The sequence below is a fragment of the Devosia sp. P1_H9 genome (assembly GCF_056405135.1).
The window spans coordinates 1-56,948 of sequence record NZ_JBFUCQ010000017.1; the positions used below are offsets into that span (position 1 = coordinate 1).

Consider the following 56,948-nt stretch of genomic DNA (forward strand, 5'->3'; position numbering starts at 1 on the left):
TTGGCGATCCATCTCCTGGTCTTCCAGCGGGTTGCCGAACATACCGAGGGTCGAGATGGTGATGTCGCGATTGCCGATGGCATCGAGGCTGCGCTTGCCCAGTTCGGCCAGGTCCTGGCCATTGGTGGTCTGCCAGAAGAACGGCTCGAARCTCTCGAAGCCGAGGTCGCGCAACTCCGCTATCCGCTGCGAGGTGGTGCCTCCAGTGGCGTTGATCATGGTGCCGATGCGGATGGTCTTCATGGGATCAGTCACGCGAGGGCCTCAAGCTGTATGCGCTGCCGTGTCTTGGCGCTCTCGATSGCKSCGAACACCATGGCGAGGCTGTTGATGTTGTCGCTGCCGATGGTTTCAGGCGGCGTCCCGGCCTCGATGGCGTGCAGAAAGTCGGCGATGACGCTGGCGTGGCCGCGGGTCTGGCCATCATCGGCGGGCTCTGGCACGTCGAGTTTCACCAGAGGCCGGTGGAACCCTTCCTCACCCGCCACGACATGCGCTTCAAAGTCATCGAACCCGTCCCAGACGATGGTTCCGCGCGAGCCGATGATCCGCCACTGGCTCTCCCAACTGGTGTTCGCCCCCTCGGCGGCCCAGGAACCGCGGTAGGTGAAAGTCGTGTCACCCTCGAGTTCGAAGATGGCGTTGGCGGCCGCGCCGTGCGCGTACCAGGAGCCGCCGGGGTTGGTTTCGTGGCAGTAGACGGCCTTTGCGTTCTTGCCGGACATGAACCTGGCGGCGTCGAACGTGTGGATCGCCATGTCGAGCAGCAGCACGTTCTGCATGGCGTCGCGAAAACCGCCGAAATGTGCGCCGATGAAGAAATCAGCATGCAGTGCCGTCAGATTGCCAAGCTCGCCGCTGTCGAGCAGCCGGCGGATGCGCCGCACGCCGGCAATGTAGCGGCGGTTCTGGACGATGGCGTGTGTCCTGCCGGCTTTGGCTGCAAGGGCAACGAGGTCCCGCGCGTCGGCAAGGCTCGTCGCCATCGGCTTTTCGGATAGCACATGGCAGCCGTGGTTGAGTCCCGTGGCGACCACGTCGTGCCGCGCGCCGGGGATGACCACGTCGAAGACCAGATCTGGCTTGGTGCCCCTGAGCAAAGCTTCCAGGTCGGATTCAACCGCCGCCTTGCTGAGCCCGAACTCTAGTGCCAGGCGCCGGGCCGCGTCGGCGTTGATGTCGTTCAGCCCGACAATAGCGATGCGATCCCGGAGGGCCGGCGTCTCTGCGATCGCCTTGATCCAGCCGCGAGCCATAGCTCCGCAACCAGCAACAACTGCCCGGTGCACGATTCCCCCCTCAGCCGACTTTTTCTACCGCAAGCGCTTATCAGGTTATCGTAAGCGCTTACGATTTGTCCGTAAGCGCTTACGACGCTATTATTTCGCTCAGCTACATGTCAATAGGCGCTGATTTGAGCGAGGTACTGATGCGCGGAATCGTACGACTAGCCAAAGAGCTGGGCATTTCTACCGGCACGGTCTCACGTGCTCTCAACGACCGACCCGACGTCAGTCCTGCGACGCGCGAACTCGTGCTGACCACTGCAAAGCGCCTCGGCTACGCACCCAATCAGGCCGCTCGAACACTCGCGCTGGGAACCACGCGCTCGATCGGCTTCATGATGGATCTCGATCGCGAGACCGCTGCCAGCAGCGAGTACTTCTTCATGGGCGTTTTCGATGGCGTCCAGGCGGTGTTCGCCGAGCACAATCTGGACCTGCTCGTTCTTCCGCGCCCCACCAGTGTGGACGCGGTTACCTATCTCCAGCGTTACGTCTCGAGAGGCGTCTTCGACGGCATGATCCTCGCCGCGACGCAGCGCGTTGATCCACGTATCGAGCTGCTGGAATCTGCCGGGCTGCCGTTCGCCACGCTCGGGCGTAGCAGTTCGGGCAAGGACTATCCATGGATCGACCTCGATTTCGAGGGCGTCGCCAACGCGGCGATCGACCGGCTGGCGGCGGCCGGGCATCGGCGTATCGCCGTCACCCTGCCCTCGGACAACATAAACTTCGGGCCGCTTTTTGAAGCCGCCTACAAAAGCGCCCTGGAACGCAATGGCATTCCGTTCGATCCCGCGCTGATCTTCGCGCGAGGGCGCAACGAAGCCGTCGGATATGGGCTGGTGGACGAACTGGCGGCGTTGCCGAACCCGCCAACGGCCATCCTGTTGATTTTCGAGACGGTGGCCATCGGCATCTATCGCCGCCTCGCGGAGCTTGGAAAGGTGCCGGGCCGCGACCTCGCCATCATCGGGTTCCGCGATGAGCCAACGGTACGCTTCCTCACCCCGTCGCTGACGTGTTTCACAACATCGCTGCACGAGGTCGGCGAGGACCTCGCGCGGGCGTTGCTCGCACGCATCCCCGCGCACGGCGACCAGTATCAGGACGGCCCCACGCGAAAGCTGGCCCCACTTTCGATCCGACAAGGGGAAAGCGGCTAACCGGCCTCGCTCTCATCGCCGAAGAAGCTTGCCCGGGCCTCAGGGCGTGATCCTGTAGGATGCCGCACGAGCCACATCCCATTCGACACGGTGGCGACCGGATGCGCCACCGCCAGCGAGTCGAGTCGCAACGGCCCCCGCCGGTCCAGTCACCGAGACCGCCTGCTCCGGCAGTTCGACAACAAGCTTGCCGTCGCGTCCAGCGAGAATGGTTGCCGATACGAGGACGCCATTGTGCCAGGAGACGCTCGCCTGGTAGCCGCCGCGGCAGCGGATATTGGAGATCGTGCCGCTGGACCAGCTCGGTGGAAGCGTCTTCAGCAGGCTGATGGCGCCCTCATGGCTCTGGACGACGAGCTCGGTGAGGCCGGCAACGGCGCCGAAATTGCCGTCGATCTGGAACACGTTGCCTTCCGGCCAACCGCTATGCGGATGAAGGACGAGCAGCGCGCGCGAAGTCAGGTGGTCGAGCAGCCCGCCGATCGAGCGCTCAGCCAGCTGTCGGTCACGCAAGCGCGCGGCGAGACAGAGTACCCAGGCCTGGCTCCAGCCGGTGTATCCAGTACCGTTATCGAGGCGGAGATAGAGCGCGCGGCGAACGGCCTCGAAAGCCTCAGGCGTCCCGGCCTCAGTGATGCGGATGCCGGGGTAGAGACCGTAGAGGTGCGAGAGATGGCGGTGCCCCAGCTCCGCGGGCGTCTTGTCGTCGTCCCACTCGAGCAGGTTGCCGTTGGCGCCGATGATGGGGAAGCGGAGGCGCGCCAGCGCATCGCGGGCACGGGTGGCAAGTGGATCGGCGGGATCAGCGAGAGCGACAAAGCTCTCGAGGGTCTCGCGGATCAGTTCCTGGTCCATCGCCGTACCTTGGGTGATGGCGACCTCGGTGTCGGAAACGACGAAACTGTGCTCGGGCGAAGTCGAGGGGCTGGCAGCGAGAGCGCCGGTGCCCTCCTCAACAAGCATATCGAGCGCAAACTCGGTGGCGGTACGGAACACTGGGAGCGCCGTTTCGTCGGAGAATTTGGGGCTGGCGCTGCCGTGGTCGAGATGGTGCTGGAGATGGGCGGCCATCCAGTAGAGGCCGGTGGGCCAATTCGACCATTGCGGGATGCCAGGCACCGGAGCGGTGAAGCGCCAGAGGTCAGTATTGTGATGGGCCGTAGCGCCGGAGGCTCCGTAGTAGCGGCGCGCGGTCACGGAGCCGGCCTCGGCGATCTCGCCGGTGAGCTTGAACATCGGCTCGTGCAGGTCTGCGAGGCCGGTGGCCTCCGCCGGCCAGTAGTTCATCTGCGTGTTGATGTTGATGGTGTAGTTGGAGCTCCAGGCCGGGCGGACATCGACGTTCCAGATGCCCTGCAGGTTCGTTGCCTCGGTGCCTTGGCGCGAGCTTGAGATCATCAGGTAGCGGCCGAAATGAAACAGCAGTTCGGCTCCTTCCGCTGCGGGGCCCGAGGCGCTCAGGTCGAGATCGACGCGGTCGAAGAAGCTCTTGTAGTCGCCGCGGTGGCGCTGCCGCAGCGCTTCGGTGCTCTTCTCGAAGGCGGCAGCGACACGGTCGCGCGCCTCCAGCACGAGAGCGGCGAAATCGGCGCTCGGGCGCTGGTCATGACCGCGGTAGCCGGAGGCGGCCGAGGCGATGAGGCGCAGGCTGCCGGTGGCGCTGTCCCGATGCAGCGCGGCGACAACCGCATAGCCCATACCGGCGGCAACGGTGTTGTCTTCCGCGGGAGCGGCGGTGTCGTAGCGCACGGGGTCGTCGCCCGACGTGTAGTTGGGCAGGACGTGCACCGGCACGCGAGCGGTGGCGACGAGCCAGATTGTGCCGTGCTCTTCGGAGAGGGAGATTTGGGTATCGGGGTGCGGGGACTGGAACGCAATCCGGGCCCGCTCAAGCGGATGGACGCCCTGCCCGGCGGCAATAGCAACCAGAACGCCGTCGGGATGGGAGACGAAGCTCTCGACGCTGGCGCTGCCGGCGGCACCGCTGTAGCTCGAACTCGCTACGGCCTCCGAGACATCCAGGCGACGAGCGTAGTCGGCGACGAGCACATCGTCGCCATAGGTGAGCTCGATGGCGCCGAGCGGCTGGTAGGACTGGGTCCAGCTTTGGCCCTGCAGCGCCCGGCCGAGCTCGTCGGCCCTAAGGTAGTCGCGACCGCGGATCGCCTCGCGCAGCTCCGGGATGAGGTGGGCAGGCCCCTCCCCTTCCTCCGGCTGCAGCGGACCGCCGGACCAGACGGTATCAAGGTTGAGATCGAACCGCTCCGTGCCGACGCCGCCGCGCACAGTGGTGCCAAGCCAGCCGTTGCCGATGAGGAAACTGTCGATGAACCCGGCTGCGGGGGAATCGAGATCGAGACAGTAGCGCGGCATGAAAAGTCCTGCATGAACTGGTTGGAATTGAGCTCAGCGCGAGCCAAGAGCTCCGGGGGTGAGCAGCCGACGGGTCGAGCCGCGCAGGATGATGTCGCAGTTGAGCGTGATTGTGTGTGGCTCGTGGTTGACCCCACGTTCGGAGAGCCGGGAGGCCATGATGGAGGTGATGGTCTCGGCGATCTTGGCCACGGGCTGGGCGACAGCCGTAATCCCCGTCTCGTGCAGTTGGAACAGCGGCACGTCGTCAAAGCTGACGAGCGAGATGTCGTCGGGCACTTTGAGCCCGTGCTCGCGCAACATGCGCAGGGCACCGACGCCCATGTTGTAGTTGGAGCAGTAAAGGGCGGTCGGGGGCTCGGCGAGCGACAGCAGGCGCAGCATGCCCGAGTAGGCTTCGGCCTCGTTCCAGTGCGTATCGAGCACGTAGTCGGGATTGATTTCGAGCCCGCGGCTCAGCATGGCCTGCCGATAGCCCTCGAAGCGCTCGCGACCCGTCCAGTCCTGAATGTTGCCGGTGAGGACGGCAATGCGGGTATGGCCGATATCCAGCAGTTGGGTGACCGCGCGAAAGCTCGCGGCGCGATTCTCGACCAGTACCCGGTCGACCGGCAGGCCCTGCCAGCCATTGTCGTAAAAGATCACCGGCGTGCCGCTGTTGACGAGGTCGCGGATCAGGTCATCGACGTCGTTGCGACCATCCATCACCAGGCAATCGACGCGGTGGGTGACGAAGAAATCGAGCGCATCGGCGACCGAGGTCGGGTTGGCATCATGGCAATATGTCAGGAGCGCGCGACCTGACTTGCGCATGGCGCGGCTTAGATGCTCGAGCACCGCGGAATGGAACTCGCTGAGTGAGGGAACCATGAAGCCGACCGTGTTGGTGAGGTCGGCCTTCATGGCCGCGGCAATGGCATTGCGGCGATAGCCGAGCTCGCCGATTGCCTGCTCGATCTGCTCGCGGTTGCCGCGGCGCACTGGATGGCCGTTGAGGTAGCGCGAGACGGTGCCGATGGCGACGCCGGCGCGGTCGGCAACCTCTACGATGGTCGCCTGCCGCCTCTTGCCGCTCTCGGTATCGTCACTGTCGCTCAAACCGTTCCCTCGAAGACCAGCGCGGAGTGGATTCGAAGGCTCGGGAGCCGCACCTCCACCCGATCGCCGCCGTTGGAGAACGGCACATCTTCCCCCGTCAGAGCGTCATAGACGCGCGTCGGCGTGCGCGGCAAGCGCACGGAGGCGGTAACGGGGCCAAGTGTCGGGATATCCTCGATCATTTCCATCAGGCGCACCCCACCCTCGTTGTTGGGCACGCCCTTGCCGCGGATCTGCGGCGCGCCATACAGCAGGTGCAGGATATGCCTGTTCTGCTCGGGCTGCTGGGTGAGCGTGGCGCGGGCGGAAGACGGCAGATCCGTGACGATGGCGCGGCTGGGAAGCAGGCGGTCGATCAGGCCGCGGACCAGGTACTTGTAAAGCGGCTGGCCCATGGCGTGGTACATCGAAAAGACCGGATAAGCGATGTAGCCGATGCCGCCCTTGATGGTGACGGCAGCGCCGAGCGAGGCGGCGGCCGGGTCGTCCGGCGCGTGCTGGTGCGAGCTGAAGTGCTTGTAGCTGCGGTTGAAGTACGAGGGCCCGATCTCGGCCAGTACCTCGGCTCCCTCGGGGACGATCGTCTCGGCCACGCCGTACATGACGAAGGGCGTTTGGGTGAGACCGGCGTCGAGCGAAGGGCCGGCGCGCAGGTAGGATGGGTGGAACGCGACCGGACCCGAACTGCGGATGCCGGCATCGACGGCGAACCGGCCATCGGCGCTGACACCGGACTTGCCGCTCAGCACCAGCTTGCCGCCCTTTGCCGTGTAGGCGTTGAGCTGGGCCGCCAGAGCGGAGTCGACCGGGATGTCGTCGGGCAGGATGAGCAGCCGGTAGTTCTCGAATGGGGTCGATGGATCGATCACGTCAAAGGGGAGCTTCAGCTCCTGCAGCATCTGGGCCGCACCATCGTCGGCCGAACTGTTGCGGGCGCCGCCAGGGTGAAAATACTCGGACGTGAGGATGGCGACATCCGACACCTGGCGCGCGCCTTCGAGGTAAGGCTCAAGCCTTTCGATACGGGCATAGGCCGAGGCGATGGAGGCGTACGTGTCCGGATTGATCGAACCATCCGGGTGCAACTGGTCGCCGACGAGGCACTTGGCGCCGAGCGCCGCCATCTGGGCTGCTTCGAACTCCAGCGCATCGGCATGCTTGAAGCCACCGAATTCGCCCCAGCTGGTGTGGAACTTGCCGGTTTGGGCGACGAAATCGAACCCCAGCGTCGCGGCATAGCGGGCGCTCGAGGGAAAGTGGTCGTAGCCCCAGCCGCCGGTGGGCAGGCTTTCGAGCTCGAGATGGCTATAGGTCGAGAAGCGCTTCGGGCCCTGCTTATGGATGTGGCCGCAGTTGTAGAAGATGCGCAGCCCAGGAAATTCGGCGCGAAGCGCGGCGCTGGTTTCAGCCCGGAAGCGCTCGTTCACCCACTCGTCGTTCTCTAGGCGATCGGCCGGGTTGGTCGGGTCGAGCCCGCGCTCGGCCATCGTGGCAAGGCACTCGGCGCAGACGCAATCCGGCGTCAGGATGATGTCGAAGAAGATGCCCTGCGTCTCGTAGTTGCGGGCGACCTCGCGGGCGTGCTCGAGCAGTTCGTCCCGATACGCCTTGTGGTTGAGGCAGAGCGTGTGCCAGCCGGCGGTCAGTTGGTCGGGATCGAAGCGGTTCTCGGTGGCGCTGCGCACCCGCCATTCGGGGTGGATGCGAGCGTTGCGCTCATCCCACTGCACCGAAATGTAGATGGGGCACTCGATATCGGCGGCGGTCAGTGCAGTGACCATGTCGCCCATCAGGTCCGGCCGCGCTAGGTTGGGATGCGGGGCGCCGACCTTGGTGGGATAGTACGACCAGCCGTGGTGGCACTTGGCGAAGATGGTGATCGAGTTGACGTGTGCGGCCTTGAGCGTGGCAACGAAGTCATCGGGATCGAACGCCGACCCAACGCCCGGAATGTGCTCCGAAGTGTGGAAATCGAGATGAATCTGGCGATAGCGGAGCGGCTTGTTGGTCGAGGGCATGACTATTCCTTGGCGCCGGACCGGGTTTCGGCCCCGGCGGCGAATTGGCGTTGGAAGATGAGGAAGACGATCAGCGGAACGATGGTGGTGACGATAGCTGCCACCGAGCGCAGGTCCCAGTTGACTTCATAGGTGCCGGAGACGCGGGTCAGCATCACCGGCAGCGGAATGTTGGTCCTGAGGTAGAGCATCGGCAGCAGCAGCGCGTTCCAGGTCCAGAGGAACTGCAGGATGCCGACCGCGAAGACCGACGACAGCGAATTGGGCAGCACGATGTGCCAGAAGATCTGGATCGGGCCGCAGCCGTCGATCTTGGCCGCCTCGACCAGTTCCTTCGGGAAATCCTCGAGGAAGTTTTTCACGAGGAAGATCGACCACGCAAAGCTCAAGCCGACATAGGGGATGAGCACTGAGGCGATGTTATCGATCAGCCCCAGTTCGCGCCACAGCTGGAACAGCGGGATGATCACCACCTGCTGGGGCAGGACGAACGCGTTGATGATGATGATCAGCAACAGCCGCCGGAATGGGAACTTCAGGAAGTGGAAGGCGTAGGCGGCGGCTGGAGTCAGCAGCATCGTTGCCACGGTGGCAATGGCGGCGAGCTGCATCGTGGTCCAGAAGGCCTTGGCGAGCGGATACTCGTCCCAGACCTTGAACCAGGCGTCGAGCGTGAAGCTCAACTGGTCCAGCCGCCACCATCCGAGCGCCACCTCGCTAGGCGGGCGAATGGAGGTAACGACGATGCCGATGATGGGGATCACCCAGATACAGGCGATGACGCCGACGACCCAGACCGTCCATTGGGGAATGCGGCCGATCATCTTGCACCAGCCGTGCGTTGGACGATGGCAGGGATCGAGATGATGAGCACGGCGACGAGCAGCACCACGGTCGCGGCGGCGCCGTAGCCCAGTTTGAACTGGGTCATCGACTCCCGGTACATGAAGTAACCGACCGTCTCGGTAGCGCGCACCGGTCCGCCGCCGGTGATGATGTAGATGATGTCGAAGGCACGAAGCGCTCCGAGCAGGTTGATGAAGATCGCGACCCGCACGCCGGGCAGCGAAAGCGGCATCATGATCGAGCGCATGATCTGGCCGGGCGTCGCACCATCGAGATAGGCGGCTTCGAGCACAGTACGCGGGATCGCCTGCACCGAGGCGAAGCAGAGCATGAGCGGCAGCCCTACCCCGCCCCACGAAGCGGCGACAATCAGTGACCAGAGCGCCGTGTTGGGATCGCCCAGCCACGGATGGGAGAAGCCGGGCGAGAAGAGGCCGATGACGGTGTTGAGCAGCCCGCCTGCATCGGGGCGAAAGATGCCGATCCACATATAGCCGGCGACAGCTTCGGAAATGCCGAAGGCGGCAAAGATCATGACCCGGAACGGCAGCGTCTGGCGCGGCGCGAAGGAGCACAGCATGGCGAGAAGCCAGCCCATCGACACCGAAACAGCGGTGGTCGCGAGCGTGAAGATAAGCGTCGTCGAAAGCGTGTTGCGGAAGGCCGGGTCGGCAAACAGCTTCACGTAGTTGCCCACGGCGACGTATTTGGGTTTGCCGAGCCCCTTGATGTCGAAGAAGCTCAGCCGGATCGTTTCGAACAACGGGAAGATGACCGCGATACCGAACAGCACGATCACGGGAGCGATCAGCAGCCAGGCTGCTGGCCAGTCGCCGATCCGCCACCCGCGGGTGGCAAGCAGCTTGCGCCGCTCACCACTCGCCGGGGAGGAGACCTGCGTGGCCGTTGCGCCCGAGGCGCTACCGGCGACGGTCTGCTGCATCAGTAGGACTCCGCAGCCTTGGCTTCGATCGCCGCGGTGACCGCGTCGATATTGGCGTCAGACGGATCCTGCAGGAACTTCTGCAGCTGTACGCGATATTCGTCGACCAGGTCGCCCGGCAGCAGATCGCCGAGGACGAACTGCACCTTGGATGCCGCGACTGCTGCTGTCGCCGTCTTCTGGACCGGGCCGAGCAATGAGGTGTCGGCGGCGGTGGAGGGCGAGGCATAGCCGTAGTCGGCGAGGATCTTGGCGGCGTCGGCACTGACGATGTAGTCCATGAACGCATCGGCCGCGTCGGGGTTGGTGCCGTTGGCGGTGACATTCAATTCCTTGGTGTCGACGCTCGAGGTGTCGTCATGCCCAGCGCCGAGGGACGGGAACTGGAACAGGCCGTAGTCGACGCCTTCCTCAAGCGCGTAGTCGTTCTTGGCACGTGCGTTGTTCCACATGCCGATCATCGTGTAGGCCGAGGTCTTGGCCTTGAAGACAGAGTCCGAAGCGGCATCCCACTCGTTGGCGAGCATCGTCGCCGGATCGCCGCAGCAACCGGCAGCCAGCAGTTCGGCATACTTCTTGAGCGCGCCCTTTACTGCCGGATCGGTCCAGGGGATCTCGTGCTTGGCGAGCTTGGCAGCGGTTTCGACGCCGGCCGTGCGGAGCAGCAGCGTCTCGAACCACTCGGCATGTGCCCAATACTTGGCACCGACGGCGATCGGCGTGGCGAAACCGGCAGCCTTCAGCTTGTCGAAGCTGGCGGTGAACTCGTCCCAGGTCTTGGGCGGTTCGATGCCGGCCTTCTTCAGTGCCTCGGCAGCGTACCAGATGCCTGAGCGATCGCCGTAGGTGTACGTGACGGCGTAGGGGACGCCGTCGATCGAACCGAGGTCCTTCCAGGACTGGTTGAGCTTGCTGTCCCAGTCATATTTGCCCCACTGCTCGTCGATGGGGCGCAGGATGCCGGCGTCGGCCAGTTCCTTACGGAAGGCGGGCCAGGTGTTGATGATCACATCCACCACTTCCCCGCCGAGCAAAGCGGTGCGGATGCCGCCGCGGGCGTCCCCCTGCGCGGTGATGCTGAGCTCGCGGATGGTGACGCCGGGGTTCTTGGCAACGAAGGCGTCCTCGAGCTTCTTCCACATCTCGGCGTCTGTGCCGCCCTGCCACTGCAGGATGGCGAGCTCGCCGCTCAAATCCTGAGCGAGGGTGGGCGCGGCTGCGAGCAGCGCGACGATGCCGACGCCAGCCAGGACGGCGCGCCGGCGGAATCCGGGCGTGAGTGCACTCATGGTCATTGGTCTCCTCCTCCTTGATCGCCGGCCGTTCGGGCCGTTCCTCCGTATCAAGTAAGTTGAAACGTTATCATCTAAGATGGTTGCGGCAAGCCGCATCTGCACGCCGACGCGGAAAATCGTTCTAACATGCTAGCATGAATGCCGGTAACCAGCTGACAGCGAGGGATTATTTTAGTTCATACGCCAAGTGGTGACAGGACGCAGTCGTCGAGCTAGCCTTCGCGAATGGTCAGCGGTTCGGGGATAACATCAGGCAGGGTTTGGCAACGCCAGGTGCCTGCGCCACCTGTGCGATGCCGAAGGCACCGCTTTGCTTGATCACCGCCTGACCCTCGCTCGCGACGGCATCGCCGCCCGGTCACTGGAGGGTATCGTTCCCGCCGAGCGCTACATCGATACGACAGTGCGCCAGGCAATCGTCCCCTCGGCCGCCTTGCGCCGCGCGCCGTCACCCGGCGCCGAACAGCTCGACCAGTTGCTGTTCGGCGAGCCGTTCGAGGTGCTGGACGAGGCGGATGGATGGGCGTTCGGGCAGGCGAAGCGAGATGGCTACGTCGGCTATGTCGCAGCTGCCACCCTCGGCGCGCAGGCTGCGGCGCCGACGCATACGGTGCGGGCGCTGAGGACATACGGTTTCAGTGCCGCCAGCATCAAGGCGGCGCCGGTCGGGCTCTATTCGATGAACGCGCTGCTGACGGCCGAGCATCGTGAGGGACGGTTCGTGAAAACGGCGGGCGGCTGGTTTGTCGAGGAACATATTGTTCCGGTCGGCCAGGATGCGCCTGACTACGTGGCGGTGGCCGAGCGGTTCGTGGGCGCGCCCTACCAGTGGGGTGGGCGAGAGAGCCTGGGGCTCGACTGCTCCGGGCTGGTGCAACAGGCGCTCTACGCCGGCGGTCGGATCTGCCCGCGCGACAGCGACCAACAGGCGGCAATGGGCGAGCCGGTCGAGGCGCTGCAGCGCGGCGACCTGGTATTCTGGCGCGGCCACGTGGCCATGATGACCAGCGCAACCGACATCATCCATGCCAATGCCTTCCACATGGCGGTGGTGATCGAACCGCTGGCCGAGGCGGTGGCGCGGATCAGCAGCCGCGGTGGCGGCGAGCCGACGGGTTATCGGCGGATCTGATCGCGGCTCACGCCGGCATTGGGCGGATGAAGTGGTTGGCCGCGATCTCGCGCACTTCGGGCTGGGCAATGGCCGACTGGCGGCGGATCACGTCGATGCGGCCGAGTTCGTCGCCGAAGCGGGTGTCGCCGAAGCGGCGGTCGGGGTCCGGAACGGCCGACAGCAACAGCCGGGTGTAAGGGTGCTGTGGGTTGCCGAGTACGCTTTCGGTCTCGCCCCATTCGACGATCTGGCCGGCATACATCACCATGATGTCCTCGGCGACGTAGCGGGCGGTGGCGATGTCGTGGGTGATGTAGAGCACCGCGAGACCGAGCTGACGCTTCATGTCGTTGAGCAGGTTCAGGATGCCGAGCCGCACCGAGACGTCGAGCATCGAAGTGGGCTCGTCGGCGATGATCACCTCGGGGTTCACGGCGAGGGCGCGGGCGATACTGATGCGCTGGCGCTGGCCGCCGGACAGCTCATGCGGGTATTTCGGCAGGATCAGCGCCGGGTCGAGTTTTACCCGGGTGAGAACCTCGGCGACGGCGGCGTCGCGGGCGGCGCCCTTGAGGTTGGGCTGGTGCAGGCGCATCGGCCGCTCGAGGTGATAGCGGATGGTGTGCACCGGGTTCAGTGACGAGAACGGGTCCTGGAACACCATCTGCACGGCGCTGCGATAGGCCTTCATATCACGGACGGCGCTGCCCTCGATGGGCTCGCCCCGGAACAGCAGGCGCCCGTCGTCGGGCCGGTACTCGCGCATGATCAGACGTGCGGCGGTGGTCTTGCCGGAGCCGGATTCGCCGACAAGCGCGAGGGTGCGGCCCGGATGCAGCGCGAACGACACGGCGCGCGCGGCGTGGACGGTGCTGCCGCCGCGGTGGAAGACCTTCGACACATTGTCGAGAGCGAGGATGGGCGCGGTGTCGGTCATGGCGTGGTGCCCTCGGGGATGCGGGCGCCGGTGAGGCGCGGGATCGAGGCCCAGAGTTTTCGCGTATAGTCGTGCTGTGGCGACCGATAGATCGCCTGCGCGTCGTTGACCTCGACCAACTCGCCTTCGAGCATGATGCCGATGCGGTCTGAAACCTGAACCATCAGGGCGAGGTCATGGGTGATGAACAGCACCGAGAAGCCGAGCTCCTGACGCAGCTTGTGGATACGCTCGAGGATTTCGCGCTGCACCACCACGTCGAGCGCCGTGGTGGGCTCGTCCATGATCAAGAGCTTGGGGTTGAGCGCGAGGCAGATGGCGATGACGACGCGCTGGCGCATGCCGCCCGAAAGCTGGTGCGGATAGGCGGAGAGCCGGTCGGCGGGGATATCGACCAGCGCCAGCAGCTCGGCGGCGCGAGCGCGGGCGGCGGTGCGCGACATGCCGGTGTGGGTCTTCAGCACGTCGTAGAACTGATGCTCGATTGAGAGCACCGGGTTCAGCGAGTTCATGGCGCTCTGGAACACCATCGCCACCTCGCGCCAGCGCATCTCTTTGAGCGCCGCATCGTCGAGGGCGAGGACATCGCGGCCGTTGAGGAGGATCTGGCTGCCGGAGCGGATCAGCGCCGGCGGGCGGTGCAGCCGACTGATGGCGAAGGCGATAGTGCTCTTGCCGCAGCCGGATTCGCCGGCGAGGCCGAAGAACTCGCCGCGGCCGATGTCGAAGCTGACGTTCTTGACCGCGTGGAAATCGCTGGTCGCGCCGATGTAGTCGATGCTGAGGTTGCGGATCGAGAGGACGGGATCGCTCACAGCTTACCCTCCCCACGGCGGATCAGGCCGGTCCAGCGGGCCAGCATGCCGCCGGTGCGCAGCCGGGGGTTGGCGATTTCGTCGATGGCGAAGTTGATCAGCGCGAGGCCGAGGCCGAGCACGGCGAGCGCGACGCAGGGGGTGAGAATGTCCCACCAGGCGCCGACCGAGAGGGCCGAGGCGTTCTGGGCGTTGTAGAGCATGATGCCCCAGGAGACGGTGTTGGGATCCCCCAGCCCGAGGAACTCGAGCGTCGCTTCGGTGATGACGGCGAACAGCACGCTGCCGATGAAGTTGATGCCGACGATCGAGATCAGGTTGGGGAAGATCTCGAACGCCATGATGCGCCAGCCGGGTTCACCCAGCATCTCGGCGGATTTGACGAAGTCGCGCTGGCGGATCGACAGCGTCTCCGAGCGGGTGACGCGGACGCCCCAGGCCCATGAGGTGAAGCCGAGGATAATGGCGATGACCAGCGGGCTCGCCTGGCCGATGAACGCCGCCAGCACCAGCAGCAGCGGCAGGTTGGGGATGACCAGCACCATGTTGGTCAGGAAGGTGATGACCTCGTCGACCACGCCACCCTTGTAGCCGGCGATGATGCCGAGGACGGTGCCGATGATGGTGATCAGCAGCCCGGCGCCGAAGCCGACAGCGAGCGAGATGCGGGCGCCGTGGAGCAGCCGGGTGAAGACGTCGTAGCCGAGGCGGGTGGTGCCGAGCAGGTGGTCGGCGGACGGCGGCTGGTGCGGCCGGCCGACGCGCTGGGTCGGGCTATACTCGGTGAGCAGCGGGGCGAAGATGGCGACGAGGATGACGATCGCGAGGATGGTCACGCCGACGAGGGCTTTGCGGTTGCGCAGCAGCTGGGTGAGGACGCTCATCGGTCAGGCCCGCTTCAGGCGTGGGTCGAGCAGCACGTAGCTCAAATCGACGACGAAATTGGCGACCAGCATGGCGGCCGTCATGATCAGCAGCGCGCCCTGGATCACCGGATAGTCGCGCGCGAGGATGGCCTGGTAGAGCGTGTTGCCCATGCCGGGGTAGTTGAACACCACCTCGGTCACCAGCGAGCCGCCGAGTACGGCGCCCAGTGAAATGGCAAGGGCGGAGACGGTGGGGAGCAGGGCGTTGCGGGCGGCGTACCAGAGCATGACGCCCTGGTCGGAAAGCCCCTTGGCGCGACCCATGACGATGTAGTCCTCGCCCAGCAGGTTGATCATGTTGTTGCGCATGGTGACGGCGAAGCCGCCGGTGAGCACGATCACCATGGTCAGCATCGGCAGGGTGCCGTGGTAGAGGACGCTGAGGATGTAGTTCCAGCCCCATGACGGATCGAGCATCGGGTCGGCGGCGTAACCGTTAGGGAACCAGCCGAGGGTGTAGCCGAAGGCGAATAGGGTGATCAGCGAGACCACCACGGCCGGCACCGAGCTCGAAAAGATCGCGGTCAGCGAGATGATGGTGTCGAAGCGGGTGCCGCGGCGCCAGGCGGCCATGACGCCGAGCAGCGTGCCGATGGTGAAGCTGATGATGGTGGCAGTGCCGACGAGGCCGACGGTCCAGATCAGGGCGCGACCGAGCAGGTCAGTGACCGGTAGCGGGTAGAAGCGGATCGAGCGGCCGAGGTCGCCGGTGAAGACGCTCTTCAAGTACGCGAGGTACTGCTCGCCGATCGGCGCGTCGATGAAGCCGAAGGTGAGCTTCAGCGCGTTGAGGTTCTCGAGCGACAGGTCGGAGCCGGCGCCGGCGAACATCTTCTGGATCGGGTCGCCCGGCATCAGGCGCGGCAGGAAGAAGTTGATGGTTGCCGCAGCGATGAAGGCCGCCAGATAGAACACCACTCGGCGGAGCAGGAAGGCCATTGGTTCTCGTGCTTATGCGTGGCGGGAACGAGGGCGCGGCCGGCGCGCCCTCGCAGGGGTCGGGTTACGGCGCGACCGGACGCAGCGCCAGGAGCTGGAGCAGGCGGCCCGGGTTGGCGTTGGAGACCACCGGCGAGGTGATCGGGTTTTCCGCATTGGCCCAGCCGGTGAAGCGTTTGGTGCTGTACTGGTAGAAGGACGGGCTGTTGTAGACCGGGATCACCGGCATGGCCTCGGCCACCTTGAGCTGGATGGCGTCCATGATCGACTTCTGCTCGGCCGGGTCCTTCACCTGGGTGTACTTGTTCAGCATCTCGACCACCGTGGGGTCGGTCCAGCGCTGGGCCGAGGTGCGGCTCTTGCCGAAATCGGCCGGATTGAACGAGCGGATGTAGGGGAAGTAGGGGTTGGCCGCCGAAGCGATGGCGTTGAGCGACATCGAGTATTTGGCGTCGATCAGGTCGGAGGCCCAGACCGATTCCTCGGGGGTCGACATCTTCACGTTGAGGCCAGCCGCCTTCAGCGACTCGAGCGCGATCTGCACGGCGTCGATCCAGTCGGTCCAGCCGTTGGGAATCTCGATGTCGATGGCGATCGGCGTGCCGTCGGCGTTGTCGCGGAAACCGTCGCCGTCCTTGTCGACATAGCCCGACTTGTCGAGCAAAGCCTTGCCGGCCTCGAGGTCGAACTTGCCGTACTGGCCGAACTGGGTGACCACCTCAGGGTTGCCGAAGGCCTTGTAGAACGAGCCCAGCATGGCCGGGTCTTCGTTGATGACAGGATAGCCGTAGCCGGCGATGTCGATGATCGACTGGCGGTCGATCAGCATGCTGACGGCGCGGCGGAAGTTGACGTCGTTGAACGCCTTCTTGTTGTTGGCGTCAGGCGTTTCGAGGTTGAGCGTGAAGGCCACGAGGCTCGAGGGCAGGAACCAGTAGTGGTTGTGCTCCGGATCCTTGGCGACAAAGGTGTTGTCGATGTCGGGCACGAAGCTCGTCGCCCAGTCGAGCGTGCCGTCCACCAGCGCCGCCAGCACCTGCGGGTTGTCGGCGAGCTGCGGCATGCGGATGCAATCGACGTGGAGGCTCGTGGCATCCCAGTAGTTGGGGTTGCGGCACTGCTCGTAGACCTGCGGGGTGAAGCGGCTGATTTCGGTCATCGGACCGGAGCCGACCGGGTTCTCGTTGGTGAAGGTCGCCGGATCGGCGACATCCTTCCAAATGTGCTCGGGCACGATCGGCATGGCGACGATGGTGGTGGCGACCAGCGAATTGGGCTGGAGCAGGTTGAAGCGCACGGTGCGCTCGTCGACCTTTTCCACCGACTCCATCAGCTTGGAGACCGAGTTGAAATCGAGCGCCGGGAACTTCTTCAGGTAGTCGTAGGTGAACACCACGTCGTTGGCGGTGAGCGGCTGGCCATCGGACCACTTGAGCCCATCGCGCAGCACGAAGGTGATCGACTTGAGGTCGTCCGCCAGCTCGAAGCTTTCGGCCAGCCGGTATTCCCACTTGGCGCCGGCGAGGCGGTTGAAGATCGCCAGCGGCTCGTAGATGAAATCCTTGGTGGTGGCGCGCGCCGACGTCTGGTTGAACGGGTTGAAGTTGCGCACGTAGGTCGTGGTCTGCTCGGAGCTGATGGTCAGCACCGTCTGGGCGCTTGCCGGCGCCGTCAAAGCCAGCGCCAGGGCGGTGGCCGCAATCAGCTTGCTCTTTAACACTTCCAGTCTCCTCTTTGTCGGCGCCGCCTCAGGCGAGGCCGTTCTCCCGAAAAATCCCTTCGACTTCAGCATGGAGCGCAGTGGCATCCACGCGAAGGTTACCGCGTTTGCGCGTCGCGCGAGTGATTCGTTCAACCGTTTGCCCAGTTAGCGGGCGGGCGCCACTGGCTGCCGAAATACTGGCCTCGAGGCCACCCTGGGTCAGCAGCGCGATGTCGCAACCGGCATCGAGGGCGGCGGCGACACGCTGGGCCGGAGTGCCCTTCAGCGCCTCCATGCTGAGGCAATCGGTGATCAGCACGCCATCATAGCCGATATCGTTGCGGATCAGAGCGTAGACGTCGGGCGAAACCGAGGCCGCGCGCTGCGCGTCGATCTGGGTGAAGACCAGGTGGGCGACCATGGCCCAGGGGGTGTCCTTCAGCACGATGAACGGCACGAAATCGGTGGCCCGCAGGTCGTCGAGCGTGGCATCGACAACAGGGCAATCGAAATGCGGGTCGACCGTCACCCGGCCATAGCCCGGGATGTGCTTCATGATCGGCAGCGCGCCGACCTCGAGCATGCCGTCGATGACCTCGCGGGCGAGAGTCACCACCAGCTCAGGATCATCGCCGAAGGCACGCTGGCCGATCACGTCATGCGTACCCTTGCGGGCGAGATCGACCACCGGCGTGGTGCCGCTGTCGATGGTGAGATCGGTCATGATGGCGCCCATCGCCTGGGTCGAGAGGCGCAGGGCGCGCTTCGCCAGCGCGAGGTCCTTCTTGGCCAGCGCGCCGAACGCGCCGAGGCTGCGGAAGCTCGGCCAGTGGCCGTTATCGAGGCGCTGAACGCGGCCGCCTTCCTGGTCGATGAAGATCGGCGCGTCGGGGCGGCCGACGACGTCACGGAAATGGGCGCAGAGCCGGCGGGTCTGCTCGCGATTGTCGAGGTTGCGGCGGAACAGGAACAGCCCATAGGGGTTCGCGTCGCGGAGGAAGGCGATCTCGTCGGCAGTGAGTTCGTAGCCGGCAACGCCGACGAACAGGGCGAGGGGTGTGGAGGTCATACGGCCTGCTCGGGGTGGGTGACGTCGCGGGTGCGCTTCAGGGCGTCGATGGTCTGCTCGTAGCGCAGCCGGGCGACCCCCATGAACAGGCAGTCGACCAGCGCGAGCTGAGCGATACGGCTCACCATGGCGCCGGCGCGCAGCGTGCTCTCGCGGGCATGGGTGACGAGGCGTTCCTCGGCGGCCCGCGCCAGCGGCGATTCGCGCGAGCCGGTGATGGCGACAGTCAGTGCGCCGTTGTCCTTGGCGAGCTTGAGGAACTGCACGGTGTCGGCGGTGGTGCCGGAGTGCGAGAAGCCGATGGCGACGGTGTGGGCCGGCGACATCAGCGCCGCGGTCCACGCCTCGTGCGCGTCGGCCATGAGGAAGACGTTGCGGCCGACGCGGAACAGCTTGTGGTGCAGGTCCTGCGCGACGAAGTGGCTGGCGCCGATGCCGAAAAGCAGGATGCGTTCGGCCTGGTCGAGCGCCGTGACCACCCGCTCCAGTGTCTTGAAATCGAGGCTCGACACCGTCTCCTCGATGGCCAGCATTTCGAGCGAGGCGACCTTGGCGGCCATCTCCTCGAGCGTGTCGGTGCGGGCGATCTCGGCGCCGAGCGTCAGGCCGGAGCCGAACTGCGCCGCCTCCTTGCCGAGCTCGGTGGCGAGCGACATGCGAAGCTCGGCATAGCCGCTGACCCCAACGGCGCGGCAGAAGCGCACCACCGAGGCCACCGAGGTGCCGCAGGCTTCAGCGATCTGCGAGATGGTCTTTTCGAGCACGATCGCGGGGTTGTCGCGAATGGCCTTGGCGACCCGCCGCATCGTCGGCGTGAAGGTCGCGGCGGACGCCTCGATGTTCGACTGAATCCCCATCCGGACATTCATACCCACGCGAAACAAAAGTGCAACGCCTTCGGCCACACTGAAAACCATTGACAGCGAAAGCGCGGAGTTCCTACCTTCCAGCGACGCTCAGGAGCCCAGATGCCGCGCACCGAATCCCCTTGGGACACCCGTCGATGACCGCCGTTGTGAGGGACCGTAGGGTGCTGCTGAGCGAGCTCGATCGGCTCGTTTCCGAGGAGCGCAACCCGCGCACCATGGGCATCGATCTGATGTCGACGCCCGAGATCGTCGCGACCATCAATGGCGAGGACCGGCTGGTGCCCGAGGCGGTGGGCAAGACCCTGCCGCAGGTGGCGCAGGCGGTCGACCGGATCGTCGAGGCGTTCGGCAAGGGCGGGCGGCTGGTCTACATCGGCGCCGGCACCAGCGGACGGCTGGGCGTGCTCGACGCGTCGGAATGTCCACCGACCTTCGGCGTGCCACCGACGATGGTGGTGGGCGTGATCGCGGGTGGCCTCGGAGCGCTGGTCAGCGCTGTAGAGGGCGCCGAGGACAGCGCCGAGGGTGGCGCCGCCGACCTCCGCGCCATCGACCTCACCAATCGCGACGTGGTGGTGGGGATCGCGGTGAGCGGCCGCACCCCCTACGTCATCGGCGCGCTGAACTATGCCAAATCGCTTGGTGCGGTGACGGTAGGGCTCACCTGCAACCCGGCTTCCGTCATTGCCGGCATGGCCGATATCTCGATTGCGCCGCTGGTCGGTCCCGAAGTGGTCACCGGCTCGACGCGGTTGAAATCGGGCACGGCGCAGAAGCTGGTGCTCAACATGCTCTCCACTGCGAGCATGATCCGCATCGGCAAGACTTACCAGAACCTGATGGTCGACGTGCGCACCAGCAACGAGAAGCTGCTGGCGCGGGCGGTGCGCATCGTCATGCAGGCGACCGACTGCCCCGAGCAGGTCGCCGAAGATGCGCTGGAGCGCACCGGCAATGACGTGAAGCTGGCGATCCTGACTATCCTCACCGGCCAGAATGTCGAGGAGGCGCGTGCCGCCATGGCCGGCGCCGGCGGGTTTCTCAGACGCGCGCTCGAACCGGGCGCGTGACCACTAGACGACGTCCTGACGACTGGCTCGGAGCGGCTCCGCCGCCACCGGCCGAGACTGAAACAGAGAGGGAAAATACCATGCACTTGACCAACACCAAACGATTGCTCGCCGGCCTCGCCGTCGCCGCAACGCTGACCACCGCCTTCGCCCTGCCCGTGCAAGCCGCCAGCCTCCGCATGGCCTGGTCGCAGGATGCGACCGGGCTCGACCCGCATAAGCAGACAGCGTTCTCCTCGCTGCGCCTGCTCGAGCTGATCTACGAGCCGCTGGTGCGCCTCGACGCCAAGTACAATGTGTCGCCCGCCATCGCGACAAGCTGGGAATTCTCGGCCGACGGGCTGACGCTGACCTTCAAGCTCGACCCGAACGCGAAATTCTCGACGGGCGATGCGGTGACCTCCGCCGATGTGAAGGCCTCCTACGAGCGCCTGCTCGATGAGGCGACAGCCGCCGCGGCGCGTGCCAACTTCCTCTCAATCGCATCGATCGACACGCCCGACCCGCAGACCGTGGTGTTTCACCTGAGCCAGCCCGACGCGCCGATCCTCGTCGCCATGTCGGGCACCAACGCCTCGATCGTTCCGGCGAGCGCGGTGGCCGACGGCAGCATCGGCACCAAGGCCATCGGATCGGGCCCGTTCGTGCTCGACGAGTGGGATCCGAACGTGAAGGACGTGCTGAGCGCCAACCCGAACTGGGCCGGCGGCAAGGTCGGCGTCGACGGCATCACCATCTCGGTGCTGCCATCCGAGAGCGCCATCATCGACTCGATGCGCGCCAACCAGACCGACTTTGCGCTGTTCAACGATCCGACGGTCGCGACGCTCATTCCGGGCGAGCAGGGCATGACGCTCAACCGCATCCCGGGCCTCGCCTACAATGTGTTGCAGATGAACCCATCGCGGCCGCCGATGGACAACCTCAAGGTCCGGCAGGCTATCTCCTGCGCCGTCAACCGGCAGGAAATCATCGACACCGCGCTGATCGGCGAGGGCAAGGTCACCGGTCCCCTGACCATGGAAGCCTATGCTTCCGACCCCTCGACGCTGTTCTGCTATACGCAGGACGTCGAGAAGGCCAAAGCGCTGATGAAGGAAGCAGGCCAGGAAGCCGGCTTCTCGGTCGATGTGATTGCCGCGACCGGCGAGCCGCCCTACGCCGCCAACGAGGCGCAGGTGCTGCAGAGCCAGCTCGCCGCGATCGGCGTCAAGCTCAACATCAAGACCATGGACCTCAAGGTCTATGTCGACACCTGGCTGAAGGGTGATTTCGACATGGCGGTGGCCCAGAACGGTGGCCGCCCCGATCCGTATCCGATGTACAACCGCTACTTCACCAAGGACGGTAACCTGGTGAAGGTGTCGAACTTCGCCGATCCCGAACTCGACAAGCTGCTGCAGGAAGGCCGGGTCGAAACCGACGTCGCCAAGCGCAAGCCGATCTTCCAGCAGTTCGAGGCGCGCCTTGCCGAGCTGGCCCCGTGGGTATGGATTTCGAGCACCGTGACCTACACGGCAAACCTCGACAGCGTGAAGGGCTACGAGGTCAATCCGAGCGGGTTGCTGTTCTCGCTCAGCAAGGTGACCGTGGGTCAGTGATTGTTTGAGGCGGGCCCCGGGCCCGCCTCACCATGAAGCAGGTGCGGCCGACATGAACTATCTCACGCAACGGCTGCTGACGTTCCCGCTGGTCCTGCTGGGCGTATCGCTGCTGGTGTTCTTTGCCATCCGGCTGGTGCCCGGCGACGCGATCATCGCGATGCTGGGCACCGAGGCGGGATTGCTGACGGAGGCGCAGCGGGCTTCGCTGGCCGCCTATTTCGGCCTCGACCAGCCCATCTTCGTGCAGTACGGGCGCTGGCTTGCCGGGCTGTTCGAGGGCAACCTCGGTATCTCGGTGACCTACGGCAAGCCGGTGCTCGAGGTGATCGTCGCGCGCTTCCCGCTCACCCTCGAGCTGGCGCTCCTGTCGATGATCATTTCACTCGCCGTCGGCATTCCCGCGGGAGTCTTCGCCGCGACGCGCGCCGACCGCCCCTCCGACCTGGTGGTGCGGCTCTTCGCCATGCTCGGGCAATCGACACCGAGCTTCGTCGTCGGGCTGGTGCTGATCTACTTCCTCTCGGTGACCTTCCGCATGCTGCCGGCGATGGGCTCGTTCACCCCGCTGTTCGTCGATCCGATCGGCAACCTGAGCCAGATGATCCTGCCGTCGATCACGCTGGGCCTCAGCTTCGCGGCGGCGGTGACGCGCATCTCGCGCTCCGCCATGCTCGACGTGCTGAGCGACGACTATGTGCGCACGGCGCGCAGCAAGGGCGCCTCACAGCGCGATGTGGTCTGGGGCCACGCGCTGCCCAATGCCCTGATTCCGGTGGTGACGCTGAGCGGCGTAGAGTTCGGCTACCTGCTCGGTGGCGCCGTGATCGTCGAGCAGATCTTCGCCCTGCCGGGGCTCGGCCGGCTGACGCTCGACGCCATCAGCCAGCGCGACTATCCGCTGGTGCAGGGCGCGGTGCTTTTCATCGCCCTCAACTTTCTCGTCGTGAACCTCCTTGTCGATCTCGCCTATGCGGCGCTCGATCCGCGTATCCGGCTCGGGGGCAAGTGATGGAGTTGCTCAAGGCGGTGCAGCGGCACCCCAGTGGCCGGATCGGCGCGGCGATCATCCTGGTCTTCCTCATCCTCGCCGGGCTTGGTGCCATCGGCCTCACGCCGCACGATCCGTTGAAGCAGTTCATCGTCGACCGCCTGAAACCGCCCAGCGCCACCTACTGGTTCGGTACGGACCTCCTCGGCCGCGATACCTTCAGCCGCCTGATGCTGGGGATCAGCGAGTCCTTCATCGTCGCTTTCGCGTCGGTCGCTGTTGCGTCGACCGCCGGGGCGGTGATCGGGCTGTTCGCTGCCTGGTGGGGCCACCTGTGGGATGGCGTCTTGATGCGGACGATGGACGTGCTGCTGGCCTTCCCGGCGATTCTGCTGGCGCTACTGATCGTCGCGATCGAGGGGGCCGGGATGGTGACCAGCATCGTTGCGATCGGCATCGTCTACACGCCGATCTTTGCCCGCGTGGTGCGGGCGCCGGCGCTGGCGCTCAAGGCGCGCGAGTTCGTCGAAGCGGCACGCACCTTCGGCAGCTCGCAGGGCTACATCCTCACGCGGCACCTCCTGCTCAACCTCGTCGCGCCGCTGACGGTGCAGATCACGTTGGCGCTGGCCTGGGCGCTGCTGACCGAATCCGGCCTGAGCTTCCTCGGCCTCGGCACACAGCCACCGGCGCCGTCGCTGGGGGTGATGCTCGCCGAGAGCAAGTCGATGATGATGCGCGCACCCTGGCTGATGGTATTCCCCGGCCTCACTATCATGCTCGCCATCCTCGGCTTCAACCTGCTTGGCGATGCGCTGCGCGACATCCTCGATCCACGCACCCAGGGGAGAGCCGCATGACCGCCCTCCTCTCGGTCCGCGACCTCCGGGTCGGCTTCGGCCGTGATCCCAAGGCCAACGAAGTGGTCAAGGGCGTCAGCTTCGAGCTGCCCGCCGGCAAGACGCTCGCCATCGTTGGCGAGAGCGGCTCGGGCAAGTCGGTGACGGCACTGTCGATCAACCGGCTGGTCGATTTCGGTGGCGGCAGGATCACCGGGGGCAGCATCGAGCTGCAGCGAAGAGACGGCTCGATGCTCGACGTGACCACGGCAGACGAGCCGACGCTGACGCATGTGCGCGGTCGCGATATCGGCATGATCTTCCAGGAGCCGATGACCTCGCTCAACCCGGTGCACACCGTTGGCGCGCAGGTCGAGGAAGCCTTCCGGCTCAACCGGGGCCTCACCGGCGCCGATGCCACACGCGCTGCCCGCGAGGCGCTCGACCGGGTGCGCATTCCGGATGCGGCGCAGCGGCTGAAGTACTATCCGCACCAGCTGTCGGGCGGCATGCGGCAGCGCGTGATGATCGCCATGGTGCTGGCCAGCAACCCGCGCCTCCTGATCGCGGATGAGCCGACCACGGCACTCGACGTGACCGTGCAGGCGCAGATCATGGCGCTGCTGGCCGAACTCCGCGAAGAGCTCGGCATGGCGATGATCTTCATCACCCACGACATCGGCCTCGTCGCCGGCATCGCCGACGAGATCATGGTGATGCAGAACGGCGTCGCAGTGGAGCAAGGCGCGCTCGATGCCGTGCTCGACAACCCGCAGCATGACTACACGAAGCACCTGCTGAAGGCCGTCCCGCATTTCACCTTTGGCAACACGGTGCGCCATGACGGCGCTCGCACTGGCGCTGCGCCAATCGTCACGGTCGATAACCTGGCAGTGCGCTTCCCGGTGGTGAAGGGGCTGTTCCGTACCAAAGCCGGCGCAGTGCATGCTGTTGATGGCGTCGATTTCGACCTCGTGCCCGGCGAGACCCTCGCCATCGTCGGCGAGAGTGGCTCGGGCAAATCGACCACCGCCCGGGCGATCCTCGGCCTCGTCAAGGCAACCCGCGGACGGATCGAGGCGAAGTCGGGCCGCAGCGGCCGGCCGGTGCAGATGGTGTTCCAGGACCCCTATGCCTCACTCAACCCACGCCTGAACGTCGAGGGCCTGCTGGCCGAGCCTGCCATCGCCGCGGGCCAGCGCGTCGACGCCAAGCTGCGGGAACGGATGGCGTTCCTGCTCGAGCGCGTCGGCCTCACCAAGGATGCCCTCACCCGCTACCCGCACCAGTTCTCCGGCGGTCAGCGCCAGCGGCTCTGCATCGCCCGGGCCCTGATGCTGAACCCCGACGTGGTGGTGCTCGACGAGGCGGTTTCGGCGCTCGATGTCAGTGTCCAGGCGCGCGTCCTCGACCTCTTGATCGACCTGCAGCGCGAGTTCGGTCTCGCCTATCTGTTCATCTCGCACGACATGGCCGTGGTCGAGCGCATCGCCCACCGCGTCGCCGTGATGTATGCCGGCCAGATCGTCGAGATCGGCAATGCCGGCGCGGTGCTCGGCTCGCCGCTGCACAGCTACACCAAGCGCCTGATCGCGGCAGTGCCGGCGATCGAGCGCCGGCGCCAACACTTCACCGTGGACGCAACGCAAGTGCCGTCGCTGGTACGACCGGTCGGGTTCGAACCGGCACCGGCCAAGTGGCGCGAAGCCGGCGAGGATCATCGCGTGCGCGTGGAGGAAGTTGCATGAGCCTACACGCCACCCTCGATCGCGCCTTCGCGCCGCTGCAGGCGGCCGTGGAAGCAAAACGCATTCCCGGCGGGGTGCTCGGCGTCGTCGACCGTGACGGCAACCGGGCCGTGCGTTCGATCGGCTCGGCGCAGCTGGTGCCAGCGCACCGGCCGATGACCGACGATACCTGGTTCGATCTCGCTTCCCTGACCAAGGTGATCTTCACCACGCCGCGCATCCTTGATCTGGCCGAGGCCGGGACCATCGACCTCGACGCGCCGCTGATCTCGGTGATCCCCGATTTCCGCCAGTACAACCCCGACAACGCCTGGGAGCGGAAGCTCACTTTTCGCCAGTGCCTCGGACACCAGACGCCGTTCCCTGGCGTGGTGCCGATCTACACCTACGGCACCGACCCCAACCTCTTGCGCGCGTGGGTGCTGCAGAACGAGTGGCAGGCCGGGCCCCCGGTCTATTCCGACATCAACTTCATCCTCCTCGGCATCGCCCTCGAGCGGCTCAGCGGCAAGCTGATCCGCCAGCAGGACCCCGGTCCAGGCTTCGCCTGGTCCGCCGATCCGCAGCAGGCGGCGGCCACCGAGCGGGATGCCTGGCGCGACCGCGTCATCGTGGGCGAAGTTCATGACGAGAACTGCTACGCGCTGCAGGGCTCCGGCCATGCCGGCCTGTTCGGTACCGCCGCGTCAGTGCTCGGCTATGCGGAGGGGCTGCTGAGCGGCAAGGGCGCGGCGGCAAGCAGCATCGCATTGATGCGCACGCCGTTATCGCCCCGCCGCACGCACGGCTGGGAACAACCCTACGAAGGCTGGTCGGGCGGCGATCGCCGCTCGGCCGAAACCATCGGCCATACCGGCTTCACCGGCGTGGGCCTGTGGATCGACTTCGCCAGCGGGCGCGCCTGGACGCTGCTCACCAATCGCGTGCACCCCACACGGCACTTCGACAGCGGCATCATCGCGCTGCGCCGCGCGGTGGGTGACCTCGTGAACTCGGACTAGGAGACTGCCATGCAACCGATCTGGGCCGTGGGACTGATGACCGGCACCGTGCTCGACGGCAATATCGACGTGGCGCTGCTCAAAACCGACGGCGAGAGCATCGAGCGTTTCGGCGCCTACACGCTGGCCCCCTACCCCCAATCGATCCGCGACACGCTCGAAGAGACGCTGACGCAAGCGCGCACGTGGAATTTCGAGGGGCCCGATCCGGCGATTTTCGCCAAGGCAGAGGAGATGCTGACCCGCGCGCAGGCGGCGGCGGTGAAGGAACTGGTGGAGAGCGCCGGCCTCAGCATGGCCGATATCGGCGTCGTCGGCTTTCATGGCCAGTCGGTGCTACACCGCGCCCCACAGCCGGGCCGCATTGGCGCCACCCGCCAGCTCGGCGATGGCGAGCTGATGCATGAGCTGCTCGGTGTGAAGGTCGCCTACGATTTCCGCTCCGCCGACGTGCGGGCCGGCGGCCAGGGCGCGCCGCTCGCCGCAATCTATCACCAGGCGCTGCTGCGCAGCCTCGGCGCCCATGGCGAGACGGCCGTGCTGAACCTCGGCGGCGTCGCCAACGTCACTTACTGGGATGGCGCCGATCGGCTTGTCGCCTTCGACACGGGCCCTGCCAACGCCCCGCTCAACGACTTCATGAAAGCGCATGGCCTCGGCGACATGGATCGGGACGGTGCCTTCGCCCGCACCGGCACGGTGGACGAGGCACGACTCATGAAGCTCCTGCAGCACCCCTATCTCGCGGCGCTGCCGCCCAAGTCGCTCGATCGCTTCGACTTCACCTCGGCGATGGCCGACGGCCTTGATCCCGCGACCGGTGCAGCAACGCTCACGGCGTTCACCGCCGCCGCAGTCGGCAAGGGCCTGGACCTGCTGCCGAGCCGGCCAAAGAGGATCGTGGTCTGCGGCGGCGGCAGGCACAACCCGCTGATCATGGAAATGCTGAAAACGCGCGCCAACGTCGAAGCCGTCCCCGCCGAGGCGGTCGGCTGGCGCGGCGACGCCATCGAGGCAGAATGCTTTGCCTTCCTCGCGGTGCGGGTGCTGCGCGGCCTGCCGATCAGTTTCCCGACGACCACCGGTGCGCCGCACCCTCTGCTCGGCGGGCGCCTGGCGGCCTAGAGCCGTTTCTGCAGAAACGTCCGCGTCCGGCCTTTGGGAAAATCCTCCAGCGCGCCGAAAGGCACATAGCCGGCACGCTGATAGACCTTGAGCGCGATGGGGTTGAAGGTGTCGATGTAGGCGCCATGGCAGCCCCGCGTCCGCGCCTCGCCTTCAGCCGTCGCCAACATTCGGCCGGCCAGCCCCTCGCCGCGCCCCGCCTCGCCAACCCAGAGCCACTGCACGTAGAGCCAGCCCCAAGCCGTGTAGCCCGAAATCCCACCTGCTATCCCGCCCGCGTCATCACGCGCGACGACGACCAGTGGCTTGCGATCAGCCGGCCCGACATCGGCATCATTGAACGCCGCGAGGCGCCCCCCGATAACCTGGAGGTCCTCGGCCGATGGCGTGTCGGTGACGCTGATCACAAGGTCGCTCATCCGCCGGTTCCTACTTGATGATTAAGCGCGGGAGGCGAGCAGGATAGCCAGAGTCCATCGCCACGACGATGAGGATGGTTGGAGTATTCCCACTCCGGCCAGCCCGATCAAGCCTACCGCCACTATCGATCGCCCGGCGCCTCTGGGTAGTGGCAGGCGGTCATCAGCCCGCCCGGCTGGGCGGTCAACTCTGGTTCCACTTCGGCGCATTTCGACGTGGCTTTCCAGCAGCGAGTACGGAAGCGGCAACCGCTTGGCGGATTGGCCGGGCTCGGCAGGTCGCCGGCGAGCACGATGCGCTTCCGCTTGCCGCGCAGCGTCGGATCGGGCGTCGGGACGGCCGAAAGCAGCGCTTGCGTGTACGGGTGGCGCGGCGCGGTGAAGATCGAGTGGGTCGGACCGCTCTCGATGATGCGGCCGAGATACATCACCATCACCCGGTCCGACACGTGGCGGACGACAGCCAGGTCATGCGCCACGAACAGCATGGCGAGATTGCGCTCACGCCGAAGCTTCGCCAGCAGGTTGATCACCTGCGCCTGTACCGACACATCGAGCGCCGAAACCGGCTCGTCGCAAACCAGCAGCGACGGCTTGAGCGCGAGCGCCCGCGCGATACCAAGCCGCTGGCGCTGGCCACCGGAGAATTCGTTCGGATAGCGCTCGGCATGCTCGGCCCTCAGACCGACATCCGCCAACAGCCCCGCCACCTCGGTGCTCCACTGCCCCCTTGGCACCACATCGCGATGCAGCGCCCATGGCTCGGAAATGATCCGATCAACCCTCATGCGAGGGTTCAGGGACTGGTATGGATCCTGGAACACCACCTGCATCTTGCGTCGGATGGCGCGCAACTCCCCGCCTTTCGCTGCGGCGATATCGACACCGTCGAGCACCGCCGAACCGCTGGTTGGCGCGTTGAGCCGCAGCAGCGTACGAACGAGGCTGGTCTTGCCGCAGCCGCTCTCGCCGACCAGCCCCAGCGTCTCGCCCCGAGCGATGGCGAAGCTCACACCATCTACCGCCCGCACTGGCGCCGCCGGTGTGCCGAAATGCTTGGCCAGTGAGGAAACATCGAGCAACGGCGCCGTCATCGGGCATCCCCTGGGAAGTGACAGGCAACCTCGCGGCCAGGGCCCGCCGCTTCGAGCACGGGAACCACGGCAGCGCAAACCGCTTGCGCCCTCGGGCAACGCGTCCGAAAGGCACAGCCCGACGGAAGCGCGGCAGGATTGGGCGCCGAACCCGGAATAGGCACCAGCTCGTCACCGGACACATCAATGCGCGGCTGCGAGGCAAGCAAGCCCTGGCTGTAGGGATGTTGCGCCGTCGCGAAGAGCTCGAACACGCTCGCCGTCTCGACGATGCGCCCCGCATACATCACGGCCACGCGGTCGGCGATCTCGGCAACGACCCCGAGATCGTGGGTGATGAAGATCATCCCCGCCCCGCTGCGCTTCCGCACCGTATCGAGCAGATCGACGATCTGCGCCTGGATGGTGACATCGAGCGCCGTGGTCGGCTCGTCGGCGATGATGATGTCCGGCTCGAGCGCCACCGCCATGGCGATCATGATGCGCTGGCGCATGCCACCCGAGAACTGATGCGGGTATTGCTTCGCGCGCTGCGCGGGATCGGGGATGCCGACGGCCGCGAGGAGATCGATCACCGCCGCGTCGATGTCAGCGCCGCGCTTCTTGCCGTGGATGCGGAACATCTCCGCGATCTGCCAGCCGACCGTATAGACCGGGTTCAGCGCTGCCAGCGCATCCTGGAAGATCAGCGCGACCCGATCGCCGCAGATACTGCGGCGCTCTGCATGCGGCAGCTGAAGCAGGTTCGTCCCATCGAATTTGATGGTGCCGCCGGCGATCGCGCCCGGCGGTGTCGGGACCAGGTCCATGATGGCCGACGCCGTGACGCTCTTGCCCGAACCGCTCTCTCCAAGCAGCGCCAGCACCTCGCCGCGCTCGAGCGAAAACGACACCCCATTAAGCGCGAGGATACGGCCGGCTGCGGTATCGAAGGTAACGGCCAGATCGCGCACTTCGAGCAGGCTCATTTGCCGCGCCTCTGCGTTGTCAGGCGCCAGCGTTGCGACGGGTCGTTGACGATCCGGAACCAGTTGGCGAGCAGGTTGAACGACATGGTGGTCAGCATGACGGCGAGGCCGGGGAAGCAGGCCAGCCACCAAGCCGTGCCGAGATAGCCCTGCCCCTGCGCCACCATCAGCCCCCAGCTGACGCCGGGCGGCTGGATGCCGAGACCAAGATAGCTGAGGCCGGACTCGAACAGCATCACCATCGCGATGTTCACCGACGCGAGCGTCAGCATGGTGGGTGCGACGACAGGCAGGATGTGCTGCGAGATGATCCAAACCGGCCCTGCCCCGAAGGTGCGCGACGCATCGACGAAGAGCCGCTCACGCACTTCCAGCACGTCGGCGCGGGCGACGCGGATATAGGCGGGCAGCCGCGTCACCGCGAGGACGATGACGAGGTTGGTGACGCTAGGCCCGAACAGGTAGAGCGCGACCAGCGCCACAAGCAGTGTCGGAAAGCCCATGATGATGTCGGAAACGCGCATGATCAGCGTGCTGACGAGTCCGCCGAAATATCCCGCTACCAGCCCCAGCGCGGTGCCGACGACGAGGCTGCTGAGCACAGCAGACAAGGCAATGCCGATCGAGGCGGCGGCTGCATCGGCGAGCCGCGCCAGCAGCGAGCGGCCGAGTGCATCGCCGCCCAGCCACAGCGTCCAGTCGCGGCTGAAGTCAAAAGGCGGCAGGTTCCGCGCCTTGAGATTGACCTTGCCCGCGGCGGTAAACATCCCGCTTGCGTCGGCGATGACGAGGAAAAGTACGACAGCCAGCCAGGCCACGGCCGCCAGCGCCATCGGGTCGCCAGTGAGGGCACGACCCATCCATTTGACACGGCTCGCAGTTGAGGTCTTCGGCGCCAGGCCTTCGGCAGTGGCAAGCTCGGTCATTGATCGAGCCTCACGCGTGGGTCGATGGCGGCATAGAGCAGGTCGACGAGGATGTTGATGAGGAAGATGACGATCGCGACGCAGAAGATGCTCGCCTGCACCAGCGCGAAGTCGCGCTTCAGGATGCCGTCGATCAGGAGCTTGCCGATGCCGGGAAACCCGAACACCACCTCGACCACGCCACCGCCACCGGCGAACTGCGCAGCAAGATCGCCGGTGACGGTGATGGCCGGGAGGAGCGCGGTGCGGAGCGCATGGACGAATGTGACGCGTCCCTCGCGGGCGCCCTTGGCGCGCGCAGTCCGCACGAAGCTTGCATTCAGCGCCTCGATCATCGAACCGCGCACGATCTGCACCAGCGTGCCGAAGGGCCGCGCGAAGAGACAGGCAACCGGAAGCACCCAATAGATCGGCCCGCCAAAGCCCGACGTGGGAAGCAGCCTGAGCGTCACGGCGAACACCAGGATGCCCATCAAGCCCAGCCAGAAGTCCGGCACGCTGGCCGCGGCCTGCGAGACAAGATTGACTACTCGGTCGAGCGCCGCGCCGGGACGGAGCGCGGCGAGGGAACCTGCGATCACCGCGAGGACAAAAGCGATGGCGAGCGCAATAGCACCGAGCGCCAGCGTATTCGGCAACGCTTCCAGCACGACTTCGAGCGCCGGCCGGTTGCGCCAGAGCGAGGTGCCAAAATCGAAGCGCAGCATCTGCGCGCCCCAATCGAGGAACTGGGACCAGACCGGCTGGTCGAGCCCCAGGCGCACGCGCATCGCATCGCGTGCCGCGGCGGAGGCGTCGACCGGCAGGTAAAGGTTCACCGGATCGCCGGTCAGCCGGACGAGGAAGAACACCGCCACCATGAGACCGGCAAGGGCCAGCACGGCATAGCCGGCGCGTCTCAGGAAATAGGCTGGCGACATTGTAGGATCCTGTTGCGGCTCACCCGGCCGCAACCGGGTGAGCCATATGCGACCGCGTTAGCGATAGCGGATGGTCTTGAGCTTGATCTCGTTACCGGCCTGCACGTCTGGGACGTAGTCGACGTTCGGCGCGATGCGGGCACTGGTGACCATGTGGAACAGCGGCACGATGTTGATGTCGTCAACCGCGATATAGGCGAACGCCTGCTGGAACAGCTTCTGGCGCTCCTCCCCGGTCGCCTGCGACGCATCGGCGATCAGCTTGTCGAGCTCGGGCGAGGCAACGGTCGAGGTGTTGCCGTCCGACGTGAAGCGGTTGGGCAGCGTGAACACGGCGTCGCCCTGCGTATTGTCGATCTGCGTCTGGATCATGCTCGGCACCCGGCCGTCCTCGAACGGCTTGATCAGCTTCTCGATCCAGGGATTGGTCTCCATCATCTCGAGCCGGATGTTGAAGCCGGCGTCGATCAGCATGGCCTGGATCGCCTCGAGACTTTCGGACGAATTCGGATAGATGCCGATGCGGCCATAGAGCACGATCTCGGTATCGACCGGCACGCCGGCGGCGCGGGCTTCATCGAGCAGGGCCTTGGCCTTTGCCGGATCGTAGGGCCAGACCGGGATATCCGGGTTGTAGCCGATCACGCTCGGCAGCACGACCTGCATGGCCTTCCGTGCATCCGGATGAAACACCGTGCCGATCAGCCCGTCGCGATCAATGGCAAGGTTGAGTGCCTCGCGCACCCGCTTGTCGTCGAGCGGCGGAATGGCCTGGTCGATGCGCAGCAGCGACGTTTCGGCGTTGGGATAGGCCACGTCGTTCTCGGTCGTCGCATCCTGCGGCGCAATCTCGAAGGCGATCTGCGCCTCCCCCGTATCGACCATTGCAGCGCGCACCGCCGATTCCGACCGCCAGAGGATCGTCACGTTCGGGATGGTCGGCTTGTCGCCCCAGTAACCCTGGTACGCCGAAAGCACCACCGACTGCCCCTCGTTCCAGGCCGTGAGCTGGTACGGGCCGGTGCCCACCGGAGCGCGGGTCTTGGCGTCGTTCGGCGTCGCTGCCGGCGAGCCGATATCGAGCGCCGCCAGCTTGTTGGGCAGGATCGGCTCGACGACGTCTGTCATGACGCGCAGCGTCAGCGGGTCGACCACTTCGGGCGTGAACACGACATCCTTCAGATCGGCATTGGCCACCTCGCAGCCGAGATCGGCATTCTGCGCCCGGGTCAGGGCCGCAGCGACCGCACTGGCATCGAATGGCGTGCCATCGTGGAAACTCACGCCCGAGCGCAGCTTGAACTCCCAGGTCTTGTCGTCGATCCGCGACCAGCTCTCGGCGAGGCTCGGCAGCACGTTGCCATTGGCCGGGTCGAGATTGACCAGCGCCTCGGTGATATTGTTCCGCAACACGCGGGAATTGTTCGAAAGGTCCGTGTCGCACGGATCGAGCGACTTGGGCTCGTCGGTGACGACCACGGTCAGCGCATCAGATTGCGCGTAGGTGGGACCAGCGAAAACTGAGCCCATCAAGAGCGCGGCGAGCAGCGTGGCGCTCAGGTTGAGCGTCGACTTGTGAAGCATGTCATTCCTCCCTGTACCGACGCGCTCCGATGGACTAGGTTCCAAATGAGACATCGATGTGGCTATGTGACACCACATCTGAAGCGATGTGTCAACGTTGGTTCCAAATAGGGCATTTCTGTTTCATGGATGAACTCAAACATGGCTCTCCGGTCGTCGAGAAGACGGCGCACCTGCTGGGCGCGGTCGCCGAGGCCGGCGACGGCATCTCCTTGAATGAGCTGGTAGAAAAGCTGGGAGCAGCCCGCTCGACGGTCTACCGGATCCTCAACTCGCTGGCCGCGCACGGGCTGGTGGCGCGGGTGAACGGTGGGGCCAACTATCAGCTCGGCCCGCGCTTCATCGAGCTCGCCCGCCGGATTTCGCCGAACGCCGACCGGGTCACGCTGGTCGAGGCGGCACGCCCGATCATGCAGTCGGCGGCGGACCGTATCCACGAATCGCTGAAGCTCTCCGCCCCCGAGGGCGATGAGATGCTGACCATCCTGGCGGCGGCGAGCCCCGCGGAATATGCCCTTTCCGTGCGGGTCGGCAGCCGCTCGCCCAAGCATGTCGGCGCCGCTGGCAAACTCGCGCTCGCCTTTGCGAGCAGCGCCGACGTCACCGCCTATTGCGGTCGCGGCCTGGTAGCGCGCACGCCCTACACCATCACCGATCCAGAGGCGCTGGAAGAGGAACTGCGGCGGATCCGCGAAGATGGATTCGCCGAAGACAATCTCGAATCGGGGCTCGGCATCCGCGCCCTCGCCGCCCCGATCTTCGATGCCTCGAGCCGGCTCATCGCCGCCGTCAGCGTGCCGTTCATCGGCGATGCGACCCCCGAGCGAAAGCGTGCCATCCGCAAGGAAGTCATCGAGGTCGCCGATGCCTTGACCCGCCTTCTCGGCGGCACGTCGCCCGAAGCCAAATAAGAAACTTCTGGTTCTCTATTGAACTTTCGAACCGCTGTCTGCTAAGTGCCATGTAGCCAAGGAGGATTGCATGACACTATTGAGCGCCGAAACCCAGGCCAAGCTGAAGCGGACGAACTCGGCGACGCTCAGCTCGCTGCTGCTAAAACGCGGCCTGAGGAACACCGCTATCCGCGGCGTGCGGCCGCTTGGCAGCGCATCCGATCCCATGGTCGGCCCCGCGCTTACGGTGCGCTACATTCCGGCGCGCGAGGACATCGACGGCTCGGTGTACAGCTCGAGTCCGGACAACTTCCAGCGCAAGGCCATCGACACCATCGCCGAGGGCCACGTGCTGGTGCTCGATTGCCGCAATATGCCCGAGATAGCTGGCATCGGCGCCGTTCTCGCGCGCCGCCTGATCTACCGGCAGTGTGCCGGCATCGTGCTGGATGGTGGGGTGCGGGACACTGCCGATATCGCCGCCTTGGGGCTCCCGACCTTCTGCCTGGGCCCCGCGGCGCCGGCAAACCTCGTTGCCCATCACGCCTCCGACATGAACCAGCCGATCGCCTGCGGCGGCGTCGCCGTCTATCCCGACGACATCATGTTCGGAGACAGCGAGGCCGTCATCGTCATCCCGCGCAAATGGGCAGATGAAATCGCCGACGAGGCCCTGGCGATGGACCTGCAGGAAGAGTTCCTGAAATCCGAAATCGAGTCCGGCAAGTCCACCTTCGGCGTCTATCCGCCCAATGCAGAGACTGTCGAACGCTACAAGGTCTGGCAAGCCGCCAACGCTCCGGCTCTCGACAACGCCTAGGATCCAGCCGCCGCGCAGACGAGCGCGGCCTCATTTGCGACTGCTGCGACGTCCTTACTCGGCCCAGTTGCCATACATGATCGGCATCAGCCCGACGAGGGTGCTGAAGCGGTTCCAGGACTTGCGCTCCGGCATCGTCCAGCCGGACTCGGCGACCGCCGAGAGGCGCGGGAACACCAGGCGATCGAAGATGGCCCGGTCGGTCATCGACTCCGACCAGATGCAGGACTGGATACCGAGCAGGTGTTCCAGCCCCTGTTCGGAAAAGCCGGCGCGGGCATCGAACTCGTAGGTTTCCTGCGGCCCGGACCAGCCGGCCCAGCCGGCGCCGGGTTCGGCCCACGACACGCCATTGGCCATGTCCAGATAGTAGCGCTGGCCGGGCGAAACGACGATGTCGTAGCCCCGCTCAGCGAGCGCGGCGTTGATCTCGACGTTGCGCCAGCCAATGACGTAGGCCTTGTTCCGGTCGACCGCGTCGCCATGCGCCGCCTCTTCCCACCCCCCCGTGATCGCGCCCTTTCGCTTGATGATCTCATGCACCCGGCGGATGAAATGGGCCTGGAGGATCGCTGTCGGAGAGCCTTCGATCTCGTCGGCGCCATGATGGTTGCCGAGTTGGTTGAACTGGCTCTCATGCTTCTTGCGCATCTCGGGCCCTGCCAGCTTTTCGAGCAGGTCGAGCGCCAATGGCGAACCCGACCATGCGGCCAGCGGCACTTCATCGGCCCCAATATGAAAGATGCCGGCGGGGAAGAGGTCGAGTACTTCCTCGACCACGGTTTCGACGAAGCGGTAGACGGGCTCATGCGCCGGGTTGAGGCTGTTGTTGGGGAAGCCCTGCACCGACTGGTACTCGCCCTGCTCCGCCGGATCGCGCAGTTCAGGCACCGACTGCAGCGCGGCATAGAAATGGCCCGGCATGTCGATTTCAGGGATGACCGTGATGGCAAGGCTGTCGGCCAGCGCCACGATCTGCCGGATCGTCGCCTTGGTGTAGTAGCCACCCGTCGGCTGCGGACCTGAGCCAAGCAGCGGCGGCAGGGCCTTGCCGTGGCCGCGCCAGGCGCCGACCTCGGTGAGGGCCGGATAGGCATCGATCTGGACGCGCCATGCTTCGTCCTCCGACAGGTGCCAGTGGAACCTGTTCATCTTGTTCCAGGCCATGAGTTTCAGCAGCCGGCTGACCTCGGCGCCGGTATAGAACTGACGCGCCACGTCGAGGTGGCAGCCGCGATAGACGAAGCCCGGAGCGTCGGTAATGGCACCGCCGGTCGGGAAGACGAACGTCGTTGGATGCTGGCGGGCGCCGCGGAGGATATGGCCGAGAGTCACGAGGCCATAGAACATGCCCTGCCGCGTGGTCGCCGAAACCGTGGCGCTGTTTTCGGCAAAGCGCACCTCATAGGCCTCGGGGCCCATGCCGGCCGTCTCGACCACGTGCACTGGCATGCCGGCTTCCGAAGCGGGACGGACGATCGCTTCGACCGGGAAGAGATCGTCCACGAGGTCGGCGAACGCCGTGGCAGCGCGGTTGGCGGCTTCACCCTCGGGCTTGAGATCGAAGCCGACCGGAGCGATGCGCGCGCCGGTCGTGGCGACCGACTGCGGCCACGGGATGATGGAGACGTCGACCGCCGCCTTGGTCGGCACCGGGAAGCGCGCCGCGCCCTTCAGCAGCGGAGCGTTGTTGCCCTTGCCCTTTGTTGGCAGCGTCGGCAACGCCACCAGCGTACCGTCTGCAAGCACGACATAGCCGGTATTGGCGCCATCGCTCCAGTGGCGAAGGCCGTATGAAAGGCCGCGAGCGGTGGCGACCCAGGTGGCGCCGGGCGCGAGCACATAGCCATCGGGCGGCGCAATCAGCGTGTGGTTGGAGAGGCGCTTGAGGAGCTTGCCATTCTCCAGCGTCGCCTGCGGATCGATGCGGGCGGGACCGGAAAAACCGAGCTGGAAATTGCTGACGGGCGTGTCACCGGTATTGGTGAGCTCGATGCCATAGCCGAGCGGCTCGCCGTCCTTGGCCGGCGTCCAGGTGGTGACGAGCGAAAAACTGATGGGCATGGCAAAGATCCAATCTTGGAAAGCGACGCACCGGCCGGTGCGGTGAGGCAATGGAAGGAAAGGCGGCCGCTAGTCTCCAAGCGGCTGGGCGTCGTCCCCGTCGCGGTTGACGACGAGTTGGTGTTTGATCCGGCGCATGCTGTCGATGGCCGAAACACCGAGGCGGGTGGCGACCGTCTGCGCCAGAATGTCGACGGTGGCGAGAAAGGCATAACGGCCGGGAGTGGGCCGCAGGATATCGGTGTTCTCCTCCCGGTCGATCGGCAGCAGGATGTCGGCCTGCCCCGCTACAGGCGAGCCCGAGCGGGTGACGACGATGCGCGTCAGCTGGTTGTCGCCCGCCGCCGAGAGCGCCTTCACCAGCGGCAGGTTGTTGCCGCTCAGCGAGAACGCAATGACCACCGTGCCGGCAGGCGCGCCCGCCGCCCGCATCATCTGCGCCTGATGGTCGAGCGACGATGAAACCGCCAATCCGAGCCGGAACAGGCGGGTTTCCGTTTCGGCCGCAACCATCGACGAGGCGCCGCCCGAACCGAAGGCGAGCACATAGTTCGCCTTCGCGATCGCCACCGACGCCCGCTCGATGGCGTCGAAATCAAGCCGGTCGAAGGTCTGATAGATGGTCGACTGGATGCCGTTGACCACTCCCTGCGCGATCTCTCGGACGTGCTTGGGTCCTGCGTCGGTGGTAAAGTAGCGCTGCCCGACGAACCGGCTCTGGGCGAGGCGGACCCGGAACTCACCGTAGCTGGCGCAACCAAGGCGCCGGCAGAAGCGCGTCACCGTGGGCGGCGAGACCTTGGCCTGCGCCGCCAGGTCGACGATGGATAGGGTCAGCGCCGCATCGACGTCGGCCAGCACGATTTCCGTGAGCGCGCGCTCCGACGGCGTGAAGGTGTGCTTCTCCGTCTGCAATAGGCCAACAAGATCGACCATTGCCCCTCCCCGGCGCCCTGCTCGGGGGCGCGTCGTGGTGCTAATAGACGGCATTGCCCGCGGCGTCGAACAGATGCGCGGCATCGAGCGAGAAGCTGGCCTCCACCGCTACGCCCTCGGCAACCTGCGGGTCACCTTCGAACAGCGCAATGAAACTCTCGCCGGCAGGTAGCGTGGCATAGAGCACGGTATGGATGCCCAGGTGCTCGATGATCCGCGGCACGAGGTTGAGGGTGAAATCCTTCTTGCCCAGCGAGAAGTGCTCGGGGCGCACGCCGATCGTCACCGCCTCGCCGACCAGGTGCATCGCCTGGCGCGGCAGCACCAGCGTACCCAGAGCGCCCAGATCCACGGTGACCTGGCTGCCGTCGGCGGCGGTACAGCGGCCGGCGATGAAGTTCATCTTCGGGCTGCCGATGAAGCCGGCGACGAACATGTTGTCGGGCTTGTGATAGAGCTCCAGCGGCGAGCCCACCTGCTCGATCTCCCCGGCGCTCAGCACCACGATCTTGTCGGCCATGGTCATGGCCTCGACCTGGTCGTGGGTCACATAGATCATGGTCGAGCCGAGCCGCTTGTGCAGTTCCATCAACTCGATGCGCATCTCGGAGCGGAGCGCAGCATCGAGGTTGCTGAGCGGCTCGTCGAACAGGAAAATCTTGGGTTCGCGTACAATGGCGCGGCCGATGGCGACGCGCTGGCGCTGGCCACCGGACAGGGTTCCGGGCCGCTGCTGCAGCCGGCTTTCGAGCTGCAGCACCTTGGCGGCCTTCTCGACGCGGGTGGTGACCTCGCTGTTGGGCAGTTTCTCGACCCGCAGCGGAAAAGCGATGTTCTCGAACACCGACATGTGCGGGTAGAGAGCGTAGGACTGGAACACCATGGCGATGCCGCGCTTGACCGGCGGCAGATCCTTCACCGGCTTGCCACCGATGACGATCTCACCCTCGGTGACGTCCTCGAGCCCGGCGATCATCCGCAGCAGGGTGGACTTGCCGCAGCCGGACGGGCCGACAAAGACGACGAACTCGCCTTCGGTCACCTCGAGGTCGATGCCCTTGATGATCTCGATTTCGGCGAAGGATTTCTTGAGGCGCGAGAGCGTCAGCTGGCTCATGCAGGTCTCCAACGGGCCCGCTCGGCGGGACGGATGGGCCGGCCGCCGCGCAAGGCGGCGACCGGCGGAGGCAACGTTACTTGTATTGCTCGAGGTCGGCGGCGGCCTTGGTCAGCGCCGCCTGCGGCTCGGCTGCACCGGTCACGACGGACTGCACCATCTCGATCATAGTGTTCTGCAGGCCGATGTAATCGGTAAACAGCGGCTCCGGACCACCGAACGCGATGCCGTCGAGGAACGGCTTCCAGTACGGCGTCTTGGCCACGAGTTCACTGGTCTGCGGCTCGAGCGGACGGAGCGGGGTCAGGCCCTGCGCCATCTCGGCGGCCCACTGGCGCTCACCGGTGGTGATGTACTTGGCGAGGCTGATCGCCTGATCCTCGACGCCGGTGCCCTTGAACACCGCCAGCGAGTCCGTGATCAGCAGCGTACCCGGGCCCTTGGCATCGGGGCCAACCGGCAGCGGAGCGACGCCCCAGTTCATCTTGGCTTCGTCAGCGCGCAGCGCCGCGCCGACGCCACCCTGGATCATGCCCAGCTTGCCGTCGAGCCAGATCGAGCGAACTTCGTTCTGCTCATAGGCGGTCGGGCCCTCTTCCGCGTAAGGAACGATGTCCTTGAGCGCGGTCAGTGCGGCGAGGTTCTGCGGGCTGTCGAGGGTGATGTTGCCGTCGGCGTCGATCACCGAACCGTTGTTGGTGTAAACCCAGTGCAGGAACTGGTGCATGGTGTTGTCGAAGGTCTTGGCGACGACACCGAAGCCTGCCGCGTCGGTCTTGTCGGCGATCTGCTTGGCGAAGGCGATCTCTTCGGCCCAGGTCTTGGGCGGAACCTCGGGGTCGAGCCCCGCGGCCTTGAACAGGTCCTTGTTCCAGAACAGCGCCTTGGTCGAGAAAGCGACCGGAACGCCCCACTGGGTGCCTTCGAAGGTCACCGTCTCGGGCACGAAGTTGTAGTAGGAGGCCTTCTCCTCGTCCGTCATCGGGATGGGGACGATCAGGTCGTTCTGCGCGAACTGCTTGAGCGTACGCGAGCCGACATAGGCAAGCCCGACCGGGGTGCCGGCGGCGGCGAGCGTCGTCACTTTGTCCTGGCACTGGCCCCAGCCCACGACCTCGGGGACGACCTTGAAGCCCGGATTGTCGGCTTCCCACGCGGCGAAGTAATCCGCGTAGCCGGCCGTCAGTTCGTCGCCGCAGTTGATGAAGGTGATTTCCTTGACGTCCTGCGCGATGGCAGGAGCGGCACCGGCGAGCGCCAGAAGTGACACGGCCAGCAGTGATGTCGTTCTACTCACGTTAGTCTCCCTTGTTGCTAGCGCGTCCCCCAGGAACGCGTGCTTACCCCCGGCCGGGATCGACACCCCGGCCTTACTGCTTGATCGCCCCGGCGGTGAGGCCGGCGACGAGGTAGCGCTGCAGGAACACGATGATGATCATGACCGGCAGGATTCCGACGAAACTGGCTGCCATCAGCTCGTTCCAAACCACTTCCTGCTTGCCGAAAAAGGCGAAGAGGCCGATCGGCAGGGGCATGTATTCGGTCTTGGAGTTGAAGGTCAGCGCGAAGATGAACTGCTGCGCGTAGGCACCGATGAACGTCATGATGGCGACGACCACGACGCCCGGCATGGCAAGCGGCAGGATGACGCGGCGCATGGTGTAGAGCCGCGAGGCCCCGTCCACCCAGGCCGCCTCGTCCAGCTCACGCGGGATGCGCATCAGGTAGGTGCGAAGCAGCCAGATGGACGATGGGATGAGGAAGGCCGCGCCGGGGATGATCTGGGCCCAGTAGGTGTTGAGCAGGCCCACCGTGCGCATCAAGCGGAACAGCGGGATCAACAGCACCGCGCCCGAGAACATGTTGACCGCCAGGAACGCCGCGAGCAGCACGCCGCTGGCCGGGAAGTTGAAGCGGGCGAAGGCGTAGGCCGCCGGCACCGCGACCGTCACCACGATCGCCGTCTCGATGGTCGAAATCAGCAGTGAATTGAAGATGTAGCGGCCCAGGCTCGGCACGCTCGTCCACATGTTGATGTAGGCGTCGAACGAACCGTTCTTGGGGATGAAGCTGTAGGGCGTCGAGAACAGCTGGGCGAGCGGCTTCAGCGAGACGAGGAAGCCCTCGACGAACGGCGCCAGGACGAACGCGAGGAACACCGCGATGCCGGCATAGAGCGCCACCATTTCGTACCAGCGATAGCGGTCGATCATCGGCTTGCCGGTCACCGCGCGGGCGCGGCGGGTCCTGGTGGCGGGCGCGGCAGGAGCTGCGATGACTCCGGTCGATGCGGCAGTGCGGGCGAGATGGCTCATTTCAGCGCTCCCTGGGACAGGCGCCGCACAGCGCGGAAATAGACGAGGCAGAAGATCGACACGAAGATGCAGATCATCACCGCCCGCGCCGCGCCCTCGCCGTACTTGGATGAGCGGATACCGGTCTGGAACGTGTCGATGATCATGGTGGTGGTCGACCCCGACGGGCCGCCCTGGGTCAAAATCCAGATGATGTCGAACGAGTTGAAGGTCGCGATCAGCGACAGCAGCGACATGGTGAGCATCGCCGGCAGGATCAGCGGCAGCGTAATGCGGCGGAACCGGTAGAAGCGCCCTGCCCCATCGGCCCACGCGGCCTCGTAGAGGTCCTTGGGCACCGACTGGATGGCGGCGAGCAGGTAGATCGTGACGATCGGCACCCCGATCCAGACGTCGGTGACGATGGTCGACCAGAAGGCGGGCGTCGGATAGCCGAGGAAGGCGAAGGGGCCGTCGAGGATGCCGAAGTTCTGCAACAGGCCCGAGATCATCCCGAACTGGCCATTGTACATCCAGCCCCACATGTAGATGCCGATGGCCATCGGCACGACCCATGGCGGCATGGTCAGGATGCGGAAGATAGTTTGGCCGGGGATCGCGGCGTTGAGCAACACCGCGCCGCAGGTGCCGATGATCATCTTCAGCCCCACCGAGCAGAGCGTCCAGAAGATCGTCCGGATGATGATCTCGGTGAACTTCGAGTTGGCGAAGATCTTCTGGTAGTTCGCCCACCCGACCCAATCCAGCTTCGGCCGCAGCGCCGCATTGGTGAACGACAGGATGATCGTGTCGACCAGCGGATAGGCGACGATAAAGAGGATATAGGCGACTGCGGGTGCCAGAAGGGCGAGGGCGAAGAGGACGGCAGTTCGGTTTGCGGTCATCGCCCTTGCCTCCTAGCTCACTCGGCCCGCGAGCGCGGCATCGAAACGCTGCCAGATCGGGTTCATGTCGATCACCGATCGGGTTCGGCGTGCCTCATCCATCGTGAGCGCCAGCAGCCCCGCCTCCAGCGCATCGACCACCGAGACCGGCAGCGGGGTGCCCTCGAGTATGTGCGTCGTGATGTCGGTCGCCATCTGCTCGTCGGCGCCGTAATGCACCGACAGGTCAGTCCCGGTGTACGTCTTGTCGACCAGCTTGCTGGACGTCCGCGAGTCGTGGACCTTGAAGAAGTTGCGCACGAAATCGCCCTCGGCCATGCCCTTGGCGCCCATCACCGCAAAGCGGCGGAAGTCGTCGGGAACGCTGAGATTGGTGTGGAAAGCGAGCGACGAGCCGTTCTCGTATTCGACGATGGCGGTCTGGAAATCGATGATGTCGCCGTCGCTGTCGAACACCTTGTCGGTGCCCATCCAGCCGCTCGGCTTGCGATAATAGACCTCGAGGTCGTTGATCCCCGTCGCCTGCGGTGCGTTCTTCGGGATGAACGTCTTGCGCCCGCCGAAGCTCGAGACATAGCGCGGGCGGCAGCCCATCACGCCATTGTAGAGATCGAGGTCGTGGCAGCATTTCTCGAGCATGAAGCTGCCCGAATAGTGCTCGTAGCGGCGCCAGTCTCGCATGAAGAAGGCGCCGTGATAGGGCGGAATGTGCTCCGACGCCTCGATCGAGACGATATCGCCCAGAAGCCCATCGGCCTGCGCCTTGCGCAGATCGACATAAAGTGGCGCATAGCGCAGCACCAGCCCGACCATCACCTGGTCCTTGTCGTGGGCGGCAATCAGGCGCGCCAGCGCCAGGGTATCGTCGACAGTCGCCACGACCGGCTTCTCGGTGAAGATCTTCAGCCCGCGCTCGAGCCCGATGCGGATATGGTCGAGATGCATGTGGTTGGGCGATCCGACCATCAGCAGGTCGAGCGTCTCGCCATCCAGCATGTCTTCGAGCGAGGCGTACGACTTACCGACCGGAACGCCGTGCTCCTCGGTGTAGGGCAGCCCTGCCGGCTGGGGGTCGACATGGCCGACCACGGAAAAATCGGGATGCTGCGCGGAGAACACCCGCGCCAGGTATGCCAGCCGATAGCCCAGGCCAACAATTCCAACCCTCATTACCCGCCCCTGCCCCCAGGTTGGCCGCTCAACGTTGAACGGCTGTAAACTATTTACATCGTGACCAGATCAGCGGCCACATGTCAACACGGTGACGTAGCGATTTCAATACCAATCTAGACCGCACACATATTCCATGATTCGCTGCAATTTGCTCGATTTCGGCCTATTTTGCCTTGGAATTGGGCAGAACGTTTGTTCCATGCTACCTGCGGTACGTACCCGGTCCTGGGGAATTGGTATCCAGTTGGACTTGCCTATTGACAGACGTCAAGCAAGTCGCCGATGAAAATCAATGACATCCGGCAGATCACCCGGATGACCTCCGGGAGCGTCTGAGCCCAATGGCACGCCTAACCCCACAGCGCCTGACCATGCTCGTGTTCTTCCTGCAGCCGATTGCCTTCGGCAGCTGGTTGCCGCGCATACCCGATGTGCAGCAGGCGCTGGGCCTCGGCCCGGCCGGCCTTGCAATGGTGCTGCTTGGGCTGCCGGCCGGCACTCTGCTGACCCTGCCGTTTGCCGGCCCGCTGGTCGGCCGCATAGGGGCCAGGGCTGCGATCATGTTCGGCTTTGCGCTCTACGCCATTGCCGTGAGCCTGCCCGGATTTGCGCCGAACCCCGTGTTGCTGTTCGTCGCGCTGATGCTCTGCGGCTCGACCATCTCGTTCGTCGAACTCGGGCTCAATGTCGAAGCCGATAAGGTCGAGAAGGCGACGGGCCGCCTGATCATGAGCAAGGCACACGGCTTCTGGTCGCTCGGGATCATGACCGGCAGCATCATCGGCTCCGCGCTTGCCGCCGCCGGCATCGAGGCGCGCTGGGCCATCCTGTCGGTCGCCGTCGCAACGTTCGTGGTCGGTCCGGTGGCCGGCCGGCTCGTGCCGGATTTCGGACCCGATGCGACCGCCACCCCATCAGCCTCCGGCACGCGACGGCTCACCGGGTCCCGCCTGCCGGGCTGGGCCTTGCTCGGCGTGTGTTTCTTCGTCTTCGGCGTCACCATGACCGAGGGCGCCATGGCCGACTGGTCCGCCGTGTTCCTGCGCGAAGTGCTGGGTGTCGGCGGCGAGGCCGGTATCGGCTACTCGGTCTTCGCCCTCTTCGTCGCGGCCGGCCGGTTCGGTGGCGACTGGGCGAAGTCGAGGCTTGGCGCCGCAACCCTGGCCCGCGGCAGCGTGGTTCTCGCCTTGGTCGGGATCGTCATCCTCATCCTCGCGCCCGGCCTGCCGGTCGCCCTTCTCGGCTTCGCCGTCGTCGGCCTCGGCGCCTCCGTAGCGTTCCCCTTGGCGGTGACCGCGGCCGCGGACCTCGACCCCGCCCGCTCATCCACCAACGTGGCGACGCTCTCCTTCATCGCGCTGCTCGGCTTCCTTGTCGGCCCGCCGCTGATCGGCTTCATCGGCCAGCATGTCGACCTGCGCGTCGGCATCGCCGCGCTGTTGCCGATCCTCGCAGTGAGCCTCGTGCTCTCCGGACGCCTCAGCCGCACCACCACCGCGCCCACGGCCATCGCACAGGGAGAGGCCTGATGCGCATCGTCGTTGGAGGGATCCACACCGAGTGCAGCACCTACAACCCGGTGCTCGTCCATGAGGCGGAGTTCCGCATCCTCCGAGGACAGGCCCTCACCGACGATGCATACTTCGCCTTCCTCAAGGACTATGACGCCGACTTTGTCCCAACGCTCCACGCCCGGGCCATCGCCGGCGGCCCGGTCGAACGACAGACCTACGAAGCGTTCAAGGCGGAAATCCTCGCCGGCATCGCCGCGGCCGGCGCCCTCGACGGCGTCTACCTCGCCATGCATGGCGCGATGTTCGTCGAGGGCATGGAGGACGCCGAGGGCGACTTCATCACCGCCGTTCGCGCGCTGGTTGGCCCCGATGTCCCGATCGCCGCGAGCTACGATCTCCACGGCAACGTCAGCCAGCGCATCATCGACGCACTCGACATCTTCTCCACCTACCGCACGGCGCCGCACATCGACGTCGAGGAGACGATGCGCCGTGCAGTTGCCATGCTGGTGCGCAGCCTCACCACCGGCGAAAGACCCTTCATCGTCTGGGCCCCCGTTCCCGTCGTCCTCCCGGGCGAGCGGACCAGCACCGAGGACGAGCCGGCGAGAAGCCTCTACGCCGGGCTCTCCGCCATCGAAGCCGAGGCCGTCATCTGGGACGCTTCGCTGATGGTCGGCTACGTCTGGGCCGACGAACCGCGCGCCACCGCAGCTGCGATCATGACCGGCACCAACCTGCCGGCACTTCGCCGGGCCGCCGAGGCGCTAGCCGGCGACTACTGGAACGCGCGCGAAAAGTTCGTCTTCGGCACCCGTACCGGCAGCATCGACGAATGCGTCACCCTCGCCATCGCGTCGGAGACCAGTCCGGCGATCATCGCAGAATCGGGCGACAACCCGACAGGCGGCGGCGTCGGCGATCGGGCCGACGTCCTCGCCGAATTGCTGCACCAGGGCGCCCAAGGCGCCATCTTTGCCGGCATCGCCGACCGGATGGCTACCGAACTCGCCTATGCGGCGGGCGTCGGCTCCCACCTGTCGCTCAGCATTGGCGGGAGCCTCGACGCCGCCAGCCACCCGGTACAGCTGCAAGCCGACGTGGTCTTCCTGCTCGACGCGCCCGAGCCGCGCTTGCGCGAGGCCGTGCTCCGCATCGACGGCGTCGATCTGGTGGTCACCGCTCGGCGCCGGCCGTTCCACAACATCGCCGACTTCACCCGTCTCGGGCTCGATCCCCGCGCGGCGAAGATCGTCGTGGTCAAGTCGGGCTATCTCTCGCCGGAACTGGCGCCCATCGCCAATCCAAGCCTGATGGCCCTGTCCCCGGGTGTCGTCGACCAGTTCGTCGAGCGCCTGCCGCGGCTGCGCAAGGCCCGCAAGACCTACCCGTTCGATACCAATTTCGACTGGTCGCCGCTGGCGGTTCCATCGGCAAGAAAAGGAAGCGTGTGATGTCTGTGCTGGTCGAGATCGCGGTCGAAGGGGCCGATGGGCTGGTTGCGGCGCAGAACGGCGGTGCCGACCGGGTCGAACTCTGCGCCAGCCTCATCGAAGGCGGGCTGACGCCCAGCATGGGCATGGTTCGGGCCGCCCAGCAGGTGGCGACGATCCCGTTCTTCGTGATGGTCCGGCCGCGCGGCGGGGACTTTCTCTATTCGGAGATCGAGTTCGAGGCGATCCTCGCCGACATCGCCGAGCTGAAGCAAATGGGCGTCGCCGGGGTCGTCATCGGCTTCCTCACCGCCGAGGGTACCATCGACGAGGTCCGCACCCGCAAGGCGGTCGAACTGGCACGACCGATGCAGGTCACCCACCACCGGGCGTTCGACATGACGCGCGATTGCGAGGAAGCGATCGAAGCCCTGGTGCGGTGCGGGGTCGACAGAGTCCTCACCAGCGGCCAGCACAAGTCCGCGCTCGACGGCATCGAAACCCTGGCCCGCACGGTGAAGGCAGCGCGCGGCCGCATCCTCGTGATGGCCTGCGGCGGGCTTAACCGCACCAACATCGCCGAGGTTTACCAGCGGACCCGCGCCGACGAGCTGCACTTCGCGGCTCCCCGGGTGGTCGACAGCTCCATGCGGTTCCGCAATCCGGGCGTCAGCATGGGACGGTCGGCCACCGATCGCGAGTTCACGCTCACGATGACCGACGAAGCATCGGTGTCGGCGACGATCACCACGTTGCGCCAGCACCACGCCTTGTCCGATCCGGCCGCACCCTAACGCTCAATTGCTGCAGTGTTGACACAGGTCCCGGGCTCGCGACCAGTCTCACCGGCCGGTGAGAGACGGCGAAGCCATCCGCATCGGGCAAATCGAGAGAAAGCACAGCGCCGTGTCGTGACACGACCGGATCGGGCCTGCTATGCTATTCAGACAAGCGCGGCTGTTATCGTCGACCGAGGTCTTAGCCAGGATCTGACAAGCCGTGCTGAATTCATTGGATCGTCAGGACTTTTTTGCCGGGCGCGTTCGCCGCGCAGCGGCCGGCCTTGGGCTCGCCCTTGCCTTGTCGTTGCTGGCCAGCCCCACCTTCGCAGCGGCCGCCTGGATCACTGCCAAGGTCACCGGCACGGTGATCCTGTTCCAGCAGGGGCAATGGGCAGAGCTGCCGGTTGGCTCCGATGTCCTGGCCGATACGCCAGTACGCACCTTGCAGAGCGGACGGGTCGAACTGACCAGCGAGGAGGTCACGCTCAGCCTCGGGCCAGACACCGCCGTACAGATCGAGCAGTCCACAGGCCGCCTGACGAGGGTCACTCAGTTCGCCGGCACGGTTGCTGTCGATGCCCGGCTCGGGCCTGGTGAGACGATGCTGCTGCAAACCGCCAGCATGACGATAGAAATGGGACCGGGACAGTCGCGCCTGACGGTCTTCGGAGATGAGGGAGAAGTTGTGGTCACCATCGGCGTTGCGATCGTCTCGGACAACGCCACCGGCGCCAGGCAGACCCTGGCGGCTGGCGATGAGGTAACGCTCACCGAGGTCGTCGGTAAGCCGGCGGGCAACAGCGCAAACAGCCACGCCGGCGGCAACGGGGGTGAAAATGCCGGTGGCAACGCGAACGGAGACGGAAACGCCGGTGGCGGAAACGGCAATGGCGGTGGAAACGGCGGTGGAAACGGCGGTGGTAACGGCGGCGGCAACGGGGGTGACAATGGCGGTGGCAACGAAAACGGAAACGGAAACGGGAACGGCAAGAACAAATGACGGTTGACGCCCCTCAGGCACCGACCTCGTCTCCGATGCGGATCGCCTTCGTTGACGATCACCCCACTCTGCTCACGGGCATCGCGGCCCTGTTTTCGGCAGATGGCGGCTTCTCCGTTGTGGGTACGGAGTCGTCTGCCGACGGTGCCGTCGAGGTCGCGCGGCTGATGCAGCCTGATCTCATGACCCTCGATCTGAGCATGCCGGGCGACGTCTATGCTGCGATCCGCACGATCGGCGAACTGTCACCAGCGACCAAGATGATCATCTTCACCGCCTACGCGGACGTCGATCTGGCGCTTCAGGCGCTCGACGCCGGGGCTCATGCATTCGTGCTCAAGGGCCGTCCGTCGGAGGATCTGTTCGCGGCTATTGAGACAGTGACCAAGGGGGGATTGTTCGTATCGCCCGACTTCTCGCCCAAGCTGATTGCTGGATTTCGCAATCGCACCCGGCGCGAGGACGAGCGCTCCGCCGCCAAGCTCAGCCCGCGGGAGCAGCAACTGGTGCAGTGCCTGCTGGAGGCCAAGAGCAACAAGGAAATCGCCCGGACGCTCAACCTGACCGAGAAGACGGTCAAGCACTACATGACCAACCTGATGTACAAGCTGAAGGTGAAGAGCCGCCTCGAAGTCGTCCTGGCCGTGCAGCGGTTGCGGGCGCCCTATGAACTGGAAATGCCGCTCCAGAACGACGACGCCTGAGGCTTGCCCGCGTCGATCGGTATCCTGGCGTCGATCCGGGCGTGCTCCCCTTCGAAGTCCGCCGCGAGACTCCCGCCCTGGGACTCGACGCGAAATCGCATCGCCCGAAGCCCCAGTTGGTCGACCGAAGAGGCAGCAGGATCCTTCCGCGAGGATCGATTGGTCACCTCGATGCGCAACCAGCCATTGGACGAACTGACGCGAACCTGCTGGTCCACACCGCCACCATGGCGGTACGCGTTGTTGAGCGCCTGCTGTATGACGCGGTAGGCGCACACCTTGGCCGTGATCGACGCCGTGATATCCGGAACATCGACACTCGTGACGACCGCAGTGCCGGTCAGGTCTTCGTGACGCTTCGCGGCGAGGGCAACGGTTTCCGCCAGCCCCAGCTTCGCCAGCTCGGGCAACACCAGCCCCGCCGATATACCGCGCAGCTCCTCCAACGCCTCCCGCGCCAATTCGGCCCCGGAGCCAGCGGGAGCGCTCGTATCGGCTCGTGTCAGCCGCAGGATCAGCAGCGTCAGAAGCTGCACCGGTCCGTCGTGGATATCGGACCCGACCTGTGCAAGCACATGTTCGTTGGCGAGGCTCGCCTCCACGCGAAGCCTCTCGGAGGCGGCCTGCAGGACCATGTTCTCGTCCAGCAGGCTCCGTGTCTGCCTGAGGTTGGCCGCCAGCCGCTGGCGTTGCTGGGTGATGATGTCGCCGGTGACCTGCACGAGGAGCGCTAGTGTTCCCACCGCAACGAAACCAATCGACGCGACAATGATCCAGACGTCCGACCGCGCCTGCGCCTGCAGTTCTCGAACGGCTCGCGCGCTGAAGTAGAGCTCAGCGACGCCGAACACCTCAGCCGTCTCGTCCCGCCGCAACGGGGTATAAATCTTCAGCACCGGCAGGGTCGACCGGGGGAGCGCACCCAGCGACTGCAGCGGCACGTCAATCACCCGCACTGTCAGCACCCCGAGCGCGGCCGCTGCCAAATCCTGTGTCGAGGGGACGTCGTCAAGGTCGCCCAATGACTCGAAAAGGATCTCGCCTGCCGGGTTGCGCACCCGGATCTGTATCAGCCGCGTAGCATCGGCGCTGTTGCCCACGGCAAACGCGGCCTCGAGCGCAGTACGGCGGTCTGGCGCCTGCGTAACTCCGTCAAGACTTCGAGAGATCAGCGCTTCGATGCTCGCGGCAGCCGTGCCACCAATTCCCTTGGTGATGCTCTCGCTGACATAGTTGCTGGTCCAATTCCCCAGGATCAGCATCGCGGCCACCACGACGCACAGCGCGATGAGAAAGAAGCGCTGGGACAGCGAGACACGACGGCCCAGGCGTGAAACGCGAGCGCGAATACTTTGGGGCACCGATGCCGCGGAGGGTGCCTCGCCATTGGCCGGGTCGCCCATCATCGCCGTCAGCGCTTTGTGATCATCATGGTCGCAGGCATGCCCGGATAACGCTGGATCTCGGGACCGGCGACGGGCTCCTCGGGATCAACCGAAACGTGCGCAACATAGCGGGGCACCTGCCTGCGATCGTGTCACGCATGATCGACGTGATCCGCTGCTTGCACAAGGTGAAATGCGCTCAGTTCGCGTCCCTGGTGTCGGCGACGTCGCCGCCCGTAGATGGTCAGGAGACGACCCACGTGAACCTGACACCATCCCCTCCGTCCGATCGCGGACCGGGACTGTCGGCCCTGACCTCTCCACTCTCGGTGAGGCGCAGGAAGCGATTGGTCACCACCGACATCAGGATGAGTTCGCCTGTCGGCGTCTCCATCCATTGGAAAGTCTCGGCAAGTCCCGCCCGACCGTCAGCGAGACGGACGCTGCCCTCGGCACCGACGCTCAGGTGGCCGCCGCCGTGGCTCAGCGCGGCACGACCGAGGCCCAGGTCGACCACGACCAGCGGGCTTGGAGCGCCCATACGAACCGCACCGGCCTCGATTGCGATCCCCCGGTCGGAGCCGTGGCCCGTAACGATGATCGTCTCGCCGAACGGGATTGGCCGCATCAATCCTCTCGGGTGCGGTTCGTCGATTTCGATGCTGTCGAAATCGGCATAACCGCCGGGCCGCTCGGCGTTGTAGGCAAAGAGCGCGTAGCGGATGCCCTGGAAGGTCTTGAGCTGGAACACCATCACTACCGGCTCGCCCAGCGACTCGAACCGCACCCCATCCCGCGACCAGCTGAACCGCGCCGTCTCAGTCAGGAAATCGCACTCGGCGCGTAGCCAGACTATCGGCCCGTCGGTCGCCGCTACGATCGTCCCGCCCGTCTGCCGATCGAACGTCTCGATCCGCCAGCCTTTGTCACTGCGCCTGAGCCCGACCCAGCGATACGGCAGGCCGAGCAGCGCCAACCCCGCCACGTCGCCCTGCTCCAGACCGCTGCCATCGAGCTTGGTGGTCGCTACCGAAATCGGTCCGACAGCCCGCTGCGTCAGGGAATTGCGCGCGTCCCAGAGCGAATTGGCCGCCAGCGTGTGGAGCCGCAGGTGACCGGGCCGCTCCGCCAGCGACCAGTTCTCCGGCACGGGAACATGGTTCCACTGCCAGATCGGCTGCAACGCCGGGCCATCGAAATCATCGCTGCGCTCGAACAGCGCCTTCGGTTGCTGCGGGCAGCTGGTCTTCGGCTTTACCCAGGTGCGTGGTGTGCGGCCGAGATTGCCGGGCAGCCCGAAATACGGCCAGCCGTCGCGCCAGGTCACCGGCGACAGGCAGGTCAGCCGGCCCAGCGAGTTGTAGTCCATCATGGACCAGCCCCACCACTCGCCCGCAGGGGTGTCGACGATGCCGCCCTGATGCAGCGACATACGCCCATCCGACGCGGGGTTGGGCGGGATCAGCTCGAATGGCGGTGTGGCGGTGAAAGGCAGGCCGCCGCCGCGCAGCCGATAGCCTTCGACAAGGCCGAAATCCTCATGCTCGCTCAGCGAGGGATTTATCTCCCACGGCCCGAAGACATGGTCGGCGCGAGCTCCAGGCATCCGCATGCTGCCGCTGAACCAGGCGCTGGTGAGGACGTACTTGCCGTCGATTTTGTAGAAGTGCACCCCCTCGCCCACGTCGGAGTCAGCGCCGGTGATCTCGGTCTCGGTGCCGGGGACCAGGTCGGTCAGGTCCGGCGTCAGCAGTGCCAGCCGCAGGTTGCGATAGCCCCAGACGACATAGGCGCGTCCGTCGTCGTCGAACAGCACCGAGAGATCGTGCAGCGACTGCTGCATCTCCCGCCGCGTCCACGGGCCAGCCGGATCGGTGGCGGTGAATATCTGGGTGCGGCGCTTGTTGACGTTCGAGAAGATGTAGAACGTGCCGTCGTGATAGCGAAAGCACGGCGCCCAGATGCCCTGCCCATAGATCTCTCCGCCCTCGAGCCGGAATTCGGGCCCAAGGTCGAGCGTGTCGAAGACGTAAGACAGGAGCTCCCAGTTGACGAGGTCCGCCGACTTGAGGATCGGCAGTCCCGGCATGGCGTGCATGGTGGTGCCGGTCATGTAGAAATCCTCACCGACCCGGATGATGTCGGGGTCCGAGAACTCCTCGTAGAACAGCGGGTTGGTGAACGTGCCGTCGCCGTTGTCGGCCGTCCAGGTCCTGCCTGACACAGTCAAAATCCCTGCTGGTAGCGGCGGCGCGCTACGCCCCCTCGTAGACCCGCACCAGCCGCCCGTCAGGCCGGCTCTGGAGGTGCCCAGGCTTGCTCACCAGCGTATTGGCGAGCTTCACCATGCCCGGATCGGTCGCCAGCTTGCCGGCGCCGGCATCCTCGGTCGAGAGCACCGATGCCTTGAGCAGCCGCGAGTACGGGTGCTCCGGGTTGTCCAGCACGGTCCGCGCATCGCCCATTTCCACGATCCGTCCCCGCTGCATGATGATCAGCCGGTCGGAGATGTAATAGGCGGTTGCCAGGTCATGGGTGATGTAGATGACCGAGACGCCGAAATCGTCGCGCAGGGCCTTGAGCAGGTTGACGATGCTCATGCGAAGGCTCGCGTCCACCATCGACACCGGCTCGTCCGCCACCAGCAGCGGCGGATTTGGGATCAAGGCGCGGGCGATGGCGGCGCGCTGCAACTGGCCCCCGCTCATCTCGTGCGGGAAGCGGCCTTTCACCTCCGCAAGGCTGAGGCCCACCTTCTGCAGCGCCTCGTCCATCGCCCGATCGAGCCCAGCGCGGTCACTGAGTTTCAGGAAGCGCCGCGCGGTCGACTCGAGGTAGCGGTCGATCCGCTTCAGCGGATTGAACGCCTCGAACGGGTTCTGGAACACCGGCTGCACATTGGCCATGAATTCCAGCCGCTCGCGCCTGCCAACCCGGTGGCTCACCGTCTTGCCCCGAAAGCTGATCTCGCCGGTTGACGGCAGTTCCAGCCCGAGGATCATGCGGGCGAGCGTCGTCTTGCCCGAGCCGCTCTCGCCGATGATTGTGAAGATCTCCGGCTTTTCGGCGCTCAGCGACAGGCTCGCATCCTCGACGGCGCGGACGACCTTGCGCGACAGCAGCCCACCCATGGTGAACTGCTTGCTGACATTGCTGACTTCGAGCAGCGTGCTCATACCATCACCTCGTGCGCGACGTGCGGTTTGACCAGCGGCTCCACGTCGGCCGAGCGCCAGCAGGCCGTCCGGTGATCGGGCCCCACCGTCTCGAGCGGCGGCACCTCGGTCTTGCAGATGTCGATGGCCAGCGGGCAGCGCGGGTGGAAACGGCAGCCCTTCGGCGGGTCGGCGAGGTTGGGCGGCCGCCCCTCCAGCGCCGGGCGCTGCGTGGTGTCGCCGATGCGCGGCAGGCTCGCCACCAGGTGCGCCGTATAGGGGTGCTTGGGGGCAAAGAACATCTGCCGCGTCGGGCCTTCCTCGACGAGGCGGCCGGCATAGATGATGCCGACGCGGTCGGCCATGTTGGCGTGGACGCTCATGTCGTGGGTGACGAACACCACCGAGGAGCCCATCTCCTTCTGGATGTCGCGGATGAGGCTCAGCACCTCCTTTTGGACCACCACGTCGAGCGCCGTGGTCGGCTCGTCGGCGATGATGAACTCGGGATGGCACACCGTCGCAAGCCCGATGGTGACGCGCTGCCGCATGCCGCCCGATAGCTCGTGCGGATAGGCATTGAGCACGTCGGCCGGCAGCTTCAGCCGTTCGAGATGGCCGATGACGCGCTGGCGGAACGGCTCGCCGGTCAGCCCCAGCGGCCGGCTGGCGAAATCGTGGAAGGTCTTGCCGATGCGGCGCACCGGGTTCAGCACGCTCATCGAGCCCTGCATGATGTAGCTCAGGTGGCTCCACCGTATCGCCTCGATGTCGGCATCGGTGGCGGTCGCGATGTCCACCGGCTTGCCCTTGAAGTCGTATTTGACCGAGCCGGAGACGATCCGCATCGGCGGCCGGATCGCCGCCGCGAGCACCTTGATGAAGCTGGTCTTGCCCGACGAGCTCTCGCCGGCGATGCCATAGACCTCGTTCTTCTTGACCGTCATGGTGATGTCGTCGACGGCCCGCACTTCGCGCTGCACGCCGAAATAGTTCATCTGGTAGTAGGCCTTGAGGCCGTCGACCTTGAGAATATCCTCTGCCATGGCCTTAGGCTCCCATGCGGCGCAGGCGGCTGCGCGGGTCTATGTATTCGTTCATCGAGACGGCCAGCAGGAACAGGCCGAGGAAGGTCATGACGATCAGGACGACCGGGATGACGATCCACCACCAGACACCCACCACCATCGCCGAGTGGCTGTTGGCCCAGTAGAGCACCGTGCCGATGGTGGGGTTGTTGATGTTGGTAAAGCCGAGCACGGCGAGCGTCACCTCAAGGCCGATCGACCACAGCATGTTGTTCATGAAGGTCGAAAAGACGATCGGCATCACATAGGGCAGATGCTCTTCGAGCAGGATCTTCGGCGTGCTCATCCCCGCGAATACGGCGTGGCGGGTGAACTCGCGATGCTTCAGCCCCAGCGCCACCGAGCGGATCAGGCGGGCGTCGAACGGCCAGCCGAAGCAGGCCATGATCAGCGCCAGCGTGAAGCTGTCGAGATTGTTGCGCAGCACGAAATAGAACAGCACGAGGACCGGAAAGATCGGCACGGCGACAAAGATGTCATTGACGAACATCAGCACCCGATCGACCCACCCCCCGACATAGCCCGCGAGCAGCCCGACCGCGATCGAGATGAAGCGGCTCAGCACCGCCACGGTGATGCCGAAGATGAGGCTGTTCCTCAGCGCCGCGCTCAGTTGCCAGAACATGTCCTGGCCACGCGAATTCGTGCCGAACCAGAACTGCGCCGAGGGCGGCTGGTCCGGGATGGTCATATAGATCAGCGAAGGATCGACAGGCGAGAAGAAGCTCAACGCCGCATAGATCACCACCACCCCCACGAGGATGATGCCGATAGTGAACTCGATATTGTAGCGGATGAGATCGCGGAGAACGGCAAACATGGCTGATTACTCCGCCCGTACGCGTGGGTCGAGCAGCGGATAAAGCAGATCGACAACGAAGATCGCGAGCGCCACGGCTGTGACCGACACCGTCGAAACCGCCAGCACCAGCGAGTAGTCACCGGCATTCACCGCATCGATCAGCAGTGAGCCGAGCCCCGGGTAGTTGAACACCTGCTCGGTGATCACGGTACCCGAGAACACGCCACCAAGCGTCATCGCCAGGGCGGTCAACTGCGGCACCAGCGCGTTGCGGATGACATAGCCGCCAACGATGGTCCGGCGATCGACGCCAGCCAGTTCGGCATAGGTCACGTAGTCCTCCGTGACAACATTGGAGACGAGCGCCCGCATCCCGAGGAACCAACCGCCGAAGCCGACCAGCACGAGCGACAGGGCCGGCAGGATCGCATGCTGGAAGACCGAGCCGACGAAGCGCCAGTTCCAGCCCGGCGTCACGTCCATGGCGAAGCCGCCGGAGATCGGCAGCACCGGCCAGATGAAGCCGAAGATGATGAGGAGGATGAAGGCGACGATGTAGTACGGGATCGGCTGGAAGCCCATGGCGATGATGCCGAAGGCCTTGAAGAACTTGTTGTTCTGCATGTAGCCGGCGAGCCCGCCCAACAGGTTGCCGACCGCGAAGGTGATCAATATCGCGACCACCAGCAGACCGACGGTCCACGGCATTGCCCGCATTACCAGCTCCATCGCCGGCGTCGGAAAGGCGAGCAGCGACGGCCCGAGGTCGCCCCGGAACAGCCGCAGCCAGAAATTGACATACTGGGTGATGATCGGCTCGTTGACGCCGTAGAGCTCGGTCAGCGCCGCGCGCATGGCTTCGATGGCGTCAGGAGCGAAATTGGATCTGGCCGTCATGCGGCCGAGGGCGGCTTCTACCGGACTGATCGGTGACAGGTGCGTCACCAGGAACGTGGCGGAAACGCCGAAGAATACTACTGCCAGCAGTTGCAACGCGCGTTTGCCGACAAACCAGAGATACCCTTGCATACGGCCTCCTCAACCGGTCTGCCGAACTACGATGTGCGCCGAAATCATGCGCGGCGTCTCCCACCGGCCGGTGGCCGGCGGGAGAAGCGTGAGGGGCGCGAGACTGGTACGCCCCTCGGAGCGACCCGGCTTGCGCCGGGCCACCCGGGAGGAGATCAGCCGGCCACCGGCGAGA

At 65.4% G+C, this 56,948-nt stretch carries 50 protein-coding genes and 1 pseudogene (1 of these 51 running past the window's edge); 16 read left to right on the forward strand and 35 right to left on the reverse strand.

All coding sequences use genetic code 11. The features are described from left to right. Both AC1DYL_RS21745 and AC1DYL_RS21750 read right to left on the reverse strand, forming a co-directional pair. Positions 1 to 255, reverse strand: a pseudogene (locus AC1DYL_RS21745) (sugar phosphate isomerase/epimerase); the annotation flags it as partial. Continuing rightward, positions 252 to 1,292: a Gfo/Idh/MocA family protein gene (locus AC1DYL_RS21750; protein WP_477174785.1), complete on the reverse strand. Its 1,041-nt coding sequence runs from the start codon at positions 1,290 to 1,292 to the stop codon at positions 252 to 254. The pseudogene AC1DYL_RS21745 and the gene AC1DYL_RS21750, both read right to left, overlap by 4 nt. Positions 1,293 to 1,429: 137 nt before the next feature. On the opposite strand from AC1DYL_RS21750, the gene AC1DYL_RS21755 reads away from it, so the two are divergent. Beyond that, positions 1,430 to 2,449, forward strand: coding sequence for a substrate-binding domain-containing protein (locus tag AC1DYL_RS21755; protein ID WP_477174749.1), 1,020 nt, complete (start codon positions 1,430 to 1,432; stop codon positions 2,447 to 2,449). Positions 2,450 to 2,488: 39 nt separating this feature from the next. Here AC1DYL_RS21755 and AC1DYL_RS21760 read toward each other — a convergent pair whose 3' ends face one another. From AC1DYL_RS21760 to AC1DYL_RS21785, 6 genes are read right to left on the reverse strand one after another with little or no spacing between them, the layout of a single operon-like run. Beyond that, positions 2,489 to 4,822 (reverse strand): glycosyl hydrolase family 95 catalytic domain-containing protein, encoded by a 2,334-nt coding sequence (locus AC1DYL_RS21760; protein WP_477174750.1) that lies wholly within the window; start codon positions 4,820 to 4,822, stop codon positions 2,489 to 2,491. A 33-nt stretch (positions 4,823 to 4,855) separates the two neighbouring features. After that, entirely contained in the window at positions 4,856 to 5,920 is a 1,065-nt protein-coding gene (locus AC1DYL_RS21765) for a LacI family DNA-binding transcriptional regulator (RefSeq protein WP_477174751.1), read from the reverse strand. Beyond that, a complete protein-coding gene (locus tag AC1DYL_RS21770; protein WP_477174752.1) occupies positions 5,917 to 7,938 on the reverse strand; it encodes a beta-galactosidase trimerization domain-containing protein in 2,022 nt (673 codons plus the stop codon). Before AC1DYL_RS21770 ends, AC1DYL_RS21765 begins: the two co-directional genes overlap by 4 nt. 2 nt (positions 7,939 to 7,940) lie before the next feature. Beyond that, positions 7,941 to 8,762: a carbohydrate ABC transporter permease gene (locus AC1DYL_RS21775; protein ID WP_477174753.1), complete on the reverse strand. Its 822-nt coding sequence runs from the start codon at positions 8,760 to 8,762 to the stop codon at positions 7,941 to 7,943. Further along, positions 8,759 to 9,727: a carbohydrate ABC transporter permease gene (locus AC1DYL_RS21780; RefSeq protein ID WP_477174754.1), complete on the reverse strand. Its 969-nt coding sequence runs from the start codon at positions 9,725 to 9,727 to the stop codon at positions 8,759 to 8,761. The genes AC1DYL_RS21775 and AC1DYL_RS21780 overlap by 4 nt, the downstream gene beginning before the upstream one ends. Beyond that, entirely contained in the window at positions 9,727 to 11,022 is a 1,296-nt protein-coding gene (locus tag AC1DYL_RS21785; RefSeq protein WP_477174755.1) for an ABC transporter substrate-binding protein, read from the reverse strand. Before AC1DYL_RS21785 ends, AC1DYL_RS21780 begins: the two co-directional genes overlap by 1 nt. Positions 11,023 to 11,332: 310 nt before the next feature. Here AC1DYL_RS21785 and AC1DYL_RS21790 point away from each other — a divergent pair, with 310 nt between their 5' ends. Further along, positions 11,333 to 12,154, forward strand: coding sequence for a C40 family peptidase (locus AC1DYL_RS21790; protein ID WP_477174756.1), 822 nt, complete (start codon positions 11,333 to 11,335; stop codon positions 12,152 to 12,154). Positions 12,155 to 12,161: 7 nt separating this feature from the next. Here the strand turns inward: AC1DYL_RS21790 and AC1DYL_RS21795 are convergent, their stop codons facing one another. From AC1DYL_RS21795 to AC1DYL_RS21825, 7 genes are all read right to left on the reverse strand, one after another. After that, positions 12,162 to 13,073: an ABC transporter ATP-binding protein gene (locus tag AC1DYL_RS21795; protein ID WP_477152139.1), complete on the reverse strand. Its 912-nt coding sequence runs from the start codon at positions 13,071 to 13,073 to the stop codon at positions 12,162 to 12,164. Beyond that, on the reverse strand, positions 13,070 to 13,888 hold the full coding sequence (locus AC1DYL_RS21800; protein ID WP_477174757.1) for an ABC transporter ATP-binding protein: 819 nt from the start codon (positions 13,886 to 13,888) through the stop codon (positions 13,070 to 13,072). Before AC1DYL_RS21800 ends, AC1DYL_RS21795 begins: the two co-directional genes overlap by 4 nt. After that, complete coding sequence (locus AC1DYL_RS21805; protein ID WP_477152137.1) at positions 13,885 to 14,772, reverse strand: ABC transporter permease; 888 nt, start codon at positions 14,770 to 14,772, stop codon at positions 13,885 to 13,887. The genes AC1DYL_RS21800 and AC1DYL_RS21805 overlap by 4 nt, the downstream gene beginning before the upstream one ends. A gap of 3 nt (positions 14,773 to 14,775) precedes the next feature. After that, positions 14,776 to 15,753, reverse strand: a complete 978-nt coding sequence (locus tag AC1DYL_RS21810; RefSeq protein WP_477174758.1) for an ABC transporter permease — start codon at positions 15,751 to 15,753, stop codon at positions 14,776 to 14,778. A 64-nt stretch (positions 15,754 to 15,817) separates the two neighbouring features. Continuing rightward, positions 15,818 to 17,473, reverse strand: a complete 1,656-nt coding sequence (locus AC1DYL_RS21815; protein WP_477174759.1) for an ABC transporter substrate-binding protein — start codon at positions 17,471 to 17,473, stop codon at positions 15,818 to 15,820. Between the two features lie 28 nt (positions 17,474 to 17,501). After that, positions 17,502 to 18,524: a beta-N-acetylhexosaminidase gene (gene nagZ, locus AC1DYL_RS21820; protein ID WP_477174760.1), complete on the reverse strand. Its 1,023-nt coding sequence runs from the start codon at positions 18,522 to 18,524 to the stop codon at positions 17,502 to 17,504. Further along, complete coding sequence (locus AC1DYL_RS21825; protein WP_477174761.1) at positions 18,521 to 19,381, reverse strand: MurR/RpiR family transcriptional regulator; 861 nt, start codon at positions 19,379 to 19,381, stop codon at positions 18,521 to 18,523. The genes nagZ and AC1DYL_RS21825 overlap by 4 nt, the downstream gene beginning before the upstream one ends. Positions 19,382 to 19,527: 146 nt before the next feature. Between AC1DYL_RS21825 and murQ the strand changes: the two genes are divergently transcribed. The 7 genes from murQ to AC1DYL_RS21860 all read left to right on the forward strand — a co-directional run bounded on the left by murQ (position 19,528) and on the right by AC1DYL_RS21860 (position 27,768). Continuing rightward, positions 19,528 to 20,463 carry an N-acetylmuramic acid 6-phosphate etherase gene (murQ, locus tag AC1DYL_RS21830; protein ID WP_477152132.1) on the forward strand — a complete coding sequence of 312 codons (936 nt, stop codon included), beginning with the start codon at positions 19,528 to 19,530 and terminating at the stop codon, positions 20,461 to 20,463. Between the two features lie 80 nt (positions 20,464 to 20,543). Then, positions 20,544 to 22,064, forward strand: a complete 1,521-nt coding sequence (locus AC1DYL_RS21835; RefSeq protein ID WP_477174762.1) for an ABC transporter substrate-binding protein — start codon at positions 20,544 to 20,546, stop codon at positions 22,062 to 22,064. Between the two features lie 52 nt (positions 22,065 to 22,116). Further along, positions 22,117 to 23,076, forward strand: a complete 960-nt coding sequence (locus AC1DYL_RS21840) for an ABC transporter permease (protein WP_477158876.1) — start codon at positions 22,117 to 22,119, stop codon at positions 23,074 to 23,076. Beyond that, entirely contained in the window at positions 23,076 to 23,915 is an 840-nt protein-coding gene (locus AC1DYL_RS21845) for an ABC transporter permease (protein WP_477174763.1), read from the forward strand. Before AC1DYL_RS21840 ends, AC1DYL_RS21845 begins: the two co-directional genes overlap by 1 nt. Then, a complete protein-coding gene (locus AC1DYL_RS21850; RefSeq protein ID WP_477174764.1) occupies positions 23,912 to 25,642 on the forward strand; it encodes an ABC transporter ATP-binding protein in 1,731 nt (576 codons plus the stop codon). Before AC1DYL_RS21845 ends, AC1DYL_RS21850 begins: the two co-directional genes overlap by 4 nt. Beyond that, positions 25,639 to 26,643, forward strand: coding sequence for a serine hydrolase domain-containing protein (locus AC1DYL_RS21855; protein WP_477174765.1), 1,005 nt, complete (start codon positions 25,639 to 25,641; stop codon positions 26,641 to 26,643). The genes AC1DYL_RS21850 and AC1DYL_RS21855 overlap by 4 nt, the downstream gene beginning before the upstream one ends. A 9-nt stretch (positions 26,644 to 26,652) precedes the next feature. After that, positions 26,653 to 27,768 carry an anhydro-N-acetylmuramic acid kinase gene (locus AC1DYL_RS21860; RefSeq protein WP_477174766.1) on the forward strand — a complete coding sequence of 372 codons (1,116 nt, stop codon included), beginning with the start codon at positions 26,653 to 26,655 and terminating at the stop codon, positions 27,766 to 27,768. Here the strand turns inward: AC1DYL_RS21860 and AC1DYL_RS21865 are convergent. The 6 genes from AC1DYL_RS21865 to AC1DYL_RS21890 form a co-directional block, all read right to left on the reverse strand. Then, on the reverse strand, positions 27,765 to 28,187 hold the full coding sequence (locus AC1DYL_RS21865) for a GNAT family N-acetyltransferase (RefSeq protein ID WP_477174767.1): 423 nt from the start codon (positions 28,185 to 28,187) through the stop codon (positions 27,765 to 27,767). The two genes, AC1DYL_RS21860 and AC1DYL_RS21865, sit on opposite strands and share 4 nt — an antisense overlap. Positions 28,188 to 28,309: 122 nt before the next feature. Beyond that, complete coding sequence (locus tag AC1DYL_RS21870) at positions 28,310 to 29,281, reverse strand: ABC transporter ATP-binding protein (RefSeq protein WP_477174768.1); 972 nt, start codon at positions 29,279 to 29,281, stop codon at positions 28,310 to 28,312. Beyond that, positions 29,278 to 30,249: an ABC transporter ATP-binding protein gene (locus AC1DYL_RS21875; protein ID WP_477158869.1), complete on the reverse strand. Its 972-nt coding sequence runs from the start codon at positions 30,247 to 30,249 to the stop codon at positions 29,278 to 29,280. The genes AC1DYL_RS21870 and AC1DYL_RS21875 overlap by 4 nt, the downstream gene beginning before the upstream one ends. After that, a complete protein-coding gene (locus AC1DYL_RS21880; protein ID WP_477174769.1) occupies positions 30,246 to 31,175 on the reverse strand; it encodes an ABC transporter permease in 930 nt (309 codons plus the stop codon). The genes AC1DYL_RS21875 and AC1DYL_RS21880 overlap by 4 nt, the downstream gene beginning before the upstream one ends. After that, positions 31,172 to 32,095, reverse strand: coding sequence for an ABC transporter permease (locus AC1DYL_RS21885; protein WP_477152121.1), 924 nt, complete (start codon positions 32,093 to 32,095; stop codon positions 31,172 to 31,174). The genes AC1DYL_RS21880 and AC1DYL_RS21885 overlap by 4 nt, the downstream gene beginning before the upstream one ends. Positions 32,096 to 32,152: 57 nt before the next feature. Further along, positions 32,153 to 33,625, reverse strand: coding sequence for an ABC transporter substrate-binding protein (locus tag AC1DYL_RS21890; protein ID WP_477174786.1), 1,473 nt, complete (start codon positions 33,623 to 33,625; stop codon positions 32,153 to 32,155). Positions 33,626 to 33,804: 179 nt separating this feature from the next. Between AC1DYL_RS21890 and AC1DYL_RS21895 the strand changes: the two genes are divergently transcribed. Both AC1DYL_RS21895 and AC1DYL_RS21900 read left to right on the forward strand, forming a co-directional pair. Next, positions 33,805 to 34,590 (forward strand): IclR family transcriptional regulator, encoded by a 786-nt coding sequence (locus AC1DYL_RS21895; RefSeq protein WP_477174770.1) that lies wholly within the window; start codon positions 33,805 to 33,807, stop codon positions 34,588 to 34,590. A 70-nt stretch (positions 34,591 to 34,660) separates the two neighbouring features. Then, positions 34,661 to 35,392, forward strand: a complete 732-nt coding sequence (locus AC1DYL_RS21900) for a ribonuclease activity regulator RraA (protein WP_477174771.1) — start codon at positions 34,661 to 34,663, stop codon at positions 35,390 to 35,392. Between the two features lie 54 nt (positions 35,393 to 35,446). On the opposite strand, the gene AC1DYL_RS21905 is transcribed toward AC1DYL_RS21900, so the two are convergent. The 7 genes from AC1DYL_RS21905 to AC1DYL_RS21935 all read right to left on the reverse strand — a co-directional run bounded on the left by AC1DYL_RS21905 (position 35,447) and on the right by AC1DYL_RS21935 (position 43,878). Continuing rightward, positions 35,447 to 37,456 carry a family 20 glycosylhydrolase gene (locus AC1DYL_RS21905; protein WP_477174772.1) on the reverse strand — a complete coding sequence of 670 codons (2,010 nt, stop codon included), beginning with the start codon at positions 37,454 to 37,456 and terminating at the stop codon, positions 35,447 to 35,449. Positions 37,457 to 37,525: 69 nt separating this feature from the next. Beyond that, positions 37,526 to 38,392, reverse strand: coding sequence for a MurR/RpiR family transcriptional regulator (locus AC1DYL_RS21910; protein WP_477158866.1), 867 nt, complete (start codon positions 38,390 to 38,392; stop codon positions 37,526 to 37,528). Between the two features lie 40 nt (positions 38,393 to 38,432). Continuing rightward, on the reverse strand, positions 38,433 to 39,509 hold the full coding sequence (locus AC1DYL_RS21915) for an ABC transporter ATP-binding protein (RefSeq protein WP_477174773.1): 1,077 nt from the start codon (positions 39,507 to 39,509) through the stop codon (positions 38,433 to 38,435). Positions 39,510 to 39,585: 76 nt separating this feature from the next. Next, a complete protein-coding gene (locus AC1DYL_RS21920; protein WP_477152150.1) occupies positions 39,586 to 40,785 on the reverse strand; it encodes an extracellular solute-binding protein in 1,200 nt (399 codons plus the stop codon). A 94-nt stretch (positions 40,786 to 40,879) separates the two neighbouring features. After that, entirely contained in the window at positions 40,880 to 41,722 is an 843-nt protein-coding gene (locus tag AC1DYL_RS21925) for a carbohydrate ABC transporter permease (protein ID WP_477152149.1), read from the reverse strand. 98 nt (positions 41,723 to 41,820) lie between these two features. Further along, on the reverse strand, positions 41,821 to 42,708 hold the full coding sequence (locus AC1DYL_RS21930; RefSeq protein ID WP_477152115.1) for a carbohydrate ABC transporter permease: 888 nt from the start codon (positions 42,706 to 42,708) through the stop codon (positions 41,821 to 41,823). Positions 42,709 to 42,720: 12 nt separating this feature from the next. Further along, positions 42,721 to 43,878 carry a Gfo/Idh/MocA family protein gene (locus AC1DYL_RS21935; protein ID WP_477174774.1) on the reverse strand — a complete coding sequence of 386 codons (1,158 nt, stop codon included), beginning with the start codon at positions 43,876 to 43,878 and terminating at the stop codon, positions 42,721 to 42,723. A 344-nt stretch (positions 43,879 to 44,222) separates the two neighbouring features. On the opposite strand from AC1DYL_RS21935, the gene AC1DYL_RS21940 reads away from it, so the two are divergent. From AC1DYL_RS21940 to AC1DYL_RS21960, 5 genes are all read left to right on the forward strand, one after another. Beyond that, a complete protein-coding gene (locus tag AC1DYL_RS21940; protein ID WP_477174775.1) occupies positions 44,223 to 45,410 on the forward strand; it encodes an MFS transporter in 1,188 nt (395 codons plus the stop codon). Further along, entirely contained in the window at positions 45,410 to 46,849 is a 1,440-nt protein-coding gene (locus tag AC1DYL_RS21945) for a M81 family metallopeptidase (protein ID WP_477174776.1), read from the forward strand. Before AC1DYL_RS21940 ends, AC1DYL_RS21945 begins: the two co-directional genes overlap by 1 nt. Beyond that, on the forward strand, positions 46,849 to 47,622 hold the full coding sequence (locus tag AC1DYL_RS21950; protein ID WP_477174777.1) for a copper homeostasis protein CutC: 774 nt from the start codon (positions 46,849 to 46,851) through the stop codon (positions 47,620 to 47,622). Before AC1DYL_RS21945 ends, AC1DYL_RS21950 begins: the two co-directional genes overlap by 1 nt. Before the next feature lie 205 nt (positions 47,623 to 47,827). Continuing rightward, positions 47,828 to 48,610: a FecR family protein gene (locus AC1DYL_RS21955; protein WP_477174778.1), complete on the forward strand. Its 783-nt coding sequence runs from the start codon at positions 47,828 to 47,830 to the stop codon at positions 48,608 to 48,610. After that, entirely contained in the window at positions 48,607 to 49,314 is a 708-nt protein-coding gene (locus AC1DYL_RS21960; protein WP_477152109.1) for a response regulator, read from the forward strand. The genes AC1DYL_RS21955 and AC1DYL_RS21960 overlap by 4 nt, the downstream gene beginning before the upstream one ends. Here the strand turns inward: AC1DYL_RS21960 and AC1DYL_RS21965 are convergent. The 7 genes from AC1DYL_RS21965 to AC1DYL_RS21995 form a co-directional block, all read right to left on the reverse strand. After that, positions 49,275 to 50,717, reverse strand: a complete 1,443-nt coding sequence (locus AC1DYL_RS21965; protein ID WP_477174779.1) for a sensor histidine kinase — start codon at positions 50,715 to 50,717, stop codon at positions 49,275 to 49,277. The two genes, AC1DYL_RS21960 and AC1DYL_RS21965, sit on opposite strands and share 40 nt — an antisense overlap. 226 nt (positions 50,718 to 50,943) lie before the next feature. Beyond that, a complete protein-coding gene (locus tag AC1DYL_RS21970; protein WP_477174780.1) occupies positions 50,944 to 52,923 on the reverse strand; it encodes a glycoside hydrolase family 43 protein in 1,980 nt (659 codons plus the stop codon). Between the two features lie 31 nt (positions 52,924 to 52,954). Beyond that, positions 52,955 to 53,875 carry an ABC transporter ATP-binding protein gene (locus tag AC1DYL_RS21975; RefSeq protein WP_477174781.1) on the reverse strand — a complete coding sequence of 307 codons (921 nt, stop codon included), beginning with the start codon at positions 53,873 to 53,875 and terminating at the stop codon, positions 52,955 to 52,957. After that, positions 53,872 to 54,900, reverse strand: coding sequence for an ABC transporter ATP-binding protein (locus AC1DYL_RS21980; protein WP_477174782.1), 1,029 nt, complete (start codon positions 54,898 to 54,900; stop codon positions 53,872 to 53,874). The genes AC1DYL_RS21975 and AC1DYL_RS21980 overlap by 4 nt, the downstream gene beginning before the upstream one ends. A 4-nt stretch (positions 54,901 to 54,904) precedes the next feature. Beyond that, positions 54,905 to 55,762: an ABC transporter permease gene (locus tag AC1DYL_RS21985; protein ID WP_477152104.1), complete on the reverse strand. Its 858-nt coding sequence runs from the start codon at positions 55,760 to 55,762 to the stop codon at positions 54,905 to 54,907. A 6-nt stretch (positions 55,763 to 55,768) separates the two neighbouring features. Further along, entirely contained in the window at positions 55,769 to 56,773 is a 1,005-nt protein-coding gene (locus AC1DYL_RS21990; protein WP_477152103.1) for an ABC transporter permease, read from the reverse strand. A gap of 155 nt (positions 56,774 to 56,928) precedes the next feature. Beyond that, a protein-coding gene (locus tag AC1DYL_RS21995) for an ABC transporter substrate-binding protein (protein ID WP_477152148.1) crosses the window boundary here: on the reverse strand, positions 56,929 to 56,948 show its 3' end. 1,858 nt of this gene lie beyond the right edge of the window; 20 of the gene's 1,878 nt are visible here — the last part of the coding sequence; its start codon lies off the right edge, out of view — the gene reads right to left on this strand; the stop codon is at positions 56,929 to 56,931.

What these genes read in the sequence shown, in the direction of transcription:
- AC1DYL_RS21835 (WP_477174762.1), top strand. Translation starts at nt 20,544, where the DNA reads ATGCACTTGACCAACACCAAACGATTGCTCGCCGGCCTCGCCGTCGCC.
- AC1DYL_RS21905 (WP_477174772.1), bottom strand. Translation starts at nt 37,456, where the DNA reads ATGCCCATCAGTTTTTCGCTCGTCACCACCTGGACGCCGGCCAAGGAC.
- AC1DYL_RS21890 (WP_477174786.1), bottom strand. Translation starts at nt 33,625, where the DNA reads ATGGGCTCAGTTTTCGCTGGTCCCACCTACGCGCAATCTGATGCGCTG.
- AC1DYL_RS21860 (WP_477174766.1), top strand. Translation starts at nt 26,653, where the DNA reads ATGCAACCGATCTGGGCCGTGGGACTGATGACCGGCACCGTGCTCGAC.
- AC1DYL_RS21950 (WP_477174777.1), top strand. Translation starts at nt 46,849, where the DNA reads ATGTCTGTGCTGGTCGAGATCGCGGTCGAAGGGGCCGATGGGCTGGTT.
- AC1DYL_RS21805 (WP_477152137.1), bottom strand. Translation starts at nt 14,772, where the DNA reads ATGAGCGTCCTCACCCAGCTGCTGCGCAACCGCAAAGCCCTCGTCGGC.
- AC1DYL_RS21915 (WP_477174773.1), bottom strand. Translation starts at nt 39,509, where the DNA reads ATGAGCCAGCTGACGCTCTCGCGCCTCAAGAAATCCTTCGCCGAAATC.
- murQ (WP_477152132.1), top strand. Translation starts at nt 19,528, where the DNA reads ATGACCGCCGTTGTGAGGGACCGTAGGGTGCTGCTGAGCGAGCTCGAT.
- AC1DYL_RS21825 (WP_477174761.1), bottom strand. Translation starts at nt 19,381, where the DNA reads ATGGGGATTCAGTCGAACATCGAGGCGTCCGCCGCGACCTTCACGCCG.
- AC1DYL_RS21965 (WP_477174779.1), bottom strand. Translation starts at nt 50,717, where the DNA reads ATGGGCGACCCGGCCAATGGCGAGGCACCCTCCGCGGCATCGGTGCCC.
- AC1DYL_RS21845 (WP_477174763.1), top strand. Translation starts at nt 23,076, where the DNA reads ATGGAGTTGCTCAAGGCGGTGCAGCGGCACCCCAGTGGCCGGATCGGC.
- AC1DYL_RS21760 (WP_477174750.1), bottom strand. Translation starts at nt 4,822, where the DNA reads ATGCCGCGCTACTGTCTCGATCTCGATTCCCCCGCAGCCGGGTTCATC.
- AC1DYL_RS21930 (WP_477152115.1), bottom strand. Translation starts at nt 42,708, where the DNA reads ATGACCGCAAACCGAACTGCCGTCCTCTTCGCCCTCGCCCTTCTGGCA.
- AC1DYL_RS21810 (WP_477174758.1), bottom strand. Translation starts at nt 15,753, where the DNA reads ATGGCCTTCCTGCTCCGCCGAGTGGTGTTCTATCTGGCGGCCTTCATC.
- AC1DYL_RS21875 (WP_477158869.1), bottom strand. Translation starts at nt 30,249, where the DNA reads ATGAGCCTGCTCGAAGTGCGCGATCTGGCCGTTACCTTCGATACCGCA.
- AC1DYL_RS21985 (WP_477152104.1), bottom strand. Translation starts at nt 55,762, where the DNA reads ATGTTTGCCGTTCTCCGCGATCTCATCCGCTACAATATCGAGTTCACT.
- AC1DYL_RS21980 (WP_477174782.1), bottom strand. Translation starts at nt 54,900, where the DNA reads ATGGCAGAGGATATTCTCAAGGTCGACGGCCTCAAGGCCTACTACCAG.
- AC1DYL_RS21900 (WP_477174771.1), top strand. Translation starts at nt 34,661, where the DNA reads ATGACACTATTGAGCGCCGAAACCCAGGCCAAGCTGAAGCGGACGAAC.
- AC1DYL_RS21960 (WP_477152109.1), top strand. Translation starts at nt 48,607, where the DNA reads ATGACGGTTGACGCCCCTCAGGCACCGACCTCGTCTCCGATGCGGATC.
- AC1DYL_RS21940 (WP_477174775.1), top strand. Translation starts at nt 44,223, where the DNA reads ATGGCACGCCTAACCCCACAGCGCCTGACCATGCTCGTGTTCTTCCTG.
- AC1DYL_RS21775 (WP_477174753.1), bottom strand. Translation starts at nt 8,762, where the DNA reads ATGATCGGCCGCATTCCCCAATGGACGGTCTGGGTCGTCGGCGTCATC.
- AC1DYL_RS21880 (WP_477174769.1), bottom strand. Translation starts at nt 31,175, where the DNA reads ATGACCGAGCTTGCCACTGCCGAAGGCCTGGCGCCGAAGACCTCAACT.
- AC1DYL_RS21975 (WP_477174781.1), bottom strand. Translation starts at nt 53,875, where the DNA reads ATGAGCACGCTGCTCGAAGTCAGCAATGTCAGCAAGCAGTTCACCATG.
- AC1DYL_RS21870 (WP_477174768.1), bottom strand. Translation starts at nt 29,281, where the DNA reads ATGACGGCGCCGTTGCTCGATGTTTCCTCACTGGCCAAGCATTTCGGC.
- AC1DYL_RS21990 (WP_477152103.1), bottom strand. Translation starts at nt 56,773, where the DNA reads ATGCAAGGGTATCTCTGGTTTGTCGGCAAACGCGCGTTGCAACTGCTG.
- AC1DYL_RS21865 (WP_477174767.1), bottom strand. Translation starts at nt 28,187, where the DNA reads ATGAGCGACCTTGTGATCAGCGTCACCGACACGCCATCGGCCGAGGAC.
- AC1DYL_RS21780 (WP_477174754.1), bottom strand. Translation starts at nt 9,727, where the DNA reads ATGCAGCAGACCGTCGCCGGTAGCGCCTCGGGCGCAACGGCCACGCAG.
- AC1DYL_RS21925 (WP_477152149.1), bottom strand. Translation starts at nt 41,722, where the DNA reads ATGATCGACCGCTATCGCTGGTACGAAATGGTGGCGCTCTATGCCGGC.
- AC1DYL_RS21785 (WP_477174755.1), bottom strand. Translation starts at nt 11,022, where the DNA reads ATGACCATGAGTGCACTCACGCCCGGATTCCGCCGGCGCGCCGTCCTG.
- nagZ (WP_477174760.1), bottom strand. Translation starts at nt 18,524, where the DNA reads ATGACCTCCACACCCCTCGCCCTGTTCGTCGGCGTTGCCGGCTACGAA.
- AC1DYL_RS21935 (WP_477174774.1), bottom strand. Translation starts at nt 43,878, where the DNA reads ATGAGGGTTGGAATTGTTGGCCTGGGCTATCGGCTGGCATACCTGGCG.
- AC1DYL_RS21910 (WP_477158866.1), bottom strand. Translation starts at nt 38,392, where the DNA reads ATGGTCGATCTTGTTGGCCTATTGCAGACGGAGAAGCACACCTTCACG.
- AC1DYL_RS21840 (WP_477158876.1), top strand. Translation starts at nt 22,117, where the DNA reads ATGAACTATCTCACGCAACGGCTGCTGACGTTCCCGCTGGTCCTGCTG.
- AC1DYL_RS21850 (WP_477174764.1), top strand. Translation starts at nt 23,912, where the DNA reads ATGACCGCCCTCCTCTCGGTCCGCGACCTCCGGGTCGGCTTCGGCCGT.
- AC1DYL_RS21755 (WP_477174749.1), top strand. Translation starts at nt 1,430, where the DNA reads ATGCGCGGAATCGTACGACTAGCCAAAGAGCTGGGCATTTCTACCGGC.
- AC1DYL_RS21795 (WP_477152139.1), bottom strand. Translation starts at nt 13,073, where the DNA reads ATGACCGACACCGCGCCCATCCTCGCTCTCGACAATGTGTCGAAGGTC.
- AC1DYL_RS21945 (WP_477174776.1), top strand. Translation starts at nt 45,410, where the DNA reads ATGCGCATCGTCGTTGGAGGGATCCACACCGAGTGCAGCACCTACAAC.
- AC1DYL_RS21895 (WP_477174770.1), top strand. Translation starts at nt 33,805, where the DNA reads ATGGATGAACTCAAACATGGCTCTCCGGTCGTCGAGAAGACGGCGCAC.
- AC1DYL_RS21855 (WP_477174765.1), top strand. Translation starts at nt 25,639, where the DNA reads ATGAGCCTACACGCCACCCTCGATCGCGCCTTCGCGCCGCTGCAGGCG.
- AC1DYL_RS21770 (WP_477174752.1), bottom strand. Translation starts at nt 7,938, where the DNA reads ATGCCCTCGACCAACAAGCCGCTCCGCTATCGCCAGATTCATCTCGAT.
- AC1DYL_RS21885 (WP_477152121.1), bottom strand. Translation starts at nt 32,095, where the DNA reads ATGTCGCCAGCCTATTTCCTGAGACGCGCCGGCTATGCCGTGCTGGCC.